Source organism: Moraxella sp. K127, assembly GCF_015223095.1.
In the GTDB taxonomy this organism is placed as follows: Bacteria; Pseudomonadota; Gammaproteobacteria; order Pseudomonadales; family Moraxellaceae; genus Moraxella.
Window position 1 is genome coordinate 1 of record NZ_JADFBZ010000020.1, and the last position, 45,070, is coordinate 45,070.

The following is a 45,070-nucleotide window of genomic DNA, read 5'->3' on the forward strand; positions in this document are numbered from 1 at the left end:
TCTGGAAGTAATGATTGTTGATTTTAAAGTGATTTAATCAGCTCTTGTATTCCAAGACCTGATTAAATCGTCAAAAGATTTGGGTAATCTAAATCTTACACGCACCGCCTTCACAGCCGTCATCATTGTCGCCATCAAATCCGCTGACCACGCTCACGTCCGCCAAATCGCCAAGCATGGTATCAAAGTTCAGCTCATCAAGGTTTAAATCGTCCAAATCAATCGCTTGTGGGTTTGTCATGGGTGTCTCCGAGTTGGGTTTATAAAAATAAAAGATTGGATTGGCGAATCATTTCGCCCTTATTTGATTATATATCCAAAGGTTGCCATTCTTTACCCTTTAATGGCGGTAGATAGGCAAGACCTTTTTGTTGATACGCCCAAAGCTGACTTGGGATTTTGTAGATGTCGTTACGCTCGAGGTCTATGTGTGTGGCAATTTTATCGGTTTGACCTGTTTTTAGTAGTGTGGCAAAGTTGGGATTTATCATTACCGCCTTGCCAACAGCGATGAATTCTGCCCAGCCTGTATCATACGCACGCACCACGTCATCGGCAGAGAGCAGACAACCCACACCAATTAAGGGCAATCTACCACCAATACGCTCATGCAGTTGTTCTATGCGTGTCAAATTGGTGTCTGCCCCACGTCTTGCCTTTTTATAAAAATCCCACAAAGAAACGTGCAGATATTGCAAAGGTTCATGAACCAAAGCATCAATCAAATCAAAAGTATCCGCCATTGTCAAGCCGTCATCGCCTGCCTCCTCTGGTGAAAAACGATACCCAACGATAAACTCTGGCTTGTTATGTTTGGCTTTAACATCATTGACTGTCTTGATGACGCATTTGGGAAAACGCAAACGGTTCTCTAAACTGCCTCCCCACTCATCATCTCGCTTGTTGGCTTGGGGTGAGAAAAATTGCTGAATCAGATAATTGTTCGCCCCATGAATTTCCACACCGTCAAAGCCTGCTCGTATGGCTAAGTCAGTTGCCACGCTAAAGCCTTTGATGATTGCCTGTATCTCGTCCACACTCATGGCTCTGGCGGATTGTGTGCCATCATCCATGGCAGATGGAGCGATGACCTCGCCAAACTGGGTAAGCGACTGATAACCGCCATGATGAATTTGTAAAATTGGTTTTGCACCGCCTTGCTTGATGATGCTTGCGATTTTTGTTAGGCTTGCCAAATGGCTCTCATCATAGGCACACGGCTGACCGACAAAGGCCTTACCGCTTGGGTGTACCAAAGTTGCTGCTGTGATAAATATCCCAAAATCATCCGCTCGCCCTGTCAAAAATGCCTGCTCTTCTTCAGATAATGTGCCATCAGGGTTGGACGCATAGTGGGTCATCGGCGTAACGACAAGGCGATTACGAATCTCTACACCATTATTTAGGGTAAAAGGGCTAAAAAGTGGGGTGGTGTCAGTCATGGGGCGCTCCCTTTGAGTTAAAAAATTGATTAAAATTGGTTAAATGGCTCTGTGGTGATTATGTTCGGTTGTACTGTGCTAAAACTAACCGTCAACAGCCTCTAAGATAAGCTCATAGGAGCGGGCTTGTTTGTCTTTGTCATAAATATAGCTCACCACCATGAATTCATCGGCATTGACTTGTTTTTGTAACTGTTCTAACTGGGCTTTGACCGTCTTTGGTGAACCAATCACGCTACACGCCGTCATGCTCTTTGCCATGGATAAGATGTGCGGTGGGATACGACTTTCAATGTCTGGTACTGGCGGTTTCATGCCTGAGCGTTCGCCCGTTACCACATTTAGGAAAAACTGTAAACTGGTGGTCGCCAAAAGTTTCGCTTCGCTGTCGGTATCAGCAACGATGGCATTTAGCCCAACGATGACCTTGGGTTTGTCAAGCACATCAGAGGGCTTAAATTCTTTGCGATAAATCTCAACCGCCTGTGTTAAAAAGCGTGGTGCAAAGTGAGATGCAAAAGCATAAGGCAAACCCAATTCCGCCGCCAAATAAGCACTCTCAGGACTAGAACCTAAGATATAAAGTGGCACATTTAACCCTTTGGCAGGGTAGGCTCGCACCTTGTCGCTCTTATCATCACCAAAATAGAACTGTAACTCTTTGATATCACTGGGAAAACTTGACACAAAATCGTCCTGATGACGGCGGATGGCTTTGGCAGTGGCAGGGTCGGTACCAGGCGCTCGCCCAAGCCCCAAATCCACACGGTTGGGATATAGGCTTGCCAGCGTACCATACTGCTCAGCAACAATAAAGGGGGAATGGTTGGGGAGCATGACACCGCCTGAGCCAACCCGAATGGTGTTTGTCTTGTCAAGCACATGCCCGATAAGCAGGCTTGTGGCAGAGCTTGCCAGATATGGCATGTTGTGATGCTCGGCAATCCAATAGCGAGTGTAACCAAGACGCTCGGCAAGCTGTGCCAATGCCACAAGGTCGTCCACAGCATCGGCAAATGTCTCACCATCTCGCAAGGGGGCAAGGTTTAAAATGGATAAATCAGTCATGGCTTTTCTCAATTTTATATTTATACATATACAATAATTTAGATATATTTGGGCAAAAATTTTTAATTTGGGTATTGGTCGGGTGATGTCATTTTATCAAAAATCAATCTTATATGGGGTGTGGGACATACAAAACATGGTGATTTATTCCTAAACTGTAACCAAAACCCAAAGATGTCATATCATTTTAATCAGACAAACCGCCAATCTCATGACGCACTTGATGGATAAATTTGTCCACACCACCAGAATGATAGCGGTAGTAGGTCCATTTGCCAATGCGTCTGCTCTGTATCAGCCCTGTTTGTTGTAGGTTATTTAGATAGCTTGAAATTACCGATTGGGCAAGTCCTGATTTTTCGGCAATCACACCCACACAAATCCCACCATCAAATCCTGTTTCTGTACAACGCAAGGCATCCACCCCAAAATGTGTGGCAGGGTCTTTTAGCCACAGTAAAATTTGGTAGCGAACATCGTTGCCCAGCACTTTAAAAATGTCGGTAGATTTCATGAATTGAATGCAGGTGATTTTATAAACAATATATCATTATATCTATAAATTTAGATATGTCAAGATGATTGTGATATCACAAAAATCATGAGATGATAAATGAGATGATAAATGTGATAAAATGACATAAAACCATGTTGACATCTTATAAAAACCACACCATGCTCCAAACTGCACCACCCATGAAAGACGGCGTATCTCCAAGCCGTATTTATTTAGAAAAATTAAACAATACACCCAAGAATTTGTTGGTATTTTTATGCCAAAAATTCCCCCATGTCAGCTTTGATGAATGGTGGGCACGTTTTGAGAATGGTGATGTGTGGAGCGATACAACAGAGGGTGGGTTTGTGCCATTGATGTCAGATGCACCCTATCTACATGGGCGGACGATTTATTATTACCGTAGCTTAGCGTGTGAGGTTGTTGTGCCGTTTGATTATCAGATTATCTTTGAAAATGATGAGTTTATGGTGGTGGATAAACCCCATTTTTTGGCGGTAACGCCATCGGGCAGTTATGTCAAACAGACCCTGCTTGCTCGCCTAAAAGCCGATACGGGCAACGCTGATTTATCCCCCATTCACAGGCTAGACAGAGAGACGGCAGGGCTCATTCTCATCAGTAGAAATGTCGCCACTCGCCATCGCTATCAAGCCTTATTTGCCCATCATGCCATCAACAAAGTGTATCATGCCATTGCCACTGTTAATCATAACTTAACAATGCCGACAGATGTTCGCTTGCATTTGGAGCGTGGTGAGCCGTTTTATGTCATGTGTGTTAATACCGACAAACCTGTCAATACGCACACGCACATTGATATTTTGGCGGTCAAAGGCGACCTTGCCAAGTACGAACTTCGCCCCACGACCGGCAAACTTCATCAGCTTAGAGTTCATCTAAACCATCTTGGCACACCCATCTGCCACGACCCTTATTATCCATCTGTCCGTCATAAGCCCAAAGATGACTTTACCAGCCCCTTACAACTACTTGCCAAACACCTTGTGTTTGACGACCCCATCACAGGCGAGCGGCGGGAGTTTACATCAAGGCAGGAGCTGGATTTGTAAAAAACCCTGCAACTGGGCAGGGTTGGGATAGATTTGTTGGCGTTAAATCACCAAAACAAAAAACTCACCCCAAGCAAAATAAGTAGCACGCATTGGAGTATTAAAAAGGTTTGGTGTTTTTTTAAAAATGCCACAAGGGGCGAGCCTTGCTCTTTGCCTTCTTTGTCGTCCATATTTTGGACGGTCAGCGTGTCAAGCTCTTGCTTGGCTGGGTGTTTGTTGTCGTTCATGGGGGCAGTTGATTTCTCATTGACAAAATCATTGGGGTTCATGCTCATGACCATGTCAAATCTCCGTGGTGCTGATGTTTGCTTTTTGCTCAATTTATTGTAATTTTATGTAATTAAATATTACGATAAATATTTTTTGTGTTATTTGTTGTACTATTATATCGGTTTTTTTGAAAAATTTAAATAAAAAATAGCATTTTTGTGTAAAATTCATCAGTATTTTTGTAAATTTCTATCTTTGATAGAATTAATGGATGGTTCCAATCCCATGCCAAATACTCATCAAACAAAATCAAATCAGACAGCCACGCCAAAAAATGATAAAATAGGCTGATTTATCCATTCTCTTTTATTGATAACATAGGAACTCCCATGACGACACTTACCGCCGACCCCAAAACCACAAACGAGCAATTATTTGAAAAAGCCAAACGCCATATCCCAGGGGGTGTAAACTCGCCCGTGCGTGCCTTTGCAGGGGTGGGTGGTACGCCTGTTTTTATAAGCCGTGCCAAGGGTGCATATATGTATGATACCCAAGGGCGTGAGTACATTGATTATGTGGGTTCGTGGGGGCCGATGATTTTGGGTCATGCTCACCCCAAGGTCGTCGATGCGGTAAAGCTCGCCTGTGATGACGGCTTGTCTTTTGGGGCTCCCACGCCATTTGAGACGACCATGGCGGATTTGATTGCCGATATCATGCCACACATTGAGCTCATTCGCATGGTGTCATCAGGCACAGAAGCTACCATGAGTGCCATTCGTCTGGCTCGTGGCTACACAGGGCGAGACAAGATTGTCAAATTTGAGGGGTGCTATCATGGGCATTCAGACAGCTTGCTTGTTAAGGCAGGCTCTGGCATGCTAGATATTGGTGAGCCGACATCCAAGGGCGTGCCTGCCGACTTTGCCAAACATACCATTACTCTACCTTATAATGACACCCAAGCACTACAATCTGCCTTTGACAAATTTGGTGATGAATTTGCATGCGTGATTTTAGAGCCGATAGCGGGCAACATGAACATGGTTATCCCAAGCCAAGAATTTCATAACACCCTGCGTGAGCTTTGCACCAAGCACGGGGCGGTGTTGATTTTTGATGAGGTGATGACAGGTTTTCGTGTGGGACTAAAAGGGGCAAGTCATCATTTTGGTATTACCCCCGACCTTAGCACCTTTGGTAAAATCATCGGAGCTGGCTTGCCTGTGGGGGCGTTTGGCGGTAAGCGTGAGATTATGGAATGTATCGCTCCCTTGGGCGGTGTTTATCAAGCAGGGACACTGTCTGGCAACCCCTTAGCCATGCGTGCAGGTAAGGCGATGTTTGATGAATTAACTCGTCCGAATTTTTATGAAGAATTAACCGCCAAAACTGCTAAACTGGTAAACGGCTTGCAAGCACTGGCGGGCAAACACGGCATAGCATTTTCAAGCTGTTATGTGGGCGGTATGTTTGGACTGTTTTTTAGCAAAGAGTTACCCAAAAACTTTGATGATGTGGCACACGCCGATACCAAACGCTTTAACCAGTTTTTTCATGCCATGCTAAAACAAGGCATATACCTTGCCCCATCTGCCTTTGAAGCTGCCTTTATGTCTATTGCCCACACCGATGATGACATTGAGCGGACACTTGTTTGTGCAGATAAGGCATTTGGTGAGCTGATTGGTTGATTTTTTAAAATTGACTACCATATAATTTGATTGTATTGCTAATTAAAATTGCTGTTATAAAATATTTTTGCCCTGTGCAATTTGGAAAAAACCATGCTAACAAAAGCCATCAGTGCTGTATTCGGCACCAAAAACGAACGTGAATTAAAGCGTATGCAAAGGCAGGTGGACAAGATTAACGCCCTTGAACCCACAATCTCGGCACTGTCTGATGATGAGCTACGCCAAAAAACCGATGAGTTTAAAAGCCGTCATGCCAATGGCGAGAGCCTTGATAAGCTCTTGCCCGAAGCGTTTGCCGTGTGCCGTGAAGCGTCCAAACGTGTGAACGGCATGAGACACTATGACGTTCAGCTCATCGGTGGCATGACCTTGCACGAGGGTAAGATTGCCGAGATGAAAACGGGCGAGGGTAAGACCTTAATGGCAACCCTTGCCATGTACCTAAATGCCATCAGTGGCAAGGGCGTACACGTTGTAACGGTGAACGACTATCTGGCAGGGCGTGATGCCGAGCTAAACCGTGGACTGTTTAGCTTCTTGGGGCTGACGGTGGGCGTGATTTATAGCCAACAGCCCCCCCATGAGAAATTTGATGCCTACCGTGCCGACATCACTTATGGCACCAATAACGAATACGGTTTTGATTATCTGCGTGATAACATGGTGTTTAGCAAAGATGAGAAAAAACAGCGTCCCTTAAACTACTGTATCATCGATGAGATTGACAGTATTTTGATTGACGAGGCTCGGACACCGCTCATCATCTCAGGGCAGGCCGAGGATTCGGCTCATCTGTATGCCTTGATTAATAACATCATTCCCCGCCTAAAAAAATCCGACAACGAAGAGGATAATAAAAACAACGTGGCGGAGGATTTTTGGATTGATGAGAAAAACCGAGCCATTGAGATTAGCGAAAAAGGCTATGAGAAAATTGAGAAATTCTTGATAGAAGTGGGCGAGCTTGGCGAAAAAGAAAGCCTGTACAGCCCTGCTCGTCTGCCCCTACTTGCTCATGTGCAGGCGGCGATTAGGGCTCATCATCTGTTCATCAAAAACGTGCATTATATCATCTCTGATGATAATGAAATCGTCATCGTGGACGAAAACACGGGGCGTACCATGCCCGGTAGACGGTGGAGTGAGGGGCTACATCAAGCGGTAGAAGCCAAAGAGGGTGTGGAGATTCAAGCCGAAAACCAAACCATGGCAACCACCACGTTCCAAAACTATTTTCGTCTGTATGACAAGCTCTCTGGCATGACAGGGACGGCAGACACCGAAGCGGCGGAGTTTAAGTCCACTTATGACATTGATGTGGTCATCATTCCCACGCACCGTCCGATTGCTCGTGTGGATTTGAACGACCAAATTTTCTTATCCAAATTGGGTAAATATCAAGGCATTATCCGTGAGATTCGCCAAATCACCGCCAAAGGAGCCCCTGTACTGGTCGGTACGGCAACCATTGAGGCAAGTGAGGAGCTGTCGTATTTGCTTGACCAAGCCGGCATTAAACATAACGTCCTAAACGCCAAACAGCACGAACGAGAAGCCGAAATCATCGCCCAAGCAGGCAGACCGTCTGCGGTAACCATTGCCACCAACATGGCAGGACGTGGTACGGATATTATCCTAGGCGGTAACTGGCAGGCGGAGATAGAGGATTTGGACGCACTCACCGACGCCCAAAAGAGCGAATTACAAAGCCAATGGCAAGCTCGTAACGAGGCGGTCAAATCAGCAGGGGGTTTGCACATCATCGGCTCTGAACGCCACGAATCACGCCGTATCGATAACCAGCTTCGTGGGCGTGCAGGGCGACAAGGCGACCCCGGTCAGTCTCGCTTTTTCTTGTCATTAGAAGATGACTTGATGCGGATTTTTGCAGGCGACCGTGTGGTGTCAATGATGCGTGCCATGGGACTAAAAGAAGATGAAGCTATTGAGCATAAAATGGTGTCTCGCTCGATTGAGAATGCACAGGGCAAGGTAGAAGCTCGTGATTTTGACGCTCGCAAAAGCCTGCTAAAATACGATGATGTCGCCAACGAACAGCGTAAGGTCATCTATGGACAGCGTGATGATTTGCTAGAAGAGATTGATTTACAAGAGTCCATCAAAGCCATGCACCATGAGGTGTATAACGCCCTTATCACGCAGTTCGTGCCAGAGGGTTCGGTTGATGACCAGTGGAACATTGACGGGCTAGAAGATGAGATTGAGGATGCCTTTGGCTATTATATGCCGATTAATGACTGGCTAGATGCCGACCGCCGTCTTGATGAAGAGGGCTTGCGTGCTAAGATTATTGATTTTGCCATCGCTCATTATCAGAAAAAACGTGAGTCTATGGGTGAGCAAAACGCTGCTCGATTGGAGCGTGATTTTATGCTCCGTAACCTTGACCGCCACTGGAAAGAGCATTTGACCCAAATGGATCAACTGCGTAAAGGCATTCATTTGCGTAGCTACGCCCAAAAGAATCCTGAGCAAGAGTATAAGCGTGAATCTTTTGATTTGTTCCAGTCCATGCTTGGGGCAATTAAATCAGACGTGGTGCAGGACTTGGCACGGGTACATATCGCCACCCCAGAAGAGATTGCCCAAATGGAAGAAGAGCGTCGCCGTCAAGCCGAGATGATGCGACTGCATTTTGAGCATAATGACATGGGGCTAGAAGGCGAGATTGCCACCGATGAGAGTCGCCCACGAGCCACCCAAAATGTCCAGCGTATCACGGTCAGTTTGGGCGGTGCTGTACCGTCCATGCCAAATCTTACGCCAAACGGTCATGCCAATACCAACACTAATACCAGCATGGACACCAACCAAAGCATGACAGATGTGGGCGACACCGCAGAAACCCAAAACACCGATGATGTCTTTATCCCTGCCAACATCAACCGTAACGCCCCCTGCCCCTGTGGCAGTGGCTTAAAGTATAAACAATGTCATGGTAAGATTTAGCATTTAACACTTAAAGGCAATCATTAAAAAAGGGCGTCATGCCCTTTTTGTTTTAAACTCTCATTTACCACGCATATCAATCACCCACACTTCTGCTTGTGAACCCAAGCGAAACGGCACGCCCCAAAAGCCATAGCCTGATGACACCACCACATGCGTGCCGTTGATTTTTTCGTGTCCGTATGCCACACGGTTTAGGGCTTTGACGATAAAATTGGCAGGGAAAACTTGCCCGTTATGGGTATGCCCCGACACTTGCAGGTCAATGGGCAGTTGTACGTTTTGGTCAATCTGGCTTGGTCGGTGGTCAAGCAGTATCACAGGATAGCGAGTATCCACGCCACGCATCAGCTCGTGCGTGGGCAAACGGTCGGCATAATGGTCATCATACCGTCCGATAATCGTCATCGGCGTGCCATTGATGACAAACATCTGAGCGGTGTCATCAAGCAGTACCGCTCCGCTATCACGCACCGCTTGTACGATGGCGTGGCGTTCTTTGGCGTTGTATAGGTCATGATTGCCAAGGCTGGCGATGAGATTGCCATTGACCGAAGCAACTAGGTTGTCAAAAGCGGTGTGCATCTTTTCGCCATGATAAACGTGCGTGTCATCGTCCATGATGTCCCCCGGCATGAGTAGCATGTCCGCTTTTTCACGTCTTAAAATATCCGCCAAACGATTGAGCTGGCGACTGCCGACCAAGTAGCCCAAATGGGTGTCGCTCGCCACAGCCACTCTCACAGGGTTCATCGGCTTATCAATCTGTATGGACAAATGTCGCACTACGGGCGTATAAGCGTTATAAACGGACAAACCAACCAATCCAAGAAAGCTTGCCACGCCAAACACACGCACCATCACACCATCTACCCCACCCATGATGGCACCAAAAGATGGGATGTGCTTTATGGCAAACACAAGCAGTGTGGTCATGATAATGCTTAGCACCCCAAGCCACAGCACCGCCATATAACCCATGCCAAAGCGAAACATGCCGATAAACAGCGTAACCAAAAACAAATGCGTGATGACAAACATACCCACAAAAACGGCAGTTTTGGCATTGGGTAGATAAGGTTTGATGAGCCAAAAAATGCCCTTTGCTCCGATGTAGGTAAACAGCTCAATGAGCAAAATGGTCGTGGCTAAGAAGAAAAGTCGTCTCATGGTGGATTTTTTAAAAAAAATTATTCATATTACCCCGACCCACCCCAAAACACAAGTCATAAATCCCAACCGTAATTATTTAAAAAATAAAATACTAGCATTTAAAAAATACTCTCATTTTATTAATAATTCCTATTTACATAGCCATACGATGATTTTATAATATTAGACTTCTTTCCAAACCCTGATTTTTGTGGATTTTTAAAAACCTCAACCCCAATACTTATAAGGGTTTATTTTTAGTTTGGAAAGAGATTTATTGCTGTTTTGTAAATTACTTTTATCATAGAGTATGGAGTGATTATGCCTGCCTAGTTAAGCCCTATCTTTAAGCATAAGCCCTTATCCTTATGCCTTGTTATGATAATGAGTGCTGTCGCTTTTGCCAAAGATGGTCATGCCGACCAAAGCAGTCAAGCCAACTTTGCTCAGCCACATGTCGTGCTACCTGATGAAACCATTACCGCCGAAGCTCAGGTCAAGCAGTCGCTCGGTGTGTCCAATATCAATCAAGCCGACCTAGACCGTACCCCCGTCAAAAGCGACATCTCTGACATCGTCCGCAAAATGCCAGGGGTAAACCTAACAGGCAACTCTGCCACAGGTCAGCGTGGCAACAACCGCCAAATAGACATTCGGGGCATGGGACCTGAGAACACCTTGGTACTGGTGGATGGCAAGCCCATCACGTCCAGAAACTCGGTGCGTTATGGCTGGCAGGGTGAACGTGATACTCGGGGTGATTCACAGTGGATACCCGCCAATGCCATCGAAAAAATAGAAGTCCTAAGGGGGCCATCCGCCACTCGTTATGGCAGTGGGGCGATGGGTGGCGTGGTCAATATCATCACCAAACCTGTGAGTGATGAGCTGGCAGGCACCGCAGAAATTTACATCAATCAACCCCAAAATTCCAAAGAAGGTGACAGCTGGCGTGTGGGGGCAAGCCTAAGCGGGGCTATCATTGCTGATAAATTAGGATTTAGGCTCTATGGCGGTCTTAACAAAACAGACATGGATGCCGTGGACATTAACCCTTTGGTGCCTTATACGACTCCGAACGGCACCTATCTGACCCGCTCAGCAGGGCGTGAAGGCGTGGAAAACAAAGATGTGGGTTTGCGTTTGACTTACCAAATTAGCCCCGACCACAGTCTGACATTTGACGCCACTTATGGTCAGCAAGGCAATAAGTACGCAGGCGACACCCAAAACTCCAACCGTGATGCCACCGCCATATCCGACAGTCAAACCCAAAGCAACGCCCTACTAAACAGTCTTATCGGTAGCCAAACCAACCGCATGAGACGAGACAGCTACTCACTCACCTATGATGGGGCGTATGATTGGGGTGATGGTAAACTTACCCTGCAACACGACCAAACCAAAAATACCCGCCTAAACGAAGGGTTGTCAGGCGGGCCCGAAGGGGTGATTTTTGAGAATGCTGCCAATCCACTGCGTTTTGAGACCACCGAGCTGACTGCCCAACGCTTGCATGGCGAGATTGTCAAGCCTTTTTATCTTGGTGTGCCACAGACCGTGACATTGGGCGTGGAATATGTTCATGATAAGCTCATTGATAATGCCAATACCGATGAAGGGACAGCCACAGGCACGGTATCTGTCACCGAACTCGATGCCCAAAAATACACAACAGGCGACCGCTCCACCATGACATCCCGCATTATGTCTGCCTATGCCGAAAACAATTTGGCAGTTACCAAGAACACGGATTTGGTGTTGTCTGCCCGCTATGACCACCACAACAAATCAGGCGGTAATTTTAGCCCTGCCATCAATCTAACTCACCACCTGACTGATGCATGGACGCTAAAAGCAGGCGTGGCTCGTGCCTATAAAGCCCCCAACCTTTATCAAAATGCCGAAGGTTATCTGTTGTACACTCGTGGGCAGGGTTGCCCCATTCATCTAAGTACTGCCGATAACAATCGCTGTGTTCTACAAGGCAATAGCGACCTAAAACCCGAAACATCTATAAACACCGAATTTGGCGTACAATACCAACATGGCGACATCAACGCCAGTGCCACCTATTTTCACAGTGATTACAAAAACAAAATCGTCGCTGGTACAACGAGCCTAAGCAGTGACATCGTCTCATTAAGGGGCGTGGATTATACCTATAATTTATTAAAATGGGAAAGTACCCCAAAAGCGGTCGTTGAAGGCATTGAAGGTAACTTGACGTGGCAAAGAGGCGACTGGCGCATCAATAACAACCTAACTTACATGATAAATTCCAAAGACAAGCAAACGGGCAACCCCTTGTCGCTGGTGCCGACTTATACATGGAACACCAGCGTGGGTTATGACATCAATGACAAGTGGGACGTGAATGCCACCTATACCCAATACGGTCGCCAAAAGGTACGCCAATTTGCCCAAAGCAACATCGAAAACCTAAACGGCAATGGTCTGTTAAACAACCAAGATGTCAAAGGCTATGGCATATTTTCAGTCAATACGGGCTATTATTTTAATGACCATGTCAGCGGACGTATCGGGATAAACAACGTCTTTGATAAACAACGACTGCGTGATAACACGATAAGCCAAAGTTATAATGAAGCAGGTCGCTCGTACTTTGCCAGTTTAAGGTATGAGTTTTAAATACTTTTTCCAAACCAAAACACCCAAGCCATCAATGGTTTGGGTGTTTTTATTAGGGTGTGTTAAATATTGGTATTTGCAATGAAAAATGAGAAAAATCGCACGTTTTTCAAGGAAAAAACGCAGGCTGATAGTTGTTCTATCAGACAAGTTTTTGACGATGAAAAACAAGATTTAGCCATTTTTCATGCAAAAATTGGCTGAAATTGTCAAATTTTGCCATATTTTATAAGAATGCTATCAATGGTAGGCACGCCCTACATCATTGATAAAAAATCACGACGACACGCCCAAAAACCCCACCACCTGCCCACCGATAAAGCCTGTATCAAACGAGCGAGTGCGATAATCATAATTCATAAAACCGATATGCCCGCCATAGGTGGTATCTAGTAGCTCCACATCCGCCGACACGTCCGAGCGTTCGGCAGTTACGCCCAAAAATGGGTCATCTTTGGCGGTGATGATGAGCGTGGGCTTAGTGATGTCCGCCAAATATGGCAAGGCGGACGACTGGCGGTAGTAGTCGTTTTTTGAGCGAAAGCCATGACGGGGAGCGGTAAAGACGTTGTCAAAGTCGCCAATGCGTTTGGCAGATTTTAACGCTTTTAATTCATCAGGCGTTAGGCGGTTTTCTAGGGCTTTTTTGACAATGGGATTTAGTAGATACGGCGTATAAATGTGCCGTCCAAGCAGTCGTTCCATCGCCACCGAACTGCTCGCCAAATCCACAGGGGCGGACACCACCACCGCACGAGCAGGGATAGCGTCCGAGCCGTACTCGCCCATGTATTTGGCAAGGGCATTACCGCCAAGCGACACACCCACAGCATAGATGTGAGCGAACTCATTTTGTAAATGGGTTAAGTTATGATGAACTTCTGCCGTATCCCCTGCGTTATAAAAGACCTTGCCCGAGACCGCCACACCGCCACACGAGCGAAAATGAGCCACCACAAAATGACAATCCGCCCCATGTACTGCAAAAGCAAGCGACTTGGCGTAGTGGCTTTGGCTTGACCCTTCCATGCCGTGAAACAGCACGATGAGCGGTTTTTGGTATTTGCCGTCCACTTTGGTGTCATCAGTGAGTAGATAGTCAAACGCCACTTGGCTTTCATCAAGCGAGTCCTTGATAAGATGACGGGTGTAGTCGGGGGTGTATTTGACCACATAACGGGGCAAAATGGTTTGCAGGTGCGGATTTTTTAGCCAAATGGGCGGGCGAAAATCAGTGGCAAGGGCGGTCATGGTGCTCTCTTAATAAACAGTCATTAACTCTAAATGGGTGTGACGTGTGGGATTTCAATGGGTGTATTGTTATTCAACCTGCGTTTTTTCCTTGAAAAACGGACGATTTTTCTCATTTTTCATTGCAAATACAAAAGGCAGGCACGCCCTACATGGCATAAAATTGGCATCTTGGGGGTGTTCATAAAATGAGCTGTTTTTAGAATGACTTCGTGTTTTTAGTGTTTATCTTAATTTTGTATTGGCGTTACATTACAATGGTTTTACATTGTTATTTCAATAGGCGATACTATGGATACAAATTTTAATTTACGTCTTGATGAGACTTTAAAAGCTCAGTCCTTTGAAGTGATTGAGAGTTTTGGCATGACCCCAAGCCAGTTCATGCGGTTGATTTTAAAGCAAGTGGCAGATACGGGCAGTTTGCCTTTGTCATTTGAAAGGCGGGCAAGGGTGGTTATCCCCAACGAGCAGACCGCACAGGCAATCCGTCAAGGGCGTGCTGATTATCAAGCGGGTAAATTGGATAGATTTGAGTCAGACAATGCCATAGAAGCGATACAGGAGCTGTCTCGTGGCCAGGGCGGTGTCAGTAACCAATCAGTTTAAAAGAGATGCCAAAAAGCACCACATGAGCTTGGTTTCGCCCCAATGGATTGAAGTGATGAACTGCTTGATTAACGGCTTACCCATGCTTGTTAGGTACGCCAATCACCCACTAAAAGGCGAATGGGCTGGGTGCATGGATTGCCATGTCAAGCCTGATTTGGTGTTGATTTGTGAATTTGATGCCGATACAGATTTGATTTTGCACCGCTTGGGTAGCCATAGTGAGCTAAGCATTGCTTGATAGTGCCACCTGTCCGCTAGCTTGTTCTTTTATCAACCATTTTTCTTTTATACGCTTCCCTGCCGGCACGCACGCTACACCGAAAGCACAGGCACATGGCGTTGTCCACCACTCGCCCTTGCTGGTTGTCTTTACGCCTTAATGTGCAATTTGGCAGGTGGATTTTTCGCTGACAAAAAAAGCATTGGTACTGCTGTGATGATAAAACACGTTGCTTGATACGGCGATATAAAGTAATCTCTGGCTCGATGTTTTGATACATTGCCAAAACGTCCTTTTTTAGCGCTTGATTAATCGGCAGGTCTAAAATGGATTTTTTGGTGGGTAACTCGGCATCTTTGTTGTGATTGCATTGTTTGTGTACAATAAATAAATTATCCAAACTCTCCACAATGTCCCTAACTTCTTTTTTGGGTACCCATTTATAAACCGCTCGGGGAATATAATGTTCCACGCTCCATGTTTTGTGGTTTTTGCTGACCTGTTTTTGACAAATAATACAAATCCCATTGGTTTTTTGATAAACCAATAATTTTCGCTCTGGCGTTAATTTCTTTTGATAAATAGATACCATGTGGTTGTTTAAAAGGGGTGGTAAATTATGTTAAGTGGCTCTAAATTAATTTCAATCAAACTAAGTCAAACTAAGTCAAGCTAAGTCAAATTGCCAATTTATTATAAGCCACACCTTTTAAAAGTCAAATATTTTTGCCAAGTCTTTTTAACTCATCAATAAGCCACTTTGACCACAAACCACACCGCCACGCCACCCATGGTCAGCTTAATTTGTGAGCCGTCTGTCAAGCCCTGTGGCAAGGTGGTGCGAATGGTTTGACCGTTGTGGGTAAAGGTTATCTGTCCGCCTTGTGTGGCAAGCTGTGGCGTGATGATGAGCGTGGGCGTGCTTTGGGCGGTGCTATGATTGGCATTGGGCTTAAAATTAGCATTAGCATTGGGAGCGTGGGTCGCCATAAGGTTATTAAATTTACCAAATAAAGTTTTGGCGTTTTTGATAAAGACGGGTTTTAATTCACGCTCGGCAAAATAAGCAAAAGCGGTCGCTTGGCGTTCTAGCTTTTTTAGATTTGCCATAACCGTGGGGGATTTTTGTAGGTTGTGGCTGACGGTGGTGGCGACTTTTTGGGCGATTTTGCCGGTCGTGCTAAAATAGACGGCGTGATACACGTCATACTCGGCACGCTTTTTGGGGTCTTTTAAGGTGGCATAGGCTTCGTTAATCAGCACGATGTGTCCGCTCTCGCCCACTCGGTCGGGGTGGTGGGTTTGGGCAAGTTGGCGGTAGGCTTTTTTGATTTGTCCGATGTCTGCCGATTTTGAGATGCCCAAAATGGCGTAATAGTCGTGTTTTGGGGGTTGTTTCATTGTTTAATGGGTTTGATAAATGGGGTTTTGATGATTTTATGTGGTTTGTAAAGTCAAATCACATTTACCCTGTTAAAATTTGTCAATTAGGGCGAATGGCAATTTGCTCCTACATACCTGATTTCAATGTTAAAATCACTCTTCCAACGCTCGCTCTAACGTCTCTAACTCGTCCATTGCCATAAGTAGGCTCTCTTCGGTGTCGCTAAGCTGTTTTTTTATTTGGTTTTGGTCGGTCAGTAGGGTCATGAGCTTGTCTTTTTTATCATCATCATAAAGGGCGGTGTCCGATAGGGCGGTTTCTATCGTAGCAAGTGTTGCCCCGAGTGTGTCCAGCTCTTTTTCTAGTTTGTCAATTTGCTTACGCAGGGGGCGGTTTTTTGGCGGTTTTCGGCATTTTTTTTGCGGATTTCTTCTTTGGTTAGGGCAGGTTTGTCCGATGTGTCGTCTGCCGTTGGGGGCGGATTGTTCGCTTTGTTTTGGGCAAGTTTGGCAAGGCGAGTCTGTCTTAAATGTTCGGCATAGTCCGCCATGTCGCCTGTGAACTCGTCCGCTCGCCCGTCTGCGACCAGTATCAGACTGTCGCACACGGACGTGATGAGACCACGGTCGTGCGACACCAAGATTAACGCACCGTCAAAGTCCTGCAAGGCAAGCATGAGTGCATTTCGCATTTGTAAATCTAGGTGGTTGGTCGGCTCGTCCAGCACCAGCACGTTGGGGCGTTGCCAGACGATGAGAGCAAGGGTCAGCCGTGCCTTTTCACCCCCAGAAAACAGACGGCAAGGCGTGTCAATCTTATCGCCACGAAAATCAAAACTCCCCAAAAACGCCCGCAAATCGGCGTCTGATGTCGTCCCCGCCAGTCGCCGAAGCAGGATAATGGGTGTGGCAGACTCGTCTAGGGCGTCCATTTGATGCTGATTAAAATAGCCCAGCGTTAGGGTTTCAGAGCATTTGTGAGTGCCACCGAGCAACGGCAAATCGCCCACCAGTGCCTTAATGAGCGTACTTTTGCCTGCCCCATTTGCCCCCAATACGCCAAGCCGTGTGTCGGGCGTGATTTGTAAGTTTATCTTAGTTATCAAAGGCTTATCATAGCCGATAGATGCGTTATCTAGCGTGATGAGTGGACTTGCCATGTGTGTGGGCGGATAAAAGCGAAAATCAAACCCACTGTCTGCCATGACAGGGGCGATGTCGGTCATGCGGTCAAGCTGTTTGAGACGGCTTTGGGCTTGTTTGGCTTTGCTGGCTTTGGCACGAAAACGGCGAATGAAGTCTTCTAGGTGGGCTTTGGTCGCTTGTTGTTTGGCAAAGGCAGACTGCTGTTGTTCTAGTCGCTCGGCTCGGGTGCGAACGAACTGGCTATAATTGCCCGTATATAGGCTAATTTTGCCCTGCTCTATGTGCAAGATGTGTCCGCACACGCCGTCCAAAAATTCTTGGTCATGGCTGATGAGCAAAATCAAGCCGTCAAATTTGAGTAGCCACTCTTCTAACCACAAAATCGCGTCCAAATCCAAATGGTTGGTCGGCTCGTCAAGCAGTAACACGTCCGCTCGGTGCATGAGCGTGCGAGCAAGATTTAGACGCATACGCCAACCGCCTGAGAACTCACGCACCATGCGAGTATGTTCATGTTCGCCAAATCCTAGCCCTGACAAAATCTGCCCTGCCTTAGACGGGGTACGATAGCCGTCTATCTCATCAAACCTTTGGTAAATGGGGGCGATGTCATGCTCGGATAAGGCGGATTGGTTTTGGATTTTGTTGTTAAGATGATACCACTCATCATCGCCAGATAACACATAATCAAGGGCAGTCTGCTCGCTGGCATGAACTTCTTGTTTCATGTGAGCAATTTGCCAATCCTTTGGTACGTCAATCTGCCCCACGTCCGTGCCATGCTCGCCCAATATCGTGGCGAACAGTGTGGATTTGCCGGTGCCGTTGTTGCCTGTTAAGCCGATGCGTTGCCCTTTGTGGAGCTGGGCATCAAATTCACTAAACAGCAAGCGTCCGTCTCGGCGGACAGCGACATTTTTAAATTCTATCATGATAATTCAATGTGCAAAATAAGTTAAAAATTCTCTATTATACCTTGTATCGCTAAAATTTGGGCTTATTATGGTATAATTATCCCTAAGAATTGTAAAAATTTTAACAAGAGAAAAACCATGCAAAACGTCATGACCCTAACCGACAACGCCGCCAAAAAATTACAAAAACTAAAAGACGCCGAAGGCAATCACGAGCTCATGCTTCGGGTCTATGTAACAGGCGGGGGCTGTTCGGGCTTCTCCTACGGCTTTGATTTTGCCGATGAGCTAGACGATGACGATGCCACCTTTGACAATGGTGATGCCACGCTTGTGGTGGACAGTCTAAGCTACCAGTATCTACACGGTTCAACCATTGATTACATCGAAGGGCTTGAAGGCTCTCGCTTTGTCGTGGATAACCCTAACGCCACGACCACCTGTGGTTGTGGGTCGTCTTTTTCGATTTAGGTTGATTAAGATTGATTAAGATTGATTAAGATTGGGGTGTGCTAATCTTGTTGTAACCAAACCGTCTTAATGGCGGTTTTTTGTGTCAATCAAGGCAGAACAACATTAACTATCTGCCAGTCTAGTACCTGATGACGGTGCATGACGATGGTATAGGGCTTATCTTTGATGGTGGTGGCGACTTCAAAGCAGTTGATACCACAGTAGGACAGCTTGGGCTGGGTCGGCTGTCCGATGTTGTCGCTTGCCTTGGCGGCGATGGCGGTTTTTTGGTTATCGATGGCGATGTTCATGTCGCCTGTGCTGATGTAGTCGGTGAGTAGGCGTTCAGTATCGACATAACCGCCAAACAAGGCAATGCCCACAAGCATGGGCTCACTCTCGGGCTGAACGTCGCCTTGGGCAAGCCGAGTTAGATTCTCAGGGGTAACGCCCTTATCCACGGCAGTATTGATAAAGCTGTGGGCGATGGTGTTAAGTTTGGCACCATCTAGTCCAAGCAGTCCGCCAAAGAGTGACAAGCCCTGCACCACGTCGTTAGAGCCAAGCCAGTTATCCGTTTTGGTGATGAGCTGATGTTTTAGGTTTGGGCGTAGTGTCTCAAAGTCTATGCTGTTGATGATGGGAGTATAGTCGCCATTGTCATAAGCGTTTTTTAGGGTGTAGAGCTTATAATAAGGCGAGCCTGCCACGATGATAAGGGCGATGATGGCAAGTGCCAAGAGCAGTTTGGTGATTTTCATAAACACAGGATGATAATAGGGATAATGCGGGGTATTTTGCCATAAATTTTTGAAAATTGGTAAAAAATCACACCAATCACGCTTGATAAATGGCATAAAAGCACCATAAATAGGCAAATTTTTTATTTTTGCGAATCGTGACCTTTTTGGGTCGCCTAAGTAGCCAAAAGCCAATCAGGACAACACATGAGTAAAGATTTTTATACCATTTTGGGCGTGGACAAGTCGGCAGACGATAAAGAGATTAAAAAAGCCTACCGCCGTCTTGCGATGAAATATCACCCCGACAAAAACCCAGACGACCCAAGTGCCGAAGAAAAATTCAAAGAAGCAACGATGGCGTATGAAGTACTGTCGGACGCCCAAAAACGTGCCACTTATGACCGTATGGGACACAGTGCCTTTGAGCAGGGCATGAACAACGGTGGTTTTGGCAATGCTGGCGGATTTAGTGCTGACGACCTAAATGACATCTTTGGTAGTTTCTTTGGCGGTGGGGCTCGTGGTGGCTTTAGTGGCGGTGGCGGTTTTGGCGACATCTTTGGTGATATGTTCGGCAACTCTCGTGGCTCTTCTCGTGCTAGCAAAGGAGCGGATTTGCTCTACCAAATCAGTCTCACCCTAGAAGAAGCGGTAGCTGGCTGTAAAAAAGAAATCACATACAGCACGAGCGTTCACTGTGAGACCTGCGATGGTAAAGGGGTAAAGTCTGCCAGCGATGTCGTCAGCTGTCCTACCTGTGGCGGACATGGTCAGGTGCGTGTCCAACAGGGCTTTTTTGTCATGCAACAAACCTGCCCTGACTGCCGCGGCACTGGCAAAAAAATCAAAAACCCCTGCCCTGATTGTCATGGCAAAGGCAAACAGCACAAATCTCAGACCCTAGAAGTCTCCATCCCTGCTGGCGTGGACAATGGCGACCGTGTCCGCCTATCAGGCAAGGGCGAAGCGGGCGACAATGGCATGCCAAATGGTGACTTGTATGTTGAGATTCATGTCAAACCGCACGACATCTTTACCAGAAATGGGGCGGATTTGCACCTTGATATTCCTGTCAATATCGCCACCGCCACACTTGGCGATGAAGTAGAAATCCCCACGTTGGGCGGTGGTCGTCTAAAAATCAAAGTCGCCGAAGGTACCCAAAGTGGTAAACTCCTGCGTGTGCGTGGCAAGGGCGTAACGACCGTGCGTGGTGGCATGCAGGGCGACTTGCTGTGCAAAATCATCGTTGAGACACCCACCAATTTGACTAGCGAACAAAAATCCTTGCTTGAGCAATTTGCCAAAACCCTAAATAGCGACAACGGAGCAAGTGCCAAAAAAAAGGGGTTTTTTGACAAAATCAAAGATGAAGTTAAAGACATTTTTGATTAAACCTAACTTTTCAAACAAAACACGGTAAAATTTTACCGTGTTTTTTATTTTTGGTGGCAGCCTAAAAAGTATGCCAAACTAGGTTTTCCGTTCGCTCTGAGCCATGCCTGCGAGTCGGAAAACCGTTATGAGCAGGCAATAGTTTTCCCTTGTAGCATGCTTTTTGAGCCAAAATCTTATTTTTTAAATTTACTTTTGGCAAATTTTTGGTTATCATCAAATCATCTTAAACTTAATCCTAAGGAAACTATCATGGCACTAAACATCGCAATCATGGGTGCGTCAGGTCGCATGGGGCGTATGCTCATCCAGTCCACACTAGACAACCCCAAAGCCAACCTAGCAGGAGCATTTGTCCGTTCTATATCTAGCCTTATCGGCGTGGACGCAGGCGAGTTTGTGGGCATGGGTAAATGTGGGGTTACACTCTCCACGCTAGATTTGTCAGGGGTGGACGTGCTCATCGATTTTAGTTTGCCCGATGCCTTAGATGAGGTGTTAGAGGCGTGTATCGCCAACAAAGTCGCCCTTGTCATGGGAGTAACAGGGCTTGACGAAGCCCAAGAAGCCAAACTGCATGAGGTAAGCAAACACATCCCTATCGTCTATGCTGGCAACTACTCCACAGGGGTGAATTTGTCGCTCAACCTACTTGCCATCACCGCCAAAGTACTGGGCATGGATGCGGATGTCGAAATCATCGAACATCATCACAAACATAAGTTAGACGCACCGTCTGGCACGGCTCTGATGATGGCAAATGCGGTGGCAGATGCCCGTGGGCAAACGATTAAAACATCCGCCATCTATGGCAGACAAGGGCAAGCCAAACGCGCCGATGGCGAGATTGGCATTCATGCGGTGCGTGGAGGTGAGATTGTCGGTGAACATACCGTGGAATTTATCATGAATGGCGAGATTATCGAGATTACCCACAAAGCCCAAAGCCGTATGACCTTTGCCAATGGGGCAGTACGAGCTGGCTTGTGGCTACATGAGCAACCTGCACAGCTGTATGACATGCAGGACGTGCTTGGGTTAAAATAAATGGCTTATTAAGTGGTTTAACTGGTAATTTTTGCACACAATAAACCTACAAGCTCCTTTCTAAAAAAGGTTAAAATAGCCGAATGTTTAAAAAGCCATTTTAACCTTTTATCATCATGAAAAAACCACTCATCATTTTAAGCTTTCTTGCCACGCTCGCCCACGCCAACACCTAAATGTACGTCATTCACACCTATGGCGACCCTGCCCTGCTTGACATCGTCCAAGATGAGCTTGGCAATCGTGGGACGGCACGGCTATACCAAGACAAGCTCATCATCAAGGCGACCCCTGCCGACTATGAGCGTATCTCCGCCCTTGTCCGTCAAGTGGATGTTGCCCCCACCCAGCTTAACATCTCGCTTGCCCTAAACAACCAAACCGCCCAAAGCAGTCAAGGCGGTCATGTCAATGTCGGCATCTCTCGGCAGGTGTGGATAAACGGGCAATATCACAACACCCAAAGCCAAAGCACCACAAATCAGCACTACACCGTGCAAACCCTATCAGGCTCGCCTGTGTCTATCACTCAAAGTACGCTCATCGGGCTTGTAGGCTGGCAAGCTCATCAGCGATGTGGCAAGGTGTGGGTGAGTTTTGGTGCGTCTTGGGTGGCACTCACAGATGGTTTTTCTGCCAAAGCGACCGTCTCGCCAAACGGTCAAATCCGCCTAAGCCTGCACCAGTCGGCACGCACAGGCACGCTTAGCACCCAAAATCTATCAAGCGACATCATGCTACACCGTGGACAATGGACAAAAATCGGCGACATTCGCACCGACAACATCACAAGTGGGAGCTATGGCACGAGCCAATATTCACAGACCATGCCGATTTGGGTTAGGGTGGATTGATGGTAAGATATTGTATATGATTATCATTTATTATATTAGGCATGTCTTGAGCCATATTGGGTGTTTGCTTAAATCAATAGTTTTAAAAATTAAAAATAATCTTTTAAAAAACTATACATTATAAAAGTAATTGATTTTTATATAAATTTTTATTAAAAAATTGATTTTTCTATTTTTTCCGCACAAATTTTTCCGCACAAAATTTCAAAATAATGCTTGCATTTTATTTCTTGGTGTGGTTTAATACACACATAACAAAATGCTAATACATGATTTTGTTATGATATGACGATTTTTAGAAATTTGTTAATAGTCATTAAAGTTTTAAATTAACTTGTTAATTTTAAAATCTTTAATTATTGATAACTATTACTTAAATCGTCATTAATTTCAATATTAATTTACTTTTTAAGGAATAACATCATGGCTAAATTATCTCTTGACGGTCTAGGCGACATCGACGGTTTCATCGCAGCGGCATTGGTTGACAGCGAATCAGGTCTTGCTTTGGCGACTTTGGGTAGCGGTCTTGACCTAGAATTGGCATCTGCTGGTAACACTGAGGTGGTACGTGCCAAGCGTAAAACTGCAAAAGCGTTGAGCCTTAACGACTCTATTGAAGACATCTTAATCACGCTAAGCGGTCAATACCATTTACTTCGTCCATTGGTTCGTAACGAGAACCTATTCTTGTACCTAGTACTTGACCGTCAAAAATCAAACCTAGCAATGGCTCGTCACAGCCTAAAAGGTTTTGAAACTGAACTAGATTTCTCTTAATTCTAGACAGCCATTTAAAAACACCTTCCTTGTGGGAGGTGTTTTTTATTTTAGATAGTACTTCTACATCAGTTGGTTACTGTTTAAGAGTATTTTGTGTCAGTCCCAGTGCTGGACTTGGTTTTGGGTTTAAAGATGGGCATGCTCTGAGTTTAAGAATTCGGTTGGAACAACGCCGTTCCAAAAAACCTACCCAAATCTACCCAAAGGCAAATTTAGCGTTTTCTTCCTACTTCATCGCTCGTTGCCCTTGTCGTTTGACTTGGGTCTTACATAAGCTCCATAGGCGTTTTTAATTGGGGATAGAACTTACCCACCAAGGTTTTTGTTAAGATAAGTTTAAAATCTTATCCGCTTTGTTTAAAATGTTGATACTGGCGTTGATGTCCCTATCGTGGTTTGTGTTGCAGTTGGGGCAAGTCCAGTTTCTAACAGATAAAGGTAATTCATCTAACTTAACACCACAACAAGAGCAGGTTTTGCTTGATGGATAAAATCTATCCAGTTCTTTGAGTGTCTTGCCCCATTGATTTGCTTTGTAGATGAGTTGCCTTTTAAGTTCGTAAAACCCTAAATCATTGATAGCACGGCTTAGTTTGCGATTTTTTACCATACCTTTGATATTTAGGTTTTCAAGACAAATCACATCAAACTTTTTAACCAAGTTGGTACTAAGTTTGTGTAAAAAGTCTTTTCTGATACAGCTGATTTGATAATGCAACCGTGAGAGCTTGGTTTTCGCCTTTTCACGATTGTTAGAGCCTTTTTGTTTACGGCTTAACGATTTATTCAATCGTCTTAGTTTTTTAAGTTTGTTTTTAAGTGGTTTTGGGGCTTGGATTTTTGTACCATCTGAAAGCATGGCAAGGCTTGTAATGCCCAAATCAATGCCAACGGATTTATTTGTTTTGGGTAAAGGCTTGGTTGTTTCTGACAATTCAACGGCAACTGATACAAACCATTTACCGCCCTTGGTAAAAACTTTGGCGGATAGGATTTTGCCATTGTATCTTAGATGTTCGGTCATTCTAACCAAGCCCAAATTGGGAATTTGAATGAAAGGTTTGTCTTTTTTGAGTTTTAGCTTAAATTGGTCGTTGGATAGGCTAAAACGGTCATTGACGCCTTTTTTGCGAAATTGGGGGTATTTGCTTTCGCCTTTAAAAAAGCGTTTAAAGGCATCGCCTAGCTGCATAATGGCAAGTTGGGGAGAGCATTTGGTAACTTCTAGCATAAAGGGGAATTGTTCACGTTTTATGGCGTTAAGCTGTTTTCTTAGTTTACCTTGTGATGGTTTGTTAAGTCGGTTTTCGTCAATGGTTATGCCTTTTGCTTGACATTCATCACGGTAGTTTTTATCCGCTTGGTATTGTTTTTGCCACTCGGCTAATGCCCAGTTATAGGCAAGACGTGCGACACCGCAAGTCTTGCCAAAATGTGTGGCTTGTTTATTGGTTGGGTCAAGTCGGATGATGTGTCCACGAATGGTTGTCATTGTAGTACTGCCTTAACAAGCACACCTATTTGTTCCCATCTGCGTAATGTTGAGATAGAGACACCCAGCCGTTTTGCAGCTTCGTTAATACCAATCAATCTATTCATAATTACACGTTATAGAGTAGATTTGGGTAGATTTCAAGTAGCTGTTTTTTGCCCCATCTAAATTAGGACATCATCATAGACAATTCATATAAATAATGTTACAATATCAATATCAATATCAATATCAACAGCAACTAAGACTTTGTATAAAATACCAAACAAGTAAAATATAAATTACCATTTTGACTTAGCGTGGTAACTTACTGATTATTAATGATCATTTTGACGGCAAGTGAAACACAGGCAATCAATAGATTGCGGTATGGCATTCATCTTGGCTTCATTGGATTGTGTTTGTGTATTTTTGTATAAAAAATGAAAATAAAAACCTTTTTGCCCAAGATTGGTCATATGTGGAATATTTTTTGCAACATTTTTTATATACATTTTTACCAAAAAGGCTGATAAGTCAGCAAAAATCATTAAGGAATGCACCGTGTCCTTTTCATCATCCAGATATGGTTATCTGATGCCACCCAATCAGTCAGGGTTCACCTTGATTGAGCTGATTGTTGTTACCATAATCATAGGTGCCATCGCCGCCATCGCCGCCCCAAATGTCAGTAGTACATTAGAAAGCCAGCGTAATAAAAATACCGCCCAGACCATCGCTACTGCCATGAAAGAAGCACGTGCAGAGAGCATGATACGCCGACAGGATGTCACCTTGACGTTGAATGCTACCAATGCAATATTGACAGTAACAGGCAATAATAAAAAGACAACCACATTAAAGAACTTTAATATCAGTAGCACGACACCGATCACGCCATCTGGCGGTGCTGCTTCCATTGTATTTTTGGCAAATCGTAGGGTTAATCCAGCATCATCCTTTACGGTCGCTTGCGACAGCCAAGGCACTCGTGCAGGACGTGTGGTGACAGTGGATGTTAATGGTAATGTCAGCTTACGTTCGGAGGGCAGCCAATGTTAAGACAAGATACTCGTGCTGGTCAGCATGGTATGGGTATGGTAGAGGTGGTTGTGTCATTACTGCTACTTGCTGTTGCCATCCTTGGGTTTAGTGCCATGCAGATGAGGGCGGTAAAGGCGACGGATGAGACGCTGATTCGCAGTGATGCCATGGTGGCAGTGCGTAACATCGCAGAGAACATGCGATTACACCCCACCCAAACGATGAAAATTAGATATCTTACGGCCATTTCCAGATACGGCACAGCTGCCAGCCATGACGCTTATGCTTCTGCCATACCAAAAAACCCCAGTGTAGACTGTGCAAAGTCAGCCTGCACCGAAGAGCAGCAGGTGGAATACACCGCCCATCAAGCCATGAAACTGGCAGCGGACAACCAAATGATGTTAAATGCCATGCAATGCCCTGGCAATAGCCCCGAGCTAACGCGCATCTGTCTGATTGCCAGTTGGGGACAGACAAAGCCAACCGTTGGCGGTAAAGACACAGACTGTATTTCCGAGTTGGGTGCTTATAATCGTGGTTCTAGTTGTGTCGTCTTGGAGACCTACTGATGAATAAACAACAAGGCTTTACCCTGATAGAACTCATGATCTCGCTTGTGCTGGGTTTGCTCATCATCGCAGCGGCGTCTCAGGTGTATGTGATCAGTTTACGTACAGCCACCGTCCAGCAAGCAGGTTCTAGTATATTGGATGCCAACGTATTCGGCTTACAGCAGATTGAGAATAACATTCGCATGGCAGGATTGGGTCTGTCTGATGTCGCCAAAGCAGGTGCTGCCGACAGTGGCATACTGGCAGGTGGTAATAATGCTGCCGCCATCAGTGTGCTGAATGTAAATGGTGCCAAACTTAGCTCCGCCCTTATCAGCCGTGATGACTTGGGTCCTACCAATACCACCAGCCGCGGCAGCGACCAACTCACCATCCAGTACAGAGCCCCTGCCAACATGCGCGACTGTGAGGGTCATCTGGTATTAGGGCCCAGAACAGGGATCTTGGATCTGCCGGGTAACCCTGTGGTTTCCATTGATGGTCAGATCATCGTTGAACGCTATTTTGTCAAAAACAATAACGGCACCTTGGAGCTTCGTTGTGATGCTGGTCTGTATGTCTCAAACCACATCATCCAAGATGACGGTCAGGGTCAGCGTAATAACGGTCAGGGCACAGCGAACGCCGCCACCATTTTGACAGGTGCTAACAATCGTTATAACATCCATAATTTGAAAGATGATGGGGCGCTGATCGCCTCAGGCATCGATGACTTTCAGGTGAGATTTGGCATCGCCAGTGGTGCAAATCATAGCGGCATTCGCTATGTAACACCAACAGAATATCAGACACTGCCTGCTGACACAGCGATCATTACCGTCCAACTTGGTCTTTTGACCAAGGGCAGCGTCTCATCCATCGATGCTCCAGATAACCCTACTTATAGTATTCTAGGTAACGATGTTCGAATGAAGGATGGTCAAGGCAGATTTATTCGCCGTGTCTATGAAACCAACATCATGCTACGCAACTCTCGTGGTCGTTCCTAATCATCGCTGGGTGTATGTATGACAAACCAACAACATAACAACATAACAAAGGTGGTACTATGCTAGCTCGCTCTGAATCTGGTGTGGCACTGATCGCTGTACTCTTATTTCTGCTGTTGATCGCGATCGCTGGCATGATGGCGGTGCGCCAGGGCAGTTTGGATTTACGTGTTGCTACCAATGAGCAGGCTGATTTGCTCATGCTCAACTCATCGGATGCCGTACTGGCTCACATTGAGACGGTGGCGGCGGATAACAAGAACCCCCTACGCCCCAAGCTCATGTCCCAAACCCAAGGGGTGCTCGGTTATTTCATCCCCATCGGCGGTGTTAATGCAGACCCTAACGAAAAGGTGGGGCATCAGGTGCGTTTTTGCTACATGCCAGAATCACCAACATTCTTTGATATTAACAGCTCTCGTGTGCTGCTGCCAGGTGGCGGTATGGTGCGCAGCAGTGCTGGTGTTTGCAACCCTGCCAACACCCATCACTATGTATCAGGGCGTAACACCGTCATGACACAGGTGGTAACTCGTGGACTGACCAGTGAGACCGCCGACAGCGACAACTTCAAATCAGCCCTAGAAGCAGAGCAGGCAGGCACAGGTTTTACACCACCCGGTGCTCGCATTGCCATGCACAGTGTGTCTATGCTGCCTGGCATGTCCAGTGTCAGACCTGACGACATCACAGACTGTCTGGATAAGGCAGTCGGTAACATCACAGACACCGATTATGGCATCATCCATGGCAGAACCAACCTAACCAACTGCCTCCAAGAGCACGGCATACCCGCCAAAGCCATCGTCGAAGAGGGTACAATTCGTTTTGAAAGAGAGGCGGATGTCTGTGATAACGCCCAGCTTGCCATAGATGGTACCTGCCGAGCGAGGAGCTGACACCACCCTAATACACCCCATGTCATCATGAGACAAAGACACAACGACACTCAACCAACACAAGGCACACATCATGAAAACATTCTCACTAAAAAAGCTCAGCCATGCCATCGCTCTCACAACAGCAGCGACACTGCCCGCCCAAGCAGCGACACTGCCCACCCATGTCAATCATGTCGAAAAACGCATCGGCGATCTGGAGATCTATGAAGCGGCCACAGGGGGCGGTGCATCGGTTCTGCTCATGCTGGACAACTCAGGGTCGATGGATAAACGTAGTATCGAAGAAGATTATCGGTCTAGTTATTATTATAATTGTAAAAATAAAACAAATCCTTGGTGGGGATCGTTTTCTTACCCTAGTGTGCAAAAAAAACGCTTTTCTTTTACCATAAAAAGAGATGACGGCACACCAGGACAGAGGGTTGATTTTGTTGGGGATCATTGGCCGTCTTGCGGTGATCAAAAAGCATATTATGATCGCATGAGCCGTGTCAAGGATGCCATCATCACCCTACTCGCTGACCCAGCCAAAGAGTTGGGTGCTGATTATATGAAATACAAGATCGGATTGGGCAATTTTTATTATACATCAGCAAATAATTCTGGTGGGCAGATTGCCTACCCCATCTCGGCACTGACCTATGACAACCGTCTTGCAATGGCAAGAAAGATAGCCAGCTTGCAGGCAAAGACCAACACACCAATCGCCCATGCTTATGCAGAGTCAGGCGCTTATATGCTCGGTACCAAAACTGGTGCGGTAAGGCAGGCAACCAATTATACCCTAATGGGTTACCGTCATTATAATGGTGGTAATGGTATTTATTTTACCCAATGTATCTACCCCCCCCAAGTGGGAAGATCATAAGAGTACTACTTGTTTAGGACCTGAAACTCCCCTAAGGTTTTACAGCGGCTTGACTGCTAGGTTGGGCGTGAATCATCAAGAAACAATAGGAGATTATACTTATTATTACCGTAAAGAGACAGAATATAAAAACACTACTACAGGCAGCGGCTTTTCGTTGGCAGATCCCTCGACGGTGAGAGACGGTGCCTATGTCTCACCCGTAACGAGCAGCCAGTGTGATGGTAATGGCATCTATTTTCTCACCGATGGCGAGCCCAATGGTGGCAGTTATAATGGTGTTGATTCTAGCACCACGACCACGGTGATGAATAATGCCCTAAACGGTTCGGCAGGTTCTGTATCCATGCCTAGTGGGTATGGCAATCAGGTGTGTAGAGTGGCAAGCGGTGCATCGACTATCAGTAGTTCTAGTGCTGCTTATTCTGTTTCTACTCCTTATAATAGGAATTCCGGTCATCCCCAATGGGAGTGTATCGGAGAGTTTGCCAAGGCTCTGGTTGATAAGGGCAACAAAGTGGGTAAGCCCATCCCCACAGCGACGGTGGGCTTTGGTAGGGTCTTTGAGGATGCAAGTAGGTATAAAACCAGCATGAGCGTAAAGGACGTCATCACAGGAGAGCAATCTGTCAAACAGGTGCATGACTGCTCTAAGATCCCAAACTCTCACCGTGATGCCAAAAACCTATGCTATCTGGGTGAGCGTGGTCATGGCTATGGCGAGGGGGGCTTTTATTATGCTGAGTCCTCTGATGACGTCGCTAGGAGTGTCGTTGACTTCGTAACCAATGTCTCAGGCAACATCTCAGCCTCTCCTGCTGGCACCGTGGCGGTACCGACCGATCCGCTGTCCATCACCAGCCTGCAGCCTTATGCCTATCTGCCCATGTTACAGGCGAACATCGCAGATGCTCCTGCGACCTGGCCGGGCAACCTTAAAAAATACCACACCATCAACGGCAGCCTATATGGCAAGGATAAGACAGCCAGACTCTACCAAAAGACAGGTGGCTCTACCCTCCCATACGCCACCAATCCCAAGGCACAAGACCTATGGCAAACGAGTACCAGCACTGATGGTGCCATCACCACAGGGGGTACCTATGCACATCTGACAGTACCCACAATATCCAACAAGAACAACGTACGTACCGTCTATGTAGAAGATGAATACCAAATGAAAAAGGTCGGTGTCGAGAATGGCAGGCTGGATGGCTTTGACCAGCTATCAGCTCAATATACCGGTCTTGACAAGGCGTATATCCTGCATTATCTAGGCTTTGGCAGTGTCTCCACCACAGAGTCGACCTATAAGGGCAACAGTCAAGAACAGCATGCCGCACTACAAAAGGAACTGGACAAAAAGCCCACAGGACGGCCGGTGATGGGTGGCATACATCACTCTGTGCCAGCGTTGGTGGCATACAAGGGTCAGTTTGATGAAACAGGCAACATCTCATCAACAGAGGGTCGTGAGGACTATGTGCTGTACGGCTCCATGAGTGGTGCACTGCTCATGGCAGACGCCACAACAGGCAATGAGAAGTTCAGCTTCATCCCTCGTAAGATGTTTAAGAATGAGAAGCAGCGTGCAGCCCTAAGCCCATCAGGCACAGGCATCTCAGGCGAGCCTGTCTTTGGGGTGGATGCTCCTTGGACGATTAACGCCAAATACAACTACGATTTCTCAACTCAGCCTGCAAAGATCACCACCGAAGCGATCAAAAAATCAGGCACATCATCAGAAGAACAGACAGCAGGTCATATCTATGCCTATGGCGGTCTGCGTATGGGCGGCAAGGGTCTGTATGGTCTGGATCTGACCAATAAAGAAAATCCTGAGATGCTCTTTAGTATAGATGACCAAACACCTGGCTTTGAACGCGTGGGTCAGATCTGGGCCAAGCCTGTCGTAGCAAAAATCAAAATCGGCACTGACGGTAAGGGTCGGAGCATAGATCGTGAGGTGCTCATCTTTGGCGGTGGCTATGACATGTGCTATGAGAGTACCTTATTTAAGCTAAATGATGGCAATAGAGCCAATACAGGATGTGCCAACAAGAAAGAGACCGAAGGCAATGCGGTGTACATGGTCGACTCAGAAACTGGCGATTTGGTGGCAAGTTGGACACAAGACAAAGCCAAAACCATAAATAGTAATACTAAGACGACTATCGATGGTCTAACCCACATGAAGCACAGTGTGGTCGGTGGCATCACAGCACTGGATCGTAACAACAACGGTTATGTTGATCATCTGTATTTCGCTGATTTGGGCGGTCAGCTGTTCCGTATTGATCTCATTGAGTTATCAGGCCAGGATAATAAAAAAGATGACAAGAAAGACATTACCAGTGACATCACCCGAAGTGTGGTCAGGGTGTTTGATGCCAATGGCGGTAACATGGCAAGTAATCATGTTCCCTATCGCTTCTATGAGGCACCAGTGGTCAGTTTTTATACCAACCTTGATGATGCACAGCGTTTTGCGGTGATAAACCTAGCCTCAGGCGACAGAAGCTCACCGCTGAGCCGTCGCCGAGGTCTTGGTGATGCCAACCGTGTCTATGGCATCATTGACCGTGATATCGCCAGTGTCCGTGTTACCAATGCACACATCACAGCAGATGCTCTGATGAGCAAAGACCTAGACAACAGCCGTTTACAAAAAATGGACACCAAAGAGATCGAGACAAAAAATGAAGCATACCGCGAAACTCTCATCAAGTCCATGAGAGATAAAAAACCCAATGAAAAAAGGGAGGTCAGGGTTGGAGGCAGCACCATCACACTGCCAGTATATGACAAAATGGGCTGGTATTATGACATGATTCGTTATGATGGTCGCATTGATGTTAAAAACCTAAAAGCGGTCGGACCTGGCATGGTGACAGGTGGCGTGTACTATAACAGCGTGTACAGTCCTGATTTTCAGTATGGTAACGCCGGACAGTGTGAAGCTCGTACCGTAGGTGCAACAGAACGTCAAATGTACTGCATGCCTTGGGGTGTCTGCCCAACAGATGCTCCGCACAAACCATCTAAAAATGGCACATTAGGATATGCACCTGCTGGCATCGGCATCCAAGAGCTTACAACGGTTCCCTACACCTCAGAGGCGGACAAAACCACGAACCTGCGTACATTCCTTAGCATCCAAACAGTACAAGAAAGAGCTGAAATGGCAAACAAAACCAAGACCCCCTCTCATGGTGTTGGCGGTGCAGATGGTCGCTTTGTGGATACAGCAGGTACGGTTAATAACGGTGCTGGTGTTGACAGATTCTCCCAACCTCAGATTGACAGAGAGCAATACAATCTCAAAGTAAATCGCTGGTACGATTTCCAAAATGTGGAGAGATGATATGACCCAAAGGGCTTTCGTTGGGCGTGGTGAGAGGGGCTTTACGTTGTTGGAGTTGATGGCTGTGTTGATAATAATCGCCATACTTGCCAGCATTGCCGTCCCCTCTTATCGCAGAATGGTCATTCGTAACGCAGAGGCTGAGGTGCAGTCTGCCATGGGTACAATTCAGATAGATTTGGACAGATGGCGGGCATCTGCCTTGACCTATCGTGGTTTTGTACCTGTCAATAATGTAGACAGAAATGCAAGATTGACTTATAGTTATGGTGACAATACTACCAATGGTACGGTCATATATGTGCCACTAGGCAGCACCGAAAATAACTTTCGTTATCGTATTGAGCTAAGAGATGGCGATAACACAAGCGTGGGTCTAAATCCTGACAATAACAGAAATATCATGAGTTCGGGGCGTGCTTGGGTGATGTATGCCACACCAAACCCCAATAATAGCAGTATCAATGACGCCAGTGCTTTTGTTTTGCGTAGCACAGGTTTTAAGTGTAAATCCAGTTTTGGTGCCAATCATAACATTGTTGATCTGGAAACAACAACCTGTGACGCACCAGGACAGGAGGGATGGTGATGGTAAAATGCCCAATGACAAATAGACAGCAGGGCTTTACGTTGGTAGAGATGCTCATCGTGGTGGCGATAATTGCCATCTTGGCAGCCATCGCCATCCCCAGTTATCAAGATTATGTTGTGCGTACCAAACGCGCAGACATGATGGTTGAGCTACAAAACATCGGCAGACAGTTAGAGTCAAGGAAGCTGGCAGTGGGGCGAGGCGGTTATCGCACCTTGGCAGCAAACAATAACCAAGCCATCCAAGATTTGCTTGGGAACTACCCTCGTTCAGGTAATGTATCATATCAGATTACCATCACAAATTTAGCTTCTGGCAACTGGGTACTAACAGCAACTCCAAATACAGCCGGCACACAAGCTAGAGATGGTGCACTTGCTCTAAGTGTCAATGGCAAAAAATGCCGTGGTACTCGCTGTGGTGTTGGTGATGAATGGCGACAATGACCGCTACCACGCATTGGTTTCATATTTGCAATCACTGACGTCATGCTTGAAATCACCCGATATTGAATTGGGTGATTTTTTATGATAATGTCAACCAAGTACGTTGCTGAGTACTTGTCCCAAAACTCTCTCCCAAAAAAAATTTTGCAGTCATGTGCCCATCTCTATTATAATGGTCAAGTTAGCTACTTAAATATTTATTTGGATAATACAATGAACGCATCTCAACATTTTATGTTGCCCATATGGTTTAACTCAGCTCTTGTGGCAGGCATGAAACGGGGTATTGAAAAAGAAGGTCTGCGTATGCAACCTGATGGCTACTCAGCCAAGACCTTTCACCCTGCCCGTCTCGGATCGAAGCTGACCCACCCTTATATCACCACCGACTACTCTGAGAACCTGCTCGAACTCATCACCGAACCCAAAGCGACCATCAAAGACGCCCTAGACATGCTACGTACCTTACATGTTTTGGTGCACCGCTCACTAGAAAATGATGAGATGATGTGGCCATTGTCCATGCCGTGCATGTTATCAGATGATGACAAAGACATCCCTCTTGCCAATTATGGCACATCTAATATCGGACGGCTTAAAACCTTGTACCGTTCAGGGCTTGGAGTGCGATATGGTCGTAAAATGCAGACCATTGCAGGATTGCATTATAACTTATCCTTTGGCGATGATTTGTTCAAAGTGTGGGCGGATGATGAAAAGCGTGATGATTTACAAGCCTTTAAAAATGAAAAATATCTGGGGCTTATTCGCAACTTTAAACGCCTAACCCCACTTGTTTTGTATCTTCTGGGGGCAAGCCCAAGCGTGTGCGAGTGCTTTTTGACAGGTCGCATACATGATTTGATTCCTTTGGGTGAGTGTGATGAGGCTTGCACCTATTATAAGCCACATGCAACAAGCCTAAGGATGGGAAAATTGGGCTATACCAATAGTGTACAAGAGGATTTGGACATTCGCTATAATGACCTAGATGAATACATCAAAGGGCTACGCCGAGCGATTGGTACGTCTTTTGCTGATTTTAGTGGCATCGGTGTGGATGACAAAGATGGCAATCCTATACAGATTAATGACCACATTTTACAGATTGAAAATGAATTTTATAGCCCCATTCGCCCCAAGCAAGTGACGCACTTTGGTGAGACACCGACCCAAGCCTTAGCATCTCGGGGCATCGCTTATGTTGAATTTCGTGCCATTGACCTAGACCCATACAGTGATATTGGTATTACAACTGCCACGGCATGCTTTTTGGAGATTTTGGCGTTATATTGCTTGCTGTCGGACTCACCCAAACTGTTGCCTGATGAAGAAAAACAGCTGTCGGTAAATATTGATAAAGTGGTCAATGATGGGCGAGATACTCACACAACCATCATCACCTCCGATGGTAAACAACCTTTGAGGGTATGGATAATGCAGACTCTTGAACAGATGCAATCCATCGCTGATGCTTTTGATGAGTATCACGGTGGTAACGACTACCGTTTGGCACTCTCACTCATGCAAGGCATGGCAATCAATCCCAACTTTACACCATCCGCTCAGGTCATATCTGACAGCCAAAGATTGGGCAGTACATGGCAATTGGGGCAAATGCTTGCCCAAAAACACCATAAATCCTTACTTACCCATGCTCTTAGCAACGAAGATGCGTTCTATTATGCCAACATTGCCATACAGTCCTTTGCCGACCAACAGCAGTTAGAGCGAGAAGAGACCCAAGATTTTTATGAATATTTACAACAATACAGGTAACACCATGTTAAAACACCTAACTTTTCGCACGCTGTGTGCGTGCTTATTTGCCTTGTCGGTTGTGGCGACCCTTGTGGCGATTTTTTATTTTCAAAAGCATTTGGGGCTTGACCCGTGCCCTTTGTGTATCTTTCAACGGGTTGGTGTGTGGGTCATGGGGGTATTTGCCTTTGTTGGCATGCTTGTAAACCCCAAAAAACTTTGGGGTAAACTTACCCTATGGGGTGGCATGGCGATCGGCACGCTGTGGGGGTTTGGGGTGGCGGCTCGTCATGTGTGGTTACAGCACTTACCTGCTGATGAAGTGCCTGCCTGTGGCCCTGGGCTGAACTACTGGGTGGATACTTTACCGATTTTGCAGGTGTTCCAAGAAGTACTAAAAGGCTCAGGCGAATGTGCAAAGATAGACTGGCAAATGGCAGGGTTTAGCATACCTGAATTGACCCTTGCCATGTTTGCAGTGTTTTTGGTGATATTAGGTGTTGGGCTTGCTAAGCTCTTAAAACGACAAATGTAAAGGTAAAGGCGGAAAAATTTTCTGCCTTTTTTATTTTTAAAATAAAAAACCGCCCATTGCCAAAATTTGCTATAATTTGCCAAATTATCATAGTAAGGCACTATCATGCACATTCATTTTTTGGGTATTTGTGGGACGTTTATGGGGTCGCTTGCCCTGATTGCACGTTCGCTTGGGCATGCCGTTACAGGCTCGGACACCGCCATTTATCCCCCCATGAGCACACAACTTCACAACGCTGGCGTTGAGATTTTGGAGGGGTACAAATCCACCCACCTAGACCCCGCTCCTGATTTGGTGGTGGTGGGCAACGTCTGCAAACGTGGTATGGAAGCGGTGGAATATATGCTGGATAAGCGACTTCACTACACATCCGCCCCACAGTTTTTATCAGAGCATCTCCTACAAGAACGCCATGTTTTGGCAGTGGCAGGCACGCATGGCAAGACCACAACCACAACCATGCTGGCTTGGATTTTGCAGTATGCAGGGATTGACACAGGTTTTTTAATCGGTGGTGTGCCCCTTGTCAATACTGATGATGAGCGATTGCAGTCAGTCTTTGCCCACAGTTCGTATTTGGGGCAGGACTATTTTGTCATTGAAGCGGATGAGTATGACAGTGCTTTTTTTGATAAACGTTCAAAATTTGTGCATTATCGCCCCACAACCGTCATTTTAAACAACTTAGAATACGATCACGCCGACATTTTCCCCAATTTAAAAGCAATCCAAACCCAATTTCACCACATGATTCGCATGATACCCCCAAGTGGTCAAATCATCATGCCAAAAGACATAAAAAGCCTAGAAGATACCCTAGATATGGGAGTATGGACACCAGTATGGCGAACAGAGGTGGGCGATGAGAGCGATGAGAGTGATTGGCAAGCGACTTTGGCAGAAGAGGATGGTTCGGTGTTTCACGTGAAACATGTCAATAAGGCAGGCGATGAAATGGGTGTGGTGAACTGGGGCATGAGCGGTGTGCATAATGTCAATAATGCTTTGGCGGCGATTGCAGCGGCGTACAGCGTGGGCGTGAGTGTGGCGATGGCATGTAAAGCTCTGTCGGACTTTGCAGGGATAAAACGCCGTATGGAACTCATTGGTGATGTTGGGGGTGTGCAGGTGTATGATGATTTTGCCCATCACCCAACCGCCATCACGACCACGCTTGACGGTGCCAGAAAGAAACTGTCGGGTCGCAAGATTTGGGCGGTCATCGAGCCACGTTCTAACACCATGAAGCTCGGTGTTTATAAAGCACAGCTTGCTCCGTCTGCATCATTGGCGGACGGTGTGATTTGGTATGAGCCAAAAGGGCTGGCGTGGGGACTAAAAGAAGCCATTGGTGAGACAGGCGGACAGGTCGTACTTGATAGCATTGATGAGATTTTGGCATTTATCAAGGCAAATGTCCGCTCAGGCGATGCGATATTCGTCATGAGTAATGGCGGATTTGAAGGGATACATGGGCGGATTTTGGAAATACTGGCTTAGCCATCACAAAGACTTGCTTAGACAGGTCTTTTTTACAAAAACCACTCACAACCTTGCATATTTGCTAAGATTTTAACCAAATCATCAAAAATCTGCCTAAAATTTGACATTCATCCTACGTTATTAACGTTTTTGGGGTGGTGTGGGCGGTAAGATTGGCTTACAATTCATTTAACTTTTACATCAAGTAAAAAGTGGATAAAGCAAATTGGTCGGGATAATTCTAAGACCATCTTGTAACCACGGTTAATTGATTTGCCAAAGCATTTATGAGCTAGGTAGTTATAGGAGAGACATCATGGGTATTATTTCAACGATTATCGCAGGCTTTATCGTTGGGCTGTTGGCTCGTGCCATCAAACCAGGGGCGAACCCAATGGGTTGGGTCATGACCATCATTTTGGGTATTGTCGGGGCGGTCGTCGGTGGATTCTTGGCGAGTGCCTTGAATTTGTCAGCCAATGGCGGTTTTGGTGGCTTGGTGCTGTCAGTCATTGGCGCCATCATCGTACTGTTCATCTATGAGTTTGCCACGGGTAAAAAACGTTTGAAATAATTAAAAATAATTTAATCAAAGAATATTGACATTTTAAAATGTTAAATGTTGATTTGACAAAAACCTTGCTATGATATTGGCAGGGTTTTTTGTATATTTTTTGTCAAACCCCTTGATTTTTTAACGATTAATGAGTATTATTATCATCCAAATTCCTTATTTATAACATGTTTTTTTTGATGTATGTTTAAGGCGTATCTTAAACCAGTTATATAGTTAATAAGGGTAATTTCAATTTATTGATGTGGTTGGAAATTTTATGATGATACCTTCTTTTGAGTTAAAAAAATGGGCGACCTGCTTGGGACTTAGCCTTGCTCTCATCGGCTGTGGCAACGACAAGCCTGCCGAACAAAAAACCGAACAAGCCCCCACGCCCACCGCCCAAACCGACAAAATGACGGTGGTAACGACCTTTACCATTATTGAAGACATTGCCCAAAATGTCGCAGGAGACGCAGCAGATGTTGAGTCCATTACCAAGGCAGGGGCAGAGATTCATGACTATGAGCCGACCCCAAAGGACATTGCCAAGGTCAAAGAAGCTGATTTGATTTTGTGGAATGGCATGAATTTGGAGCGTTGGTTTGAAAAATTCTATCAAGATGCCAAAGACATTCCTGCGGTGGTGGTAACGGACGGTATCACGCCCATACCGATTAAGGCAGGCTCATATAAGGATTTGCCAAATCCGCACGCTTGGATGTCCACGTCTAACGCCCTGATTTATGTGGAAAATATCAAAAACGCATTCATTGCCCACGACCCTAAAAATAAAGAAGTGTACATCAAAAATGCCGAGGAGTACGCCCAAAAAATCAAAGCCATGGACGAGCCACTGCGTGCCAAACTTGCCCAAATTCCTGAAAATGAGCGTTGGCTCGTTACGTCAGAAGGGGCGTTTAGTTACCTTGCCAAAGATTATGGGCTAAAAGAAGCCTATCTGTGGGATATCAACGCCGAGCAACAAGGCACGCCCCAACAGGTCAAGGCACTGATTGACACGGTCAAAACCAACAAAATCCCTGTGGTATTTAGCGAAAGCACCATTTCGGACAAACCTGCCAAACAAGTCGCCAAAGAAGCAGGGGCGTATTATGGCGGTGTGCTGTATGTGGACAGCCTAAGCGAAAAAGACGGGGCGGTGCCAACCTATCTTGATCTACTTAACGTAACGGTAAGTACGGTGGTTAAAGGATTTGAAGACGCAAAAGTTCAAAAATAATTGACAAGGCGATTTGGCAAGATAAAATACGGTATCTTGCCAAATTTTTGATTTAAAAAATATGGGAATATGAGCGTTTTACATTAAACGGTAGGGGCGAATTACATTCACCTAAATCCCCAAAATACCATTGATTTATCATACCAATTTCAAAAATTTCTATCTTTTTTAAATCAGTTTTCAACAGTTATGACACACATTCACGACTTAACCGCCAGCATAAGCGTTCAGGAGTTGTCCGTGCGTTATGCCAACGGTCATCACGCCCTTTTTGACATGAATTTTGCCCTAACAGGTGGGACGACTTGTGCCTTGGTTGGGGTAAATGGCTCTGGCAAATCCACGCTGTTTAAGTCCATTATGGGACTGATTAAGCCCCAATCAGGGCGGATTTTGCTCTCTGGTCTACCCATTAACACCGCCCTAAAACAAAACCTAGTCGCCTACGTTCCCCAAGCCGAAGAAGTGGACTGGCAATTTCCCGTGTCGGTCTATGATGTCGTGATGATGGGGCGGTATGGCTATATGAATTTTTTGCGACTGCCTAAGGCAACCGACCGCCAAAAGGTAGCGGACGCCATGGCTCGGGTGGATATTTCTCATCTAAAAGATAGACAAATCAGCGAATTGTCAGGTGGTCAAAAAAAACGAGTGTTTTTGGCTCGCTCGCTCGCCCAAGAAAGCAAAATTATCCTGCTTGATGAGCCGTTTACAGGCGTTGATGTCAAGACCGAAAAGGCGATTATGGCGTTGCTTGACGATTTGCGAAGCGAAGGGCATTTGATTTTAATCTCCACGCACAATCTAGGGACGATTCCAGAATTTTGCGACCAAGTGGTGATGATAAATCGCACCGTGCTGGCAAGTGGTACGACCAAAGAGACCTTTACCCAAGAGAATTTGGAGAAGGTGTTTGGGGGCGTGTTACGACAAATTCGCCTGGCAGGCAAGGACTTGCACGATGACGATGACAGTCGTGCCGTTACGATTTTGGCGGACGATGAAGTGCCTGCGGTGTTTTATGGGGTGCATGACGGCACACCCGAGCGTAGCCACTGCGATGAGACCGCACAGGCAAGCCGTGTGGGGCAGGTCAATATGAACCAAAAACGGGCAAAAAATGACGGCGTGCAACTGTACAACCCAAAAACCGACACCACAACGCCCAGCCTTACGCCAAATTCAAATCCAAACCCAAATAAGGATACGCCATGAGTGAGCTGTTTGCCCTGCTTGCCGAGCCGTTTGCTTATGAATATATGGTAAAAGCGATGGTGCTGTCGTCTGTGGTCGGTGGTGTGTGTGCGTTTTTGTCGGCGTATTTGATGTTAAAGGGGTGGTCGCTTATTGGCGATGCCTTGTCCCATGCGGTCGTGCCGGGGGTGGCGATTGCGTATGCACTCGGCTTGCCTTATGCGATTGGGGCGTTTTTTTCGGGGATATTGGCGTCTTTGGCGATTTTGTGGGTTAAATCTTTGACAAACCTAAAAGAAGATGCGGTGATTGGCTTTATTTTTACCACGTTTTTTGCGTTGGGACTGTTTATCATCTCTATCAATCCCACGTCTGTCAATGTTCAAGAGATTATTTTTGGCAATATTTTGGGCATTAGTGATACCGACATGATACAAGTGGGCATTGTCATGGCGGTGTCGCTTGGTTTTTTGCTTGTTTTTTGGAAAGATTTACTGCTTGTCTTTTTTGATGAGATTCACGCCAAATCGGTGGGACTGTCGCCCAAAGTGTATCAAGTACTGTTTTTTAGCCTGCTGTCTGCGTGCGTGGTGTCGGCACTGCAAACGGTGGGAGCGATTTTGGTGATTGCGATGGTCATCACCCCAGGGGCAACGGCATATCAGCTGACCGATAGATTTCGTCCGCTTATCCTCATCGCAGGGTTTTTGGGCGTAACCACAAGTGGACTTGGCGTGTATTTAAGCTACTACCTAGACGGGGCGACAGGGGGTGTGATTGTGTCGCTACAAACGCTGTGTTTTGTGGGGGCGTTTTTGTTTTCGGGGAAGTTTGGGGTTTTAAGACGAAAGAAGTTGGCATAATTGCAAAATGGCTTTTTCTTAAAATAAAATCAGAGCTTATTTTAAGAAAAAGCATTTGCTTAAAATAAAAAGATTTGTTATTTTAAGCAAATGCTTTTTTGATTGGAACAGCGATGAATATCCAAAAAATAGAAAATTTTCAGGCAGGTGTTTGGCGTGAACGCTATCAATACAAGAGTTTTGAACCAACTAAGGTTAATGCCTTGTGGATTTGGGAAGAGCCTGCCATTAATTTGCACCTTGAACGTGCCACCAAAGCACTTGGAGAGTTGAATGCTTTTTCGCTTATTGTGCCTGATATTGATTTGTTTATTCAAATGCATATTACTAAAGAAGCCCAAACATCAAGCAAGATTGAAGGAACACAAACCCAACTTGATGAAGCTTTGATGCCAGAAGAGCAGATACAGCCCGAAAAAAGAGATGATTGGCGTGAAGTACAAAACTACATCAAAGCCATGAATCAAGCGGTGAATGACTTAAAACGTATCCCTTTGTCCAATCGTTTGCTAAAAGATACGCACCATGCTTTGATTAAAGGGGCAAGGGGCGAAGGGAAATTGCCTGGCGAGTTTCGCACCAGTCAAAATTGGATAGGTGGCTCTAATCTGTCAGATGCAGCCTTTATTCCGCCACATCATGAAAATGTGGTAGAGCTCATGAGTGATTTGGAATTATTTTGGCATAATGAAAATGTCGCCGTTCCCCATCTGATTCGCATTGCCATTAGTCATTATCAATTTGAGACCATTCATCCTTTTTTGGATGGTAATGGACGGGTGGGGCGACTGTTGATACCTTTGTATTTAATCGGGCATGGCGTATTAGAAAAGCCTTCTTTTTATATTTCGGATTTTTTTGAACGCAATCGTGCCAGTTATTATGATGCTTTGATGGCGGTGCGTTTGCGTCATGATTTATTGCATTGGATTTTGTTCTTTTTAAATGGTGTTGAAGAAACAGCCAAAAAAGGATGTTTGGTATTTAGGCAAATATTGAAATTGCAACAAGAGCTGCAAGGTATTGCCATGGGCATGGGTAAGCGTGCTGAATTGGCAGGTGCTTTTTTAAAAATATTGTACTCTAATCCAGTGCAAACCCCTAAGTCCGTTCAGCAGTTACTGGATATTTCGCCTGCCACCGCCAATTCTTTGTTAAAAGACTTTGAAAGCAGTGGTATTTTGCAAGAAATCACAGGTGGGAAAAGAGATAGAGTGTATGCCATGTCTCGTTATATTGATATATTTTAAAAAATAAAGACCGTGATTTTATGAGCTTTTTAAACTTTCTCACCGAACCCTTATCCCACACTTTTATGCAACACGCTCTATTATCATCGGTCGTTGTTGGGGCGGTGTGTGCGGTGCTGTCGTGCTATGTGGTGTTAAAGGGCTGGTCGCTCATGGGCGATGCGATTAGTCACGCGGTGTTCCCCGGGGTGATTGTGGCGGTGTGGGCAGGACTCCCGATGTCGCTTGGGGCGTTTGTGGCAGGGCTGTTTTGTGCCGTATCGGTGGGATTTTTAAAAAACAACACCCGTATCAAGGAAGATACGCTCATGGGCATTGTCTTTGCAGGAATGTTTGCCGTGGGGCTTGTCATGTTTACCAAGATAGACACCGACCAGCATTTAAAGCATATTTTGTTTGGCAATCTGCTTGGTATCAGCCGTGACATGCTTATCCAAACGATGATAATTTGTGGAGCGATTTTGGGGGTGGTGCTGTTAAAGGGTAAGGATTTATTGTTGTACTGCTTTGACCCAAGCCATGCCCGTGTGGCAGGACTGTCGCCCAAATTGCTTCATTATGGGTTGCTTATTCTGCTGTCTGCCACGATTGTGGTTGCCATGCAAGCGGTTGGCGTGATTTTGGTGGTGGCGATGCTTATCTCCCCTGGTATTACGGCATTTGTCTTGTGCAGACGATTTCATACCATGCTCGCTGTGGCGGTGGCAAGTTCGTGTTTGACCAGTTTTTTGGGCGTGATTTTAAGTTTTCATCTGGATTCGGCAACGGGGGCGACGATTGTGCTTTTGCAGGCGGTGGTGTTTGTTTTGGCAATTATCATCTCAAAAATAAAAGAAAAACGCCAATCATTAAGACTGGCGTAGGGTGGTTTAGCGAGTGCCAAAAATCTTATCGCCAGCGTCCCCAAGACCAGGGATGATATAGCCGTCTTCGTTGAGATGACTGTCAAGCGATGCGGTAAAAATCTCAACATCAGGGTGAGCGTCATTGACAAGTTTCACGCCTTCGGGGGCGGCGACCAGTACAAGGGCTTTGATGCTTTGACAGCCATGTTTTTTTAGCATATCAATGGTGGCAACCATACTACCGCCCGTAGCAAGCATGGGGTCTAGGATTAGGGCAGGGCGTTTGTCGATATCTTTGACAAACTTTTCAAAAAATGGCACAGGTTCAAGCGTTTCTTCATCACGTTGTAAGCCGACAAAGGAGATTTTGGCGGTGGGAAGTAGGTCAAGCACGCCATCTAACATACCAAGCCCCGCTCGCAAAATCGGCACAAGCGTTACCGTCTTGCCCTTGACTTGCGTGCCTTTAATGGTGCTACCGTCCCAGCCGTCCATGTCAAAATCTTCGGTCTCGAAATCACGGCTCGCTTCATATGCCATCAGTCGTCCAAGCTCGTTGGTGAGCGTGCGAAACTTATAGGTGGAGCAGTTTTTTTCTCGCATGAGCGACAATTTGTGGCGGACAAGGGGATGATTGATGACGGTAATTTGCATGATAATTCTCAATAAAAGGACAAAATGGGAAATTTGGCGTATTTTACCATTTAAGTGGGGTGGTATGAAGTGCTTTCGATAATTTTTTAATGAGAATAAAGTACAAATGTAAATACGGTTGTACTTATAAACCATTGATAAACCTAAGTTTTTCCAAAATGTAACAAATCATTTCAAAATAGCCCTTATGTCACCACAAACGCCAAGTCAGCAATAATTCTTTACTGTTATACAGTATCAAGTTTAGTTTTCTTCTTATATAATGCCAATCAAGATAAAACAGTCTTATTTGATAACTGGGACTGTTTAATTTGATGATCATATTTTGTTTTATTTACCTTATTTTTAAGGAGTTCTTATGAAGGCAGTTAAATTTATCGTCCCAATCTTCGCTCTTGGCGTTGCTTTTACAGGTGTGGCTCATGCAGAAGCGACCATGGATGCTGCAAAAGCTGACAATACCGCCACGAAAGTAAGACAGGTATCATACAGCTGTGGCACAGGCGGTGCAGTCAAGGTCACTTACGGCTTTAATAAGCAAAAGTTGCCAACTTATGCCGAAGCCAACCTAGGTGGCAAAACCCGTTTTTTGCCAATCAACCTAAACCGCTCTGACATTGCAGGTACATTCTTTGGTGATGAAAACAGCTGGACGTTAGATACTGACGCACTGACTTTGGGTAACTACCACAAATCAGACATCATCATCCAAGACCCAGAATCACAAATCTCTTATAAAGATTGCCGTGTGGTTCGCACCAAAAAAGTAAAAGGTTAATCTTATTTTAAGCCATGCCATAACCATCTATAAAAAGACAGACGCAAGGCTGTCTTTTTTGTTTATA

Annotated in this window: 43 protein-coding genes and 1 pseudogene; 30 read left to right on the forward strand and 14 right to left on the reverse strand. The window is 45.7% G+C overall.

The features are described from left to right. Nucleotides 1–88 precede the first annotated feature (88 nt). The 4 genes from IM753_RS05860 to IM753_RS05875 all read right to left on the reverse strand — a co-directional run bounded on the left by IM753_RS05860 (nucleotide 89) and on the right by IM753_RS05875 (nucleotide 3,024). Nucleotides 89–241: a hypothetical protein gene (locus IM753_RS05860; RefSeq protein WP_194108909.1), complete on the reverse strand. Its 153-nt coding sequence runs from the start codon at nucleotides 239–241 to the stop codon at nucleotides 89–91. 67 nt (nucleotides 242–308) lie between these two features. Next, nucleotides 309–1,442 (reverse strand): NADH-dependent flavin oxidoreductase, encoded by a 1,134-nt coding sequence (locus IM753_RS05865; RefSeq protein ID WP_194108877.1) that lies wholly within the window; start codon nucleotides 1,440–1,442, stop codon nucleotides 309–311. A gap of 84 nt (nucleotides 1,443–1,526) precedes the next feature. Further along, nucleotides 1,527–2,510 (reverse strand): LLM class flavin-dependent oxidoreductase, encoded by a 984-nt coding sequence (locus tag IM753_RS05870; protein ID WP_066893043.1) that lies wholly within the window; start codon nucleotides 2,508–2,510, stop codon nucleotides 1,527–1,529. 187 nt (nucleotides 2,511–2,697) lie between these two features. Next, a complete protein-coding gene (locus IM753_RS05875) occupies nucleotides 2,698–3,024 on the reverse strand; it encodes a helix-turn-helix transcriptional regulator (protein WP_066884835.1) in 327 nt (108 codons plus the stop codon). 134 nt (nucleotides 3,025–3,158) lie between these two features. Between IM753_RS05875 and IM753_RS05880 the strand changes: the two genes are divergently transcribed. Next, complete coding sequence (locus IM753_RS05880) at nucleotides 3,159–4,100, forward strand: pseudouridine synthase (protein WP_227713084.1); 942 nt, start codon at nucleotides 3,159–3,161, stop codon at nucleotides 4,098–4,100. 47 nt (nucleotides 4,101–4,147) lie between these two features. Here the strand turns inward: IM753_RS05880 and IM753_RS05885 are convergent, their stop codons facing one another. Beyond that, a complete protein-coding gene (locus tag IM753_RS05885; RefSeq protein ID WP_194108878.1) occupies nucleotides 4,148–4,378 on the reverse strand; it encodes a hypothetical protein in 231 nt (76 codons plus the stop codon). 324 nt (nucleotides 4,379–4,702) lie between these two features. On the opposite strand from IM753_RS05885, the gene hemL reads away from it, so the two are divergent. Together hemL and secA are read left to right on the forward strand one after the other, a co-directional pair. Continuing rightward, entirely contained in the window at nucleotides 4,703–6,010 is a 1,308-nt protein-coding gene (hemL, locus tag IM753_RS05890) for a glutamate-1-semialdehyde 2,1-aminomutase (protein ID WP_194108879.1), read from the forward strand. A 93-nt stretch (nucleotides 6,011–6,103) separates the two neighbouring features. Then, a complete protein-coding gene (secA, locus tag IM753_RS05895; protein WP_194108880.1) occupies nucleotides 6,104–8,983 on the forward strand; it encodes a preprotein translocase subunit SecA in 2,880 nt (959 codons plus the stop codon). Nucleotides 8,984–9,043: 60 nt separating this feature from the next. Here the strand turns inward: secA and IM753_RS05900 are convergent, their stop codons facing one another. Further along, nucleotides 9,044–10,153, reverse strand: coding sequence for a metallophosphoesterase (locus IM753_RS05900; RefSeq protein WP_194108881.1), 1,110 nt, complete (start codon nucleotides 10,151–10,153; stop codon nucleotides 9,044–9,046). Between the two features lie 360 nt (nucleotides 10,154–10,513). Here IM753_RS05900 and IM753_RS05905 point away from each other — a divergent pair, with 360 nt between their 5' ends. Then, nucleotides 10,514–12,787, forward strand: coding sequence for a FepA family TonB-dependent siderophore receptor (locus tag IM753_RS05905; protein WP_194108882.1), 2,274 nt, complete (start codon nucleotides 10,514–10,516; stop codon nucleotides 12,785–12,787). An 81-nt stretch (nucleotides 12,788–12,868) separates the two neighbouring features. After that, a complete protein-coding gene (locus IM753_RS13300; protein ID WP_255518647.1) occupies nucleotides 12,869–12,991 on the forward strand; it encodes a hypothetical protein in 123 nt (40 codons plus the stop codon). Nucleotides 12,992–13,063: 72 nt separating this feature from the next. Here the strand turns inward: IM753_RS13300 and IM753_RS05910 are convergent, their stop codons facing one another. Continuing rightward, complete coding sequence (locus IM753_RS05910; protein WP_194108883.1) at nucleotides 13,064–14,038, reverse strand: YheT family hydrolase; 975 nt, start codon at nucleotides 14,036–14,038, stop codon at nucleotides 13,064–13,066. Between the two features lie 291 nt (nucleotides 14,039–14,329). Between IM753_RS05910 and IM753_RS05915 the strand changes: the two genes are divergently transcribed. Continuing rightward, nucleotides 14,330–14,647: a type II toxin-antitoxin system RelB/DinJ family antitoxin gene (locus IM753_RS05915; protein ID WP_194108884.1), complete on the forward strand. Its 318-nt coding sequence runs from the start codon at nucleotides 14,330–14,332 to the stop codon at nucleotides 14,645–14,647. Between the two features lie 22 nt (nucleotides 14,648–14,669). After that, nucleotides 14,670–14,888, forward strand: a complete 219-nt coding sequence (locus tag IM753_RS05920) for a type II toxin-antitoxin system YafQ family toxin (protein WP_255518648.1) — start codon at nucleotides 14,670–14,672, stop codon at nucleotides 14,886–14,888. Between the two features lie 16 nt (nucleotides 14,889–14,904). On the opposite strand, the gene IM753_RS05925 is transcribed toward IM753_RS05920, so the two are convergent. From IM753_RS05925 to IM753_RS05935, 3 genes and pseudogenes are all read right to left on the reverse strand, one after another. Beyond that, nucleotides 14,905–15,462, reverse strand: coding sequence for a hypothetical protein (locus IM753_RS05925; RefSeq protein ID WP_194108886.1), 558 nt, complete (start codon nucleotides 15,460–15,462; stop codon nucleotides 14,905–14,907). Between the two features lie 155 nt (nucleotides 15,463–15,617). Then, nucleotides 15,618–16,271, reverse strand: coding sequence for a J domain-containing protein (locus tag IM753_RS05930; protein ID WP_194108887.1), 654 nt, complete (start codon nucleotides 16,269–16,271; stop codon nucleotides 15,618–15,620). Between the two features lie 135 nt (nucleotides 16,272–16,406). After that, a pseudogene (locus IM753_RS05935) lies at nucleotides 16,407–18,331 on the reverse strand (ABC-F family ATP-binding cassette domain-containing protein). A 120-nt stretch (nucleotides 18,332–18,451) separates the two neighbouring features. On the opposite strand from IM753_RS05935, the gene erpA reads away from it, so the two are divergent. Continuing rightward, nucleotides 18,452–18,784, forward strand: a complete 333-nt coding sequence (erpA, locus tag IM753_RS05940; RefSeq protein WP_062500809.1) for an iron-sulfur cluster insertion protein ErpA — start codon at nucleotides 18,452–18,454, stop codon at nucleotides 18,782–18,784. An 89-nt stretch (nucleotides 18,785–18,873) separates the two neighbouring features. On the opposite strand, the gene IM753_RS05945 is transcribed toward erpA, so the two are convergent. Beyond that, nucleotides 18,874–19,623, reverse strand: a complete 750-nt coding sequence (locus IM753_RS05945) for a DUF2939 domain-containing protein (RefSeq protein WP_194108888.1) — start codon at nucleotides 19,621–19,623, stop codon at nucleotides 18,874–18,876. 90 nt (nucleotides 19,624–19,713) lie between these two features. On the opposite strand from IM753_RS05945, the gene dnaJ reads away from it, so the two are divergent. The 4 genes from dnaJ to IM753_RS05965 all read left to right on the forward strand — a co-directional run bounded on the left by dnaJ (nucleotide 19,714) and on the right by IM753_RS05965 (nucleotide 23,585). Further along, the gene (gene dnaJ, locus IM753_RS05950) at nucleotides 19,714–20,904 is read left to right on the forward strand and encodes a molecular chaperone DnaJ (RefSeq protein ID WP_194108889.1); all 1,191 of its coding nucleotides are present in this window, start codon (nucleotides 19,714–19,716) and stop codon (nucleotides 20,902–20,904) included. Nucleotides 20,905–21,156: 252 nt separating this feature from the next. Further along, nucleotides 21,157–21,951, forward strand: a complete 795-nt coding sequence (dapB, locus tag IM753_RS05955; RefSeq protein ID WP_065254878.1) for a 4-hydroxy-tetrahydrodipicolinate reductase — start codon at nucleotides 21,157–21,159, stop codon at nucleotides 21,949–21,951. Nucleotides 21,952–22,127: 176 nt separating this feature from the next. Beyond that, a complete protein-coding gene (locus IM753_RS05960) occupies nucleotides 22,128–22,805 on the forward strand; it encodes a hypothetical protein (protein WP_194108890.1) in 678 nt (225 codons plus the stop codon). 423 nt (nucleotides 22,806–23,228) lie between these two features. Continuing rightward, nucleotides 23,229–23,585 carry a hypothetical protein gene (locus IM753_RS05965; RefSeq protein ID WP_065254914.1) on the forward strand — a complete coding sequence of 119 codons (357 nt, stop codon included), beginning with the start codon at nucleotides 23,229–23,231 and terminating at the stop codon, nucleotides 23,583–23,585. A 328-nt stretch (nucleotides 23,586–23,913) separates the two neighbouring features. Here the strand turns inward: IM753_RS05965 and IM753_RS05970 are convergent, their stop codons facing one another. Together IM753_RS05970 and IM753_RS13455 are read right to left on the reverse strand one after the other, a co-directional pair. Continuing rightward, nucleotides 23,914–25,080, reverse strand: coding sequence for an RNA-guided endonuclease TnpB family protein (locus IM753_RS05970; RefSeq protein WP_194108891.1), 1,167 nt, complete (start codon nucleotides 25,078–25,080; stop codon nucleotides 23,914–23,916). Then, entirely contained in the window at nucleotides 25,077–25,187 is a 111-nt protein-coding gene (locus IM753_RS13455) for a MerR family DNA-binding transcriptional regulator (protein WP_083108311.1), read from the reverse strand. The genes IM753_RS05970 and IM753_RS13455 overlap by 4 nt, the downstream gene beginning before the upstream one ends. A gap of 436 nt (nucleotides 25,188–25,623) precedes the next feature. Between IM753_RS13455 and IM753_RS05985 the strand changes: the two genes are divergently transcribed. The 17 genes from IM753_RS05985 to IM753_RS06065 all read left to right on the forward strand — a co-directional run bounded on the left by IM753_RS05985 (nucleotide 25,624) and on the right by IM753_RS06065 (nucleotide 43,589). After that, the gene (locus IM753_RS05985; RefSeq protein ID WP_194108893.1) at nucleotides 25,624–26,121 is read left to right on the forward strand and encodes a GspH/FimT family pseudopilin; all 498 of its coding nucleotides are present in this window, start codon (nucleotides 25,624–25,626) and stop codon (nucleotides 26,119–26,121) included. Further along, nucleotides 26,115–26,675, forward strand: a complete 561-nt coding sequence (gene pilV / locus IM753_RS05990) for a type IV pilus modification protein PilV (RefSeq protein WP_194108894.1) — start codon at nucleotides 26,115–26,117, stop codon at nucleotides 26,673–26,675. Before IM753_RS05985 ends, pilV begins: the two co-directional genes overlap by 7 nt. After that, on the forward strand, nucleotides 26,651–27,667 hold the full coding sequence (locus tag IM753_RS05995; protein ID WP_194108895.1) for a PilW family protein: 1,017 nt from the start codon (nucleotides 26,651–26,653) through the stop codon (nucleotides 27,665–27,667). The genes pilV and IM753_RS05995 overlap by 25 nt, the downstream gene beginning before the upstream one ends. A 59-nt stretch (nucleotides 27,668–27,726) precedes the next feature. Continuing rightward, on the forward strand, nucleotides 27,727–28,566 hold the full coding sequence (locus tag IM753_RS06000) for a hypothetical protein (protein ID WP_194108896.1): 840 nt from the start codon (nucleotides 27,727–27,729) through the stop codon (nucleotides 28,564–28,566). 73 nt (nucleotides 28,567–28,639) lie between these two features. Beyond that, nucleotides 28,640–29,437 (forward strand): hypothetical protein, encoded by a 798-nt coding sequence (locus IM753_RS06005; RefSeq protein WP_194108897.1) that lies wholly within the window; start codon nucleotides 28,640–28,642, stop codon nucleotides 29,435–29,437. A 157-nt stretch (nucleotides 29,438–29,594) separates the two neighbouring features. Then, complete coding sequence (locus IM753_RS06010) at nucleotides 29,595–32,801, forward strand: PilC/PilY family type IV pilus protein (protein ID WP_194108898.1); 3,207 nt, start codon at nucleotides 29,595–29,597, stop codon at nucleotides 32,799–32,801. Between the two features lies 1 nt (nucleotide 32,802). Next, a complete protein-coding gene (locus tag IM753_RS06015) occupies nucleotides 32,803–33,390 on the forward strand; it encodes a type IV pilin protein (RefSeq protein ID WP_194108899.1) in 588 nt (195 codons plus the stop codon). Then, nucleotides 33,390–33,839, forward strand: a complete 450-nt coding sequence (locus IM753_RS06020) for a type IV pilin protein (RefSeq protein ID WP_227713085.1) — start codon at nucleotides 33,390–33,392, stop codon at nucleotides 33,837–33,839. Before IM753_RS06015 ends, IM753_RS06020 begins: the two co-directional genes overlap by 1 nt. Before the next feature lie 213 nt (nucleotides 33,840–34,052). After that, nucleotides 34,053–35,618 carry a glutamate--cysteine ligase gene (gene gshA / locus IM753_RS06025; RefSeq protein WP_194108900.1) on the forward strand — a complete coding sequence of 522 codons (1,566 nt, stop codon included), beginning with the start codon at nucleotides 34,053–34,055 and terminating at the stop codon, nucleotides 35,616–35,618. 4 nt (nucleotides 35,619–35,622) lie between these two features. Next, a complete protein-coding gene (locus IM753_RS06030) occupies nucleotides 35,623–36,135 on the forward strand; it encodes a disulfide bond formation protein B (RefSeq protein WP_194108901.1) in 513 nt (170 codons plus the stop codon). Between the two features lie 105 nt (nucleotides 36,136–36,240). Beyond that, nucleotides 36,241–37,638 carry a UDP-N-acetylmuramate:L-alanyl-gamma-D-glutamyl-meso-diaminopimelate ligase gene (gene mpl, locus IM753_RS06035; RefSeq protein ID WP_194108902.1) on the forward strand — a complete coding sequence of 466 codons (1,398 nt, stop codon included), beginning with the start codon at nucleotides 36,241–36,243 and terminating at the stop codon, nucleotides 37,636–37,638. 298 nt (nucleotides 37,639–37,936) lie between these two features. Continuing rightward, nucleotides 37,937–38,194, forward strand: a complete 258-nt coding sequence (locus IM753_RS06040) for a GlsB/YeaQ/YmgE family stress response membrane protein (RefSeq protein WP_065254903.1) — start codon at nucleotides 37,937–37,939, stop codon at nucleotides 38,192–38,194. Between the two features lie 259 nt (nucleotides 38,195–38,453). Continuing rightward, nucleotides 38,454–39,419 carry a metal ABC transporter substrate-binding protein gene (locus tag IM753_RS06045; RefSeq protein WP_227514640.1) on the forward strand — a complete coding sequence of 322 codons (966 nt, stop codon included), beginning with the start codon at nucleotides 38,454–38,456 and terminating at the stop codon, nucleotides 39,417–39,419. Between the two features lie 189 nt (nucleotides 39,420–39,608). After that, entirely contained in the window at nucleotides 39,609–40,634 is a 1,026-nt protein-coding gene (locus IM753_RS06050; RefSeq protein WP_304609641.1) for a metal ABC transporter ATP-binding protein, read from the forward strand. After that, a complete protein-coding gene (locus tag IM753_RS06055) occupies nucleotides 40,631–41,476 on the forward strand; it encodes a metal ABC transporter permease (protein WP_304609642.1) in 846 nt (281 codons plus the stop codon). Before IM753_RS06050 ends, IM753_RS06055 begins: the two co-directional genes overlap by 4 nt. A 113-nt stretch (nucleotides 41,477–41,589) precedes the next feature. Continuing rightward, a complete protein-coding gene (locus tag IM753_RS06060; RefSeq protein WP_065254902.1) occupies nucleotides 41,590–42,726 on the forward strand; it encodes a Fic family protein in 1,137 nt (378 codons plus the stop codon). Between the two features lie 20 nt (nucleotides 42,727–42,746). Then, nucleotides 42,747–43,589 (forward strand): metal ABC transporter permease, encoded by an 843-nt coding sequence (locus IM753_RS06065; RefSeq protein ID WP_194108903.1) that lies wholly within the window; start codon nucleotides 42,747–42,749, stop codon nucleotides 43,587–43,589. A 6-nt stretch (nucleotides 43,590–43,595) separates the two neighbouring features. On the opposite strand, the gene upp is transcribed toward IM753_RS06065, so the two are convergent. After that, a complete protein-coding gene (gene upp, locus IM753_RS06070) occupies nucleotides 43,596–44,225 on the reverse strand; it encodes a uracil phosphoribosyltransferase (RefSeq protein ID WP_194108904.1) in 630 nt (209 codons plus the stop codon). A 358-nt stretch (nucleotides 44,226–44,583) separates the two neighbouring features. Here upp and IM753_RS06075 point away from each other — a divergent pair, with 358 nt between their 5' ends. After that, complete coding sequence (locus tag IM753_RS06075) at nucleotides 44,584–45,003, forward strand: adhesin (protein ID WP_194108905.1); 420 nt, start codon at nucleotides 44,584–44,586, stop codon at nucleotides 45,001–45,003. The last annotated feature ends 67 nt before the right edge of the window (nucleotides 45,004–45,070 follow it).

Coding starts and splice junctions, on each gene's coding strand:
- IM753_RS05860 (WP_194108909.1), bottom strand. CDS start 241: ATGACAAACCCACAAGCGATTGATTTGGACGATTTAAACCTTGATGAG.
- IM753_RS05865 (WP_194108877.1), bottom strand. CDS start 1,442: ATGACTGACACCACCCCACTTTTTAGCCCTTTTACCCTAAATAATGGT.
- IM753_RS05870 (WP_066893043.1), bottom strand. CDS start 2,510: ATGACTGATTTATCCATTTTAAACCTTGCCCCCTTGCGAGATGGTGAG.
- IM753_RS05875 (WP_066884835.1), bottom strand. CDS start 3,024: ATGAAATCTACCGACATTTTTAAAGTGCTGGGCAACGATGTTCGCTAC.
- IM753_RS05880 (WP_227713084.1), top strand. CDS start 3,159: ATGTTGACATCTTATAAAAACCACACCATGCTCCAAACTGCACCACCC.
- IM753_RS05885 (WP_194108878.1), bottom strand. CDS start 4,378: ATGAGCATGAACCCCAATGATTTTGTCAATGAGAAATCAACTGCCCCC.
- hemL (WP_194108879.1), top strand. CDS start 4,703: ATGACGACACTTACCGCCGACCCCAAAACCACAAACGAGCAATTATTT.
- secA (WP_194108880.1), top strand. CDS start 6,104: ATGCTAACAAAAGCCATCAGTGCTGTATTCGGCACCAAAAACGAACGT.
- IM753_RS05900 (WP_194108881.1), bottom strand. CDS start 10,153: ATGAGACGACTTTTCTTCTTAGCCACGACCATTTTGCTCATTGAGCTG.
- IM753_RS05905 (WP_194108882.1), top strand. CDS start 10,514: ATGATAATGAGTGCTGTCGCTTTTGCCAAAGATGGTCATGCCGACCAA.
- IM753_RS13300 (WP_255518647.1), top strand. CDS start 12,869: ATGAAAAATGAGAAAAATCGCACGTTTTTCAAGGAAAAAACGCAGGCT.
- IM753_RS05910 (WP_194108883.1), bottom strand. CDS start 14,038: ATGACCGCCCTTGCCACTGATTTTCGCCCGCCCATTTGGCTAAAAAAT.
- IM753_RS05915 (WP_194108884.1), top strand. CDS start 14,330: ATGGATACAAATTTTAATTTACGTCTTGATGAGACTTTAAAAGCTCAG.
- IM753_RS05920 (WP_255518648.1), top strand. CDS start 14,670: ATGAGCTTGGTTTCGCCCCAATGGATTGAAGTGATGAACTGCTTGATT.
- IM753_RS05925 (WP_194108886.1), bottom strand. CDS start 15,462: ATGGTATCTATTTATCAAAAGAAATTAACGCCAGAGCGAAAATTATTG.
- IM753_RS05930 (WP_194108887.1), bottom strand. CDS start 16,271: ATGAAACAACCCCCAAAACACGACTATTACGCCATTTTGGGCATCTCA.
- erpA (WP_062500809.1), top strand. CDS start 18,452: ATGCAAAACGTCATGACCCTAACCGACAACGCCGCCAAAAAATTACAA.
- IM753_RS05945 (WP_194108888.1), bottom strand. CDS start 19,623: ATGCCATTTATCAAGCGTGATTGGTGTGATTTTTTACCAATTTTCAAA.
- dnaJ (WP_194108889.1), top strand. CDS start 19,714: ATGAGTAAAGATTTTTATACCATTTTGGGCGTGGACAAGTCGGCAGAC.
- dapB (WP_065254878.1), top strand. CDS start 21,157: ATGGCACTAAACATCGCAATCATGGGTGCGTCAGGTCGCATGGGGCGT.
- IM753_RS05960 (WP_194108890.1), top strand. CDS start 22,128: ATGTACGTCATTCACACCTATGGCGACCCTGCCCTGCTTGACATCGTC.
- IM753_RS05965 (WP_065254914.1), top strand. CDS start 23,229: ATGGCTAAATTATCTCTTGACGGTCTAGGCGACATCGACGGTTTCATC.
- IM753_RS05970 (WP_194108891.1), bottom strand. CDS start 25,080: ATGACAACCATTCGTGGACACATCATCCGACTTGACCCAACCAATAAA.
- IM753_RS13455 (WP_083108311.1), bottom strand. CDS start 25,187: ATGAATAGATTGATTGGTATTAACGAAGCTGCAAAACGGCTGGGTGTC.
- pilV (WP_194108894.1), top strand. CDS start 26,115: ATGTTAAGACAAGATACTCGTGCTGGTCAGCATGGTATGGGTATGGTA.
- IM753_RS06000 (WP_194108896.1), top strand. CDS start 27,727: ATGCTAGCTCGCTCTGAATCTGGTGTGGCACTGATCGCTGTACTCTTA.
- IM753_RS06005 (WP_194108897.1), top strand. CDS start 28,640: ATGAAAACATTCTCACTAAAAAAGCTCAGCCATGCCATCGCTCTCACA.
- IM753_RS06015 (WP_194108899.1), top strand. CDS start 32,803: ATGACCCAAAGGGCTTTCGTTGGGCGTGGTGAGAGGGGCTTTACGTTG.
- IM753_RS06020 (WP_227713085.1), top strand. CDS start 33,390: ATGGTAAAATGCCCAATGACAAATAGACAGCAGGGCTTTACGTTGGTA.
- gshA (WP_194108900.1), top strand. CDS start 34,053: ATGAACGCATCTCAACATTTTATGTTGCCCATATGGTTTAACTCAGCT.
- IM753_RS06030 (WP_194108901.1), top strand. CDS start 35,623: ATGTTAAAACACCTAACTTTTCGCACGCTGTGTGCGTGCTTATTTGCC.
- mpl (WP_194108902.1), top strand. CDS start 36,241: ATGCACATTCATTTTTTGGGTATTTGTGGGACGTTTATGGGGTCGCTT.
- IM753_RS06040 (WP_065254903.1), top strand. CDS start 37,937: ATGGGTATTATTTCAACGATTATCGCAGGCTTTATCGTTGGGCTGTTG.
- IM753_RS06045 (WP_227514640.1), top strand. CDS start 38,454: ATGATGATACCTTCTTTTGAGTTAAAAAAATGGGCGACCTGCTTGGGA.
- IM753_RS06050 (WP_304609641.1), top strand. CDS start 39,609: ATGACACACATTCACGACTTAACCGCCAGCATAAGCGTTCAGGAGTTG.
- IM753_RS06055 (WP_304609642.1), top strand. CDS start 40,631: ATGAGTGAGCTGTTTGCCCTGCTTGCCGAGCCGTTTGCTTATGAATAT.
- IM753_RS06060 (WP_065254902.1), top strand. CDS start 41,590: ATGAATATCCAAAAAATAGAAAATTTTCAGGCAGGTGTTTGGCGTGAA.
- IM753_RS06065 (WP_194108903.1), top strand. CDS start 42,747: ATGAGCTTTTTAAACTTTCTCACCGAACCCTTATCCCACACTTTTATG.
- upp (WP_194108904.1), bottom strand. CDS start 44,225: ATGCAAATTACCGTCATCAATCATCCCCTTGTCCGCCACAAATTGTCG.
- IM753_RS06075 (WP_194108905.1), top strand. CDS start 44,584: ATGAAGGCAGTTAAATTTATCGTCCCAATCTTCGCTCTTGGCGTTGCT.